Origin of the sequence: Pseudomonas sp. CBZ-4 (genome assembly GCF_000346755.1) — a bacterium.
In the GTDB taxonomy this organism is placed as follows: domain Bacteria; phylum Pseudomonadota; class Gammaproteobacteria; order Pseudomonadales; family Pseudomonadaceae; genus Aquipseudomonas.
The window spans coordinates 1-56,453 of the sequence record NZ_ANNV01000161.1; the positions used below are offsets into that span (position 1 = coordinate 1).

Annotated in this window: 55 protein-coding genes (1 of these 55 running past the window's edge); 23 read left to right on the forward strand and 32 right to left on the reverse strand. The window is 62.1% G+C overall.

The features are described 5' to 3' along the window. Positions 1–39: 39 nt before the first annotated feature. The 3 genes from B348_RS0123165 to B348_RS0123175 all read right to left on the reverse strand — a co-directional run bounded on the left by B348_RS0123165 (position 40) and on the right by B348_RS0123175 (position 3,024). Positions 40–1,005 carry an L-carnitine dehydrogenase gene (locus B348_RS0123165; RefSeq protein ID WP_017738414.1) on the reverse strand — a complete coding sequence of 322 codons (966 nt, stop codon included), beginning with the start codon at positions 1,003–1,005 and terminating at the stop codon, positions 40–42. A 125-nt stretch (positions 1,006–1,130) separates the two neighbouring features. Further along, a complete protein-coding gene (locus B348_RS0123170; protein ID WP_017738415.1) occupies positions 1,131–2,018 on the reverse strand; it encodes a 3-keto-5-aminohexanoate cleavage protein in 888 nt (295 codons plus the stop codon). A 73-nt stretch (positions 2,019–2,091) separates the two neighbouring features. Continuing rightward, a complete protein-coding gene (locus B348_RS0123175; RefSeq protein ID WP_017738416.1) occupies positions 2,092–3,024 on the reverse strand; it encodes a choline ABC transporter substrate-binding protein in 933 nt (310 codons plus the stop codon). Positions 3,025–3,217: 193 nt separating this feature from the next. Between B348_RS0123175 and B348_RS0123180 the strand changes: the two genes are divergently transcribed. Both B348_RS0123180 and B348_RS0123185 read left to right on the forward strand, forming a co-directional pair. After that, on the forward strand, positions 3,218–4,162 hold the full coding sequence (locus tag B348_RS0123180; protein WP_017738417.1) for a GlxA family transcriptional regulator: 945 nt from the start codon (positions 3,218–3,220) through the stop codon (positions 4,160–4,162). Positions 4,163–4,230: 68 nt separating this feature from the next. Further along, entirely contained in the window at positions 4,231–5,409 is a 1,179-nt protein-coding gene (locus B348_RS0123185; protein WP_017738418.1) for an AAA family ATPase, read from the forward strand. Between the two features lie 124 nt (positions 5,410–5,533). Here the strand turns inward: B348_RS0123185 and B348_RS0123190 are convergent, their stop codons facing one another. Both B348_RS0123190 and B348_RS0123195 read right to left on the reverse strand, forming a co-directional pair. Beyond that, positions 5,534–5,950, reverse strand: a complete 417-nt coding sequence (locus B348_RS0123190; protein WP_017738419.1) for a DUF3010 family protein — start codon at positions 5,948–5,950, stop codon at positions 5,534–5,536. Positions 5,951–5,991: 41 nt separating this feature from the next. Further along, on the reverse strand, positions 5,992–6,393 hold the full coding sequence (locus B348_RS0123195) for a lysozyme inhibitor LprI family protein (protein WP_017738420.1): 402 nt from the start codon (positions 6,391–6,393) through the stop codon (positions 5,992–5,994). 219 nt (positions 6,394–6,612) lie between these two features. Here B348_RS0123195 and B348_RS0123200 point away from each other — a divergent pair, with 219 nt between their 5' ends. From B348_RS0123200 to B348_RS0123225, 6 genes are all read left to right on the forward strand, one after another. Further along, positions 6,613–7,590 carry a dipeptidase gene (locus B348_RS0123200; protein WP_003176573.1) on the forward strand — a complete coding sequence of 326 codons (978 nt, stop codon included), beginning with the start codon at positions 6,613–6,615 and terminating at the stop codon, positions 7,588–7,590. A 55-nt stretch (positions 7,591–7,645) separates the two neighbouring features. Then, positions 7,646–8,176 carry a DUF5943 domain-containing protein gene (locus tag B348_RS0123205; protein WP_017738421.1) on the forward strand — a complete coding sequence of 177 codons (531 nt, stop codon included), beginning with the start codon at positions 7,646–7,648 and terminating at the stop codon, positions 8,174–8,176. 15 nt (positions 8,177–8,191) lie between these two features. Further along, complete coding sequence (dgcA, locus tag B348_RS0123210; RefSeq protein ID WP_017738422.1) at positions 8,192–10,252, forward strand: dimethylglycine demethylation protein DgcA; 2,061 nt, start codon at positions 8,192–8,194, stop codon at positions 10,250–10,252. A 167-nt stretch (positions 10,253–10,419) separates the two neighbouring features. Next, positions 10,420–12,363: a dimethylglycine demethylation protein DgcB gene (dgcB, locus tag B348_RS0123215; protein WP_017738423.1), complete on the forward strand. Its 1,944-nt coding sequence runs from the start codon at positions 10,420–10,422 to the stop codon at positions 12,361–12,363. Continuing rightward, positions 12,363–13,583: an electron transfer flavoprotein subunit alpha/FixB family protein gene (locus B348_RS0123220; RefSeq protein WP_017738424.1), complete on the forward strand. Its 1,221-nt coding sequence runs from the start codon at positions 12,363–12,365 to the stop codon at positions 13,581–13,583. The genes dgcB and B348_RS0123220 overlap by 1 nt, the downstream gene beginning before the upstream one ends. Positions 13,584–13,593: 10 nt before the next feature. Further along, positions 13,594–14,364 carry an electron transfer flavoprotein subunit beta gene (locus B348_RS0123225; RefSeq protein ID WP_017738425.1) on the forward strand — a complete coding sequence of 257 codons (771 nt, stop codon included), beginning with the start codon at positions 13,594–13,596 and terminating at the stop codon, positions 14,362–14,364. A gap of 45 nt (positions 14,365–14,409) precedes the next feature. Here B348_RS0123225 and B348_RS0123230 read toward each other — a convergent pair whose 3' ends face one another. The 14 genes from B348_RS0123230 to gbcA form a co-directional block, all read right to left on the reverse strand. Then, entirely contained in the window at positions 14,410–16,344 is a 1,935-nt protein-coding gene (locus B348_RS0123230; protein ID WP_017738426.1) for a secretin N-terminal domain-containing protein, read from the reverse strand. An 18-nt stretch (positions 16,345–16,362) separates the two neighbouring features. After that, a complete protein-coding gene (locus tag B348_RS0123235) occupies positions 16,363–16,848 on the reverse strand; it encodes a hypothetical protein (RefSeq protein WP_017738427.1) in 486 nt (161 codons plus the stop codon). Beyond that, the gene (locus B348_RS0123240; protein WP_017738428.1) at positions 16,845–17,381 is read right to left on the reverse strand and encodes a hypothetical protein; all 537 of its coding nucleotides are present in this window, start codon (positions 17,379–17,381) and stop codon (positions 16,845–16,847) included. Before B348_RS0123240 ends, B348_RS0123235 begins: the two co-directional genes overlap by 4 nt. 7 nt (positions 17,382–17,388) lie before the next feature. Continuing rightward, positions 17,389–17,943 carry a hypothetical protein gene (locus B348_RS0123245; protein ID WP_017738429.1) on the reverse strand — a complete coding sequence of 185 codons (555 nt, stop codon included), beginning with the start codon at positions 17,941–17,943 and terminating at the stop codon, positions 17,389–17,391. Then, on the reverse strand, positions 17,940–18,665 hold the full coding sequence (locus B348_RS0123250) for a hypothetical protein (protein WP_157356550.1): 726 nt from the start codon (positions 18,663–18,665) through the stop codon (positions 17,940–17,942). The genes B348_RS0123245 and B348_RS0123250 overlap by 4 nt, the downstream gene beginning before the upstream one ends. Then, the gene (locus B348_RS0123255) at positions 18,646–20,283 is read right to left on the reverse strand and encodes a GspE/PulE family protein (protein WP_026137003.1); all 1,638 of its coding nucleotides are present in this window, start codon (positions 20,281–20,283) and stop codon (positions 18,646–18,648) included. Before B348_RS0123255 ends, B348_RS0123250 begins: the two co-directional genes overlap by 20 nt. A 4-nt stretch (positions 20,284–20,287) precedes the next feature. Beyond that, a complete protein-coding gene (locus B348_RS0123260) occupies positions 20,288–21,472 on the reverse strand; it encodes a type II secretion system F family protein (RefSeq protein WP_017738432.1) in 1,185 nt (394 codons plus the stop codon). Continuing rightward, the gene (locus B348_RS0123265; protein WP_026137004.1) at positions 21,469–21,933 is read right to left on the reverse strand and encodes a transglycosylase SLT domain-containing protein; all 465 of its coding nucleotides are present in this window, start codon (positions 21,931–21,933) and stop codon (positions 21,469–21,471) included. Before B348_RS0123265 ends, B348_RS0123260 begins: the two co-directional genes overlap by 4 nt. 1 nt (position 21,934) lies before the next feature. Continuing rightward, positions 21,935–22,366 (reverse strand): type II secretion system major pseudopilin GspG, encoded by a 432-nt coding sequence (gene gspG / locus B348_RS0123270; protein WP_017738434.1) that lies wholly within the window; start codon positions 22,364–22,366, stop codon positions 21,935–21,937. A 239-nt stretch (positions 22,367–22,605) separates the two neighbouring features. Further along, positions 22,606–24,066 carry a lytic polysaccharide monooxygenase gene (locus tag B348_RS0123275; protein WP_017738435.1) on the reverse strand — a complete coding sequence of 487 codons (1,461 nt, stop codon included), beginning with the start codon at positions 24,064–24,066 and terminating at the stop codon, positions 22,606–22,608. A gap of 64 nt (positions 24,067–24,130) precedes the next feature. Further along, positions 24,131–24,646 carry a hypothetical protein gene (locus tag B348_RS0123280; protein WP_017738436.1) on the reverse strand — a complete coding sequence of 172 codons (516 nt, stop codon included), beginning with the start codon at positions 24,644–24,646 and terminating at the stop codon, positions 24,131–24,133. Continuing rightward, positions 24,633–25,013, reverse strand: a complete 381-nt coding sequence (locus B348_RS0123285) for a type II secretion system protein (RefSeq protein ID WP_017738437.1) — start codon at positions 25,011–25,013, stop codon at positions 24,633–24,635. The genes B348_RS0123280 and B348_RS0123285 overlap by 14 nt, the downstream gene beginning before the upstream one ends. Further along, the gene (locus B348_RS0123290) at positions 24,988–25,482 is read right to left on the reverse strand and encodes a prepilin-type N-terminal cleavage/methylation domain-containing protein (RefSeq protein WP_017738438.1); all 495 of its coding nucleotides are present in this window, start codon (positions 25,480–25,482) and stop codon (positions 24,988–24,990) included. Before B348_RS0123290 ends, B348_RS0123285 begins: the two co-directional genes overlap by 26 nt. Before the next feature lie 853 nt (positions 25,483–26,335). After that, positions 26,336–27,631, reverse strand: a complete 1,296-nt coding sequence (gbcA, locus tag B348_RS0123295; protein ID WP_017738439.1) for a glycine-betaine demethylase subunit GbcA — start codon at positions 27,629–27,631, stop codon at positions 26,336–26,338. A 284-nt stretch (positions 27,632–27,915) separates the two neighbouring features. Here gbcA and gbcB point away from each other — a divergent pair, with 284 nt between their 5' ends. Continuing rightward, a complete protein-coding gene (gene gbcB / locus B348_RS0123300) occupies positions 27,916–29,016 on the forward strand; it encodes a glycine-betaine demethylase subunit GbcB (RefSeq protein ID WP_017738440.1) in 1,101 nt (366 codons plus the stop codon). A 117-nt stretch (positions 29,017–29,133) separates the two neighbouring features. On the opposite strand, the gene B348_RS0123305 is transcribed toward gbcB, so the two are convergent. After that, on the reverse strand, positions 29,134–29,334 hold the full coding sequence (locus B348_RS0123305; RefSeq protein ID WP_017738441.1) for a hypothetical protein: 201 nt from the start codon (positions 29,332–29,334) through the stop codon (positions 29,134–29,136). Between the two features lie 173 nt (positions 29,335–29,507). Further along, complete coding sequence (locus tag B348_RS0123310; RefSeq protein WP_017738442.1) at positions 29,508–30,548, reverse strand: low specificity L-threonine aldolase; 1,041 nt, start codon at positions 30,546–30,548, stop codon at positions 29,508–29,510. A 90-nt stretch (positions 30,549–30,638) separates the two neighbouring features. Here B348_RS0123310 and B348_RS0123315 point away from each other — a divergent pair, with 90 nt between their 5' ends. The 8 genes from B348_RS0123315 (at position 30,639) to fdhA (ending at position 40,475) form a co-directional block, all read left to right on the forward strand. Continuing rightward, on the forward strand, positions 30,639–31,361 hold the full coding sequence (locus tag B348_RS0123315) for a TraX family protein (protein WP_026137005.1): 723 nt from the start codon (positions 30,639–30,641) through the stop codon (positions 31,359–31,361). 251 nt (positions 31,362–31,612) lie between these two features. Beyond that, positions 31,613–32,866, forward strand: a complete 1,254-nt coding sequence (gene glyA, locus B348_RS0123320) for a serine hydroxymethyltransferase (protein WP_017738444.1) — start codon at positions 31,613–31,615, stop codon at positions 32,864–32,866. A 22-nt stretch (positions 32,867–32,888) separates the two neighbouring features. Then, the gene (locus tag B348_RS0123325) at positions 32,889–34,139 is read left to right on the forward strand and encodes a sarcosine oxidase subunit beta (protein ID WP_010207084.1); all 1,251 of its coding nucleotides are present in this window, start codon (positions 32,889–32,891) and stop codon (positions 34,137–34,139) included. A gap of 15 nt (positions 34,140–34,154) precedes the next feature. Further along, a complete protein-coding gene (locus B348_RS0123330; RefSeq protein WP_017738445.1) occupies positions 34,155–34,457 on the forward strand; it encodes a sarcosine oxidase subunit delta in 303 nt (100 codons plus the stop codon). Then, positions 34,454–37,471 (forward strand): sarcosine oxidase subunit alpha, encoded by a 3,018-nt coding sequence (locus B348_RS0123335; RefSeq protein ID WP_017738446.1) that lies wholly within the window; start codon positions 34,454–34,456, stop codon positions 37,469–37,471. The genes B348_RS0123330 and B348_RS0123335 overlap by 4 nt, the downstream gene beginning before the upstream one ends. Before the next feature lie 124 nt (positions 37,472–37,595). Beyond that, complete coding sequence (locus B348_RS0123340) at positions 37,596–38,228, forward strand: sarcosine oxidase subunit gamma (RefSeq protein ID WP_017738447.1); 633 nt, start codon at positions 37,596–37,598, stop codon at positions 38,226–38,228. Positions 38,229–38,238: 10 nt separating this feature from the next. Then, positions 38,239–39,096 carry a formyltetrahydrofolate deformylase gene (purU, locus tag B348_RS0123345; protein WP_017738448.1) on the forward strand — a complete coding sequence of 286 codons (858 nt, stop codon included), beginning with the start codon at positions 38,239–38,241 and terminating at the stop codon, positions 39,094–39,096. 179 nt (positions 39,097–39,275) lie between these two features. Beyond that, positions 39,276–40,475 carry a formaldehyde dehydrogenase, glutathione-independent gene (gene fdhA, locus B348_RS0123350; RefSeq protein ID WP_026137006.1) on the forward strand — a complete coding sequence of 400 codons (1,200 nt, stop codon included), beginning with the start codon at positions 39,276–39,278 and terminating at the stop codon, positions 40,473–40,475. A 75-nt stretch (positions 40,476–40,550) separates the two neighbouring features. On the opposite strand, the gene B348_RS0123355 is transcribed toward fdhA, so the two are convergent. Both B348_RS0123355 and B348_RS0123360 read right to left on the reverse strand, forming a co-directional pair. Continuing rightward, on the reverse strand, positions 40,551–41,228 hold the full coding sequence (locus tag B348_RS0123355) for an anti-sigma factor domain-containing protein (RefSeq protein WP_017738450.1): 678 nt from the start codon (positions 41,226–41,228) through the stop codon (positions 40,551–40,553). Continuing rightward, a complete protein-coding gene (locus B348_RS0123360) occupies positions 41,225–41,851 on the reverse strand; it encodes a sigma-70 family RNA polymerase sigma factor (protein ID WP_032865124.1) in 627 nt (208 codons plus the stop codon). The genes B348_RS0123355 and B348_RS0123360 overlap by 4 nt, the downstream gene beginning before the upstream one ends. A 150-nt stretch (positions 41,852–42,001) precedes the next feature. Between B348_RS0123360 and B348_RS0123365 the strand changes: the two genes are divergently transcribed. After that, entirely contained in the window at positions 42,002–42,574 is a 573-nt protein-coding gene (locus B348_RS0123365; protein ID WP_017738452.1) for a DUF2780 domain-containing protein, read from the forward strand. 180 nt (positions 42,575–42,754) lie between these two features. Beyond that, a complete protein-coding gene (locus tag B348_RS0123370; protein ID WP_017738453.1) occupies positions 42,755–43,546 on the forward strand; it encodes a hypothetical protein in 792 nt (263 codons plus the stop codon). 17 nt (positions 43,547–43,563) lie between these two features. Here the strand turns inward: B348_RS0123370 and B348_RS0123375 are convergent, their stop codons facing one another. Continuing rightward, positions 43,564–44,478, reverse strand: coding sequence for an acyltransferase (locus B348_RS0123375; protein WP_017738454.1), 915 nt, complete (start codon positions 44,476–44,478; stop codon positions 43,564–43,566). Positions 44,479–44,664: 186 nt separating this feature from the next. On the opposite strand from B348_RS0123375, the gene B348_RS0123380 reads away from it, so the two are divergent. The 4 genes from B348_RS0123380 to creD are packed head-to-tail and all read left to right on the forward strand — an operon-like array spanning position 44,665 to position 48,707. Continuing rightward, positions 44,665–45,165 carry an ATP-dependent zinc protease gene (locus B348_RS0123380; RefSeq protein ID WP_017738455.1) on the forward strand — a complete coding sequence of 167 codons (501 nt, stop codon included), beginning with the start codon at positions 44,665–44,667 and terminating at the stop codon, positions 45,163–45,165. A 9-nt stretch (positions 45,166–45,174) separates the two neighbouring features. After that, positions 45,175–45,843: a two-component system response regulator CreB gene (gene creB, locus B348_RS0123385; RefSeq protein ID WP_017738456.1), complete on the forward strand. Its 669-nt coding sequence runs from the start codon at positions 45,175–45,177 to the stop codon at positions 45,841–45,843. Then, positions 45,843–47,282, forward strand: a complete 1,440-nt coding sequence (creC, locus tag B348_RS0123390; protein WP_017738457.1) for a two-component system sensor histidine kinase CreC — start codon at positions 45,843–45,845, stop codon at positions 47,280–47,282. Before creB ends, creC begins: the two co-directional genes overlap by 1 nt. 51 nt (positions 47,283–47,333) lie before the next feature. Beyond that, positions 47,334–48,707 (forward strand): cell envelope integrity protein CreD, encoded by a 1,374-nt coding sequence (creD, locus tag B348_RS0123395; RefSeq protein WP_017738458.1) that lies wholly within the window; start codon positions 47,334–47,336, stop codon positions 48,705–48,707. A 174-nt stretch (positions 48,708–48,881) separates the two neighbouring features. Here creD and B348_RS0123400 read toward each other — a convergent pair whose 3' ends face one another. From B348_RS0123400 to B348_RS0123435, 8 genes are all read right to left on the reverse strand, one after another. Further along, complete coding sequence (locus B348_RS0123400) at positions 48,882–49,511, reverse strand: glutathione S-transferase N-terminal domain-containing protein (protein ID WP_026137008.1); 630 nt, start codon at positions 49,509–49,511, stop codon at positions 48,882–48,884. Positions 49,512–49,645: 134 nt separating this feature from the next. Further along, positions 49,646–49,828 carry a hypothetical protein gene (locus tag B348_RS0123405; protein WP_017738460.1) on the reverse strand — a complete coding sequence of 61 codons (183 nt, stop codon included), beginning with the start codon at positions 49,826–49,828 and terminating at the stop codon, positions 49,646–49,648. Then, positions 49,825–50,919 (reverse strand): PepSY domain-containing protein, encoded by a 1,095-nt coding sequence (locus B348_RS0123410; RefSeq protein ID WP_017738461.1) that lies wholly within the window; start codon positions 50,917–50,919, stop codon positions 49,825–49,827. Before B348_RS0123410 ends, B348_RS0123405 begins: the two co-directional genes overlap by 4 nt. Positions 50,920–50,980: 61 nt before the next feature. Continuing rightward, positions 50,981–53,410 carry a TonB-dependent siderophore receptor gene (locus B348_RS0123415; RefSeq protein ID WP_017738462.1) on the reverse strand — a complete coding sequence of 810 codons (2,430 nt, stop codon included), beginning with the start codon at positions 53,408–53,410 and terminating at the stop codon, positions 50,981–50,983. Positions 53,411–53,613: 203 nt separating this feature from the next. Then, positions 53,614–54,582, reverse strand: a complete 969-nt coding sequence (locus tag B348_RS0123420; RefSeq protein ID WP_017738463.1) for a FecR domain-containing protein — start codon at positions 54,580–54,582, stop codon at positions 53,614–53,616. Next, the gene (locus B348_RS0123425; protein ID WP_017738464.1) at positions 54,579–55,097 is read right to left on the reverse strand and encodes an RNA polymerase sigma factor; all 519 of its coding nucleotides are present in this window, start codon (positions 55,095–55,097) and stop codon (positions 54,579–54,581) included. The genes B348_RS0123420 and B348_RS0123425 overlap by 4 nt, the downstream gene beginning before the upstream one ends. A gap of 145 nt (positions 55,098–55,242) precedes the next feature. After that, positions 55,243–55,950, reverse strand: coding sequence for a PolC-type DNA polymerase III (locus B348_RS0123430; RefSeq protein WP_017738465.1), 708 nt, complete (start codon positions 55,948–55,950; stop codon positions 55,243–55,245). Then, on the reverse strand, positions 55,947–56,453 hold the end of the coding sequence (locus B348_RS0123435) for a putative nucleotidyltransferase substrate binding domain-containing protein (protein ID WP_032865129.1). The gene runs 1,416 nt beyond the window's last position; only the last 507 of its 1,923 coding nucleotides appear in the window; its start codon lies off the right edge, out of view — the gene reads right to left on this strand; its stop codon occupies positions 55,947–55,949. The genes B348_RS0123430 and B348_RS0123435 overlap by 4 nt, the downstream gene beginning before the upstream one ends.

Sequence of the window (56,453 nt, forward strand, 5' to 3'; positions counted from 1 at the left end):
CTTGCACCGCTATCGCAGGCAAGCCAGCTCCCACATTAGTCATTCGGCGAAGCTCATGCCGTGTTTGGCCTTGGTGGTTTTCACCGCTTCCAGCACCGCCAGCAGGCAATCATCACGATAGCGCTCCAGCGCGGAAATGCTGTGTTTGCCTAGCTGATCGCTGGTGCCGTCGACCACATCGTCAATCAACTTGTCGGTCAATTCCGGCGCTGGCAAATACGTCCACGGCAACTGCAACGCCGGGCCAAACTGTGCCATGAAGTGGCGCATGCCGGCATCGCCACCGGCGAGCGTGTAGGTCAGGAATGTACCCATGAACGACCAGCGCAGCCCGGCGCCAAAGCGGATCGCGTCGTCGATTTCGCCGGTGGTCGCCACGCCGTCGTTCACCAGGTGCAGCGCCTCGCGCCAGAGCGCTTCGAGCAAACGGTCGGCGATAAAACCCGGGACTTCCTTGCGCACGTGCAGCGGGCGCATGCCGAGGGATTCGTACACCTTGATCGCCGCCTGAACGGCTTCTGGCGCAGTGTTTTTACCGCCCACCACTTCCACTAGCGGCAGCAGGTAGACCGGGTTGAACGGGTGACCGACCACGCAGCGTTCCGGATGGATCGAGCCCTCGTAGAATTCACTCGGCAACAGGCCGGAGGTGCTGGAGCCGATCAGAGCATTTGGCTTGGCCGCCGCGCTGATCTTGCTGTGCAAATCAAGCTTCAACTCCAGGCGTTCCGGGGCGCTTTCCTGGATGAAGTCGGCGTCTTTCACGCACTCCTCGATGGTGGCGACGAAGCGCAAGCGGTCTTGCGATGCACCGGGGGCCAGCCCTTGTTTTTCCAGGGCGCCCCAGGCGTTGGCGACACGTTTGCGCAGCGCGGTCTCGGCGCCGGGCGCGGGGTCCCAGGCGACGACATCCAGGCCATGGGCGAGGGCGCGGGAGACCCAGCCGCTGCCGATGACACCGCTGCCGAGGGCGGCGAAGGTTTTGATTTCGGTGATAAAGCTCATGAGGATGTTCCTAAAGAGTTCGGTGGTCCCTTGTGGGAGCGGGCTTGCCCGCGATAGCGGTGTGTCAGTTGATGCCGCCATCGCGGGCAAGCCCACTCCCACAGGGTTTTGTGGTGTTTGGGGGGTTAGCGGCGTTGGGTCAGGCCCATCTTGATGCGGCCTTCGGCTGGGGTCAGCACTCGCGCACCCAAGCGGCTGAGGATTTCACTGGCGCGTTCCACCAGTTGCCCATTGGTCGCCAGCACACCCTTGTCCAACCACAGGTTGTCCTCCAAACCGACCCGCACGTTGCCGCCCAGCAGCACCGCTTGCGCGGCCATCGGCATTTGCATGCGGCCGATGCCAAAGCCGGCCCACACGGCGTCGGCGGGCAGGTTGTCGACCATGGCTTTCATGGTGGTGGTGTCGGCCGGCGCGCCCCACGGGATGCCCAGGCACAGTTGGAACAGCGGGTTGTCGAGCAGGCCTTCCTTGATCAGCTGCTTGGCAAACCACAGGTGGCCGGTGTCGAAGATTTCCAGCTCGGCCTTCACGCCCAGCTCCTGGATGCGTTTGGCGCCCGCCCGCAGTTGGGCCGGGGTGGACACGTAGATGGTGTCGCCATCACCGAAGTTGAGGGTGCCGCAGTCCAGGGTGCAGATTTCCGGCAGCAGTTCTTCGACGTGGGCCAGGCGCGTCAGCGGGCCGACCAGGTCGGTGTTGGGGCCGAACTCCATCGGGTTTTCACCGGCACCGATCTCCAGGTCGCCGCCCATGCCCGCCGTGAGGTTGACGATGATGTCGATGTCGGCCTCGCGGATGCGCTCCATCACTTCGCGGTACAGGGCGACGTCGCGGCTGAACTTGCCGGTCTCGGGGTCGCGCACGTGGCAATGCACAACCGTGGCGCCGGCCTTGGCGGCTTCCACCGCCGCAGCGGCGATTTGCTTGGGAGTGACCGGCACGTGGGGGCTGCGGCTGGTCGTGTCGCCAGCACCGGTGAGTGCGCAGGTGATGATGACGTCGTGGTTCATGGGGCGGTTCCTTACAGGCGTGGTGGTGCCGTTCGCAGCCGGATCTGGCTGCGAAGCGGTGATTGAAGGTGAGTTACTTGCTGGTCAGTTGCAGGTTGGCCGCAGCCGGCTTGCCGTCGAAAGTGGTCACGCCTTCAAGCCAGCGCTGCTGGTCTTGCGGGTGGTCCTTGAGCCACTGCCTGGCGGACTCGATGGCGTCCTTGTGGTCCAGCAACGGCTGCATCATCCGGCTCTCGTCGGCGGCGGTGAAGGTCAGGTTGGTCAGCAGCTTGTGCACGTTGGGGCACTGTTCGGCGTAGGTCGGCGACGTCACGCTCCACACGGTGGCCATGCCTTCGTTCGGGCCCAGGGCGTCGTCGCTGCCGCTGAGGTAGGTCATGGCGACGTTGACGTTCATCGGGTGCGGCGCCCAGCCGAAGAACACCACGGCTTCCTTGCGCCGCACCGCGCGGTCCACGGCGGCGAGCATGCCGGCCTCGCTGGACTCCACCAGTTGGAATTTGCCCAGGCCGAACTGGTTCTTGGCGATCATCGCCTTGATCTGGGTGTTGGCGCCCGAGCCGGGCTCGATGCCGTAGATCTTGCCGCCCAGTTCTTTGTCGAACTTGGCGATGTCAGCGAAGGTTTTCAGGCCCTTGTCTGCCAGGTACGTCGGCACGGCGAGGGTGGCGCGGGCGTCTTCCAGGCTCGGTTTGTCCAGGACCTTGACCTGCTTGGCGTCGACGAACGGCGTGATGGTCTGGGTCATCAGCGGGTTCCAGTAGCCGAGGAACAGGTCCAGGCGCTGGTCGCGGATACCGGCGAAGATGATTTGCTGGGAGGCGCTGGTCTGTTTGGTCTTGTAGCCGAGGCCGTCGAGCAACACTTGGGTCATGGCGCTGGTGGCGATCACGTCCGTCCAGTTCACCACGCCCATGCGCACGTTCTGGCACGAAGCCGCGTCGGCCGCCATGACGTTGGTACTGAAAATGGCGCTGGCGCTGAGTGCGAGTAACAGTCGGTTCATGGTGGGTCCCTCGGCAGGTCGTTATTGTGGGGGCCGGTGTCTTTGTGCACCGTGACGCCACGTTACGCAGCTTGCGGCGCGGCAAAACGCACGGCGGCGACTGACTCTTGCACTGCAGCGACCTGTCCTCTTGAATCCAGCAGAGAACGGGAGTATCACAGGGCCACGCTGCCCGCCCGACGAGAGCGCCACCATGTCCCAGGATTTCTACTTTCTGCTGATGCCGGGCTTCTCGGCCATCGGTTTTATCTCCGCCCTTGAGCCGCTGCGGGTGGCCAATCGCTTTCGCGGCGAGCTGTACCGCTGGCACGTGCTGAGCGCCGATGGCGGCGCGGTATTGGCGAGCAATGGCATGTCGGTCAACGCCGATGCGGCGCTGGAACCGCTGAAAAAGGGCGCGACCTTGCTGGTGGTCGCCGGCTTTGAACCGTTGAAGTTCGCCACGCCGGCGCTGGAGCACTGGCTGCGCCGCCTCGACCACGACGGCGTAACCCTTGGCGCCATCGACACCGGCGCCTGCGTCCTCGCCGAAGCGGGCCTGCTCGACGGCTACCGCCTGACCCTGCACTGGGAAGCCATCGACGCCTTCAAGGAATCCTATCCGCACCTCAGCGTGACCCAGGAACTGTTCGAGATCGACCGCCGCCGCATCACCTGCGCCGGCGGCACCGCGTCCATCGACCTGCTGCTCGACCTGATCGCCCAGGCCCACGGTCCGGAGCTGGCGATCCAGGTGTCTGAACAGTTTGTGCTCGGGCGCATCCGCCCGCGCAAAGACCACCAGCGCATGCAGATCGCCACGCGCTACGGCATCAACAACAAGAAACTGGTGCAGGTGATCGGCGAGATGGAACAGCACAGCGAACCGCCGCTGACTACCCTGGCGTTGGCCGACGCGATCAAGGTCACGCGGCGCCAGTTGGAGCGCCTGTTTCGCCTGCACCTGAACGACACGCCGAGCAACTTCTACCTCGGCCTGCGCCTGGAAAAAGCCCGGCAGCTGTTGCGCCAGAGCGACATGAGTGTGCTGGAGGTGAGTATTGCGTGCGGGTTTGAATCGCCGTCGTATTTCACCCGCAGTTACCGGGCGCGGTTTGCGAAGTGTCCGCGGGAGGATCGGCGACGGGAGGTGGTTTGACGAGCAATTATAGTCAATTATACTCGCGACTATAATTTATAGTCCTTCCAATAATTGGGTATAAAAGCATGTCCAAGAACAACGGCTTCGTGTTCCGCCGTCCCACCCTGGCCAGCAGCATTGCCGACGGCTTGGTGGGGGCTGGCATTCAGGATTTCACGTCTGGCCTGTTTCTCGCGGCGCCACGTCGTACCGGCAAAAGCACCTTTTTGCGGGAGGACTTGATCCCGGAGTGCCAGCTCAGGGGCTGGCTGACCGTGTACGTCGACCTGTGGGCGGACAAAGAAAAAGACCCCGCAGAGCTGATTGCCAGCGCGATTGCCGCAGCGCTGGTTCCCTATGAAAAGGGCATTCGCAAGCTGGCGAAGAACATGGGAATCGAGAAGCTAAGCTTTCTGCGTACCCTGTCCTGGGACTTTACCAAACCACAATTACCGGTCGGCGCAACGCTGACCCAGGCGTTGGAACTGCTCCACAGCGCGGCCGAAAAAACCGTCGTGCTGGTGATAGATGAAGCGCAGCACGCACTTACCAGCGAGTCTGGTATCAACGCGATGTTTGCGCTGAAGGCTGCCCGGGACCAGCTCAACCAAGGCCGCGACGAGGAAGGCAACGGCTTGTATCTGGTGTTCACCGGCTCCAATCGCGACAAGCTGGCCCATTTGGTCTTAGGCAAAAGCCAGCCGTTCTTCGGCTCCAGCATCACACCTTTTCCGCTGCTGGGCAGGGAGTTTACCCAAGCGTATACCCTGCATATCAACGCCCTTTTGGCCGAGACCAACCAGTTCAACGCTGCTGACATTGATGAAGTCTTTGAGCGGGTGGGCCGTCGCCCGGAGATGTTGCGCACCATCCTGGGTGAAGTGGCGCTTGAGTTGGGTGAGGCGAGTAACCTGGGTCAATTACTGCACAGTCGTGCCGAGTCGCTGCGTGCTGGCGTGTGGACCGAATTCGAAAGTGCCTGGAATGCCCTGACCATCCCTCAGCGTGCGGTGCTGGAAGTGATGGTGGAGCGTTCACAGAGCAACGAACCCTTCGCACCGTTTACCGACAGTACTGTCACGGCGGTGAGCAAGGCGCTGGAAGGCATGGGCAGTGACGTGGTGCCGGGCACTCAGACTATTCAGGCCTGTATCGATGCACTGCGTGACAAGGAGTTGGTGTGGAAGTCGAGCCGGGGAGGCTATGCCCTGGAAGACAAGTCGTTCGGCGAGTGGCTGCTGCACAAGCGCCAGACATCCCTCTAAAAGACAACGCAGGACAAATGTGGGAGCTGGCTTGCCTGCGATGGCGGTGGGTCAGCACCACAAATGCCATTTGATACATTGCTATCGCAGGCAAGCCAGCTCCCACAGGGATACTCGGTGTGGCTTATTTCTTCAGCAGCGCCGAGCAGGCGGCTTTGTAGGCCTCATGCTGGTATTTGTTCAGGCTCGCCGGCAGCTCAAAGCTGTGCTTCTTGTTCTGCGCATTGATGGTCTGCGGCGACAACAACGTCACCTCCACACCGTCCAGCAATTGAAATACACCCTCGATCTTGAACGTAGTCGGCCCACCGGCAAACTCACCTTTCTTGCTGCGCTTCTTGATCGCAATCCGCTCGATGCCGTTGGCCTGCACAAACGCCTTCACCTGGGCGGCGAAGGCTTTGACGTTGGCCGCTTCATCATCGTCTTCGAGGGCGATTTTCTTGGTGGCCAGGGCGACATGGGTCAGCGCCTGGTTGTCCAGGGAGGCGACGGCGATGATGGCTTCGCTGCCTTTGATTTCGATGCCGCAGATAGTCATGAGTGGCCTTGGTTCAGAAAGAAAGTGCCGGGGATTGTCGCTTATTCCTGCCCAATCGACTCCAGAAACTCCGACCGCTCATCACTCATGCGCGCCAAACAGTCATTCACCGCAATCGCATACGCCTTGGTACCGTTCACCGCCGGGAAGGTGTCCACGGCACAATCGGCATCCCGCAGTTTTTCCCACTTCTGCTGGGCATCCTTCAGACGAGCGGTAATGTCCGCCAGCTTGGTCTTGTCGCTGCCGTAGGTCGCAGCCATGCGTTCCAGCAGGCCCTGGTAGTTATCCTTGAGCAGTTGTTCGGCGGTGGTTTTGTTGTAGGTGGCGCATTCCAGGGTTTGCTTGTCGTTTTCGATGCCATCGCAGGGCGTGCTGTCGGTGTCTTCGGCCGCGTGGGCGGTGGTTGCGATGAGTGCCAAAGCCAGGAAAATCGATTTCATTGCGCCGTCTCATATCAGGTGATGCGGGAATTCTGGCCCAAGAGTAGGACAAAGAACAGCCGCCAGTCAGAGCTGTCATAGCAGCCTTTGTCGTGGATTGACGCTTTCGGCAATTCCCCTGTCGTTTTTGCACCCGGCTCGGGTTGCCCCTGGGCATATGCTGGCCCCAAAGCGCCGGCAGACGATTCGGCGCATGAATCGCCAATAAGGGGACGCCTGATGAGCCCAGCCGAATTGCACGCCGACAGCATCGTTATCGACGGGCTGATTATTGCCAAGTGGAACCGCGACCTGTTCGAGGACATGCGCAAAGGTGGCCTCACCGCCGCCAACTGCACCGTGTCGGTGTGGGAAGGGTTCCAGGCCACCATCAATAACATCGTGGCCAGCCAGACCCTGATCCGTGAGAACAGCGACCTGGTGATCCCGGTGAAAACCACCGCCGACATCCGCCGCGCCAAGGAACTGGGCAAGACCGGCATCATCTTCGGCTTCCAGAACGCCCATGCCTTCGAAGACCAACTCGGCTACGTCGAGATCTTCAAGCAGCTCGGCGTGGGCGTGGTGCAGATGTGCTACAACACCCAGAACCTGGTGGGCACCGGTTGCTACGAGCGCGATGGCGGCCTGTCGGGTTTTGGCCGTGAGATCGTCGGCGAAATGAACCGCGTCGGCATCATGTGCGACCTGTCCCACGTCGGCTCCAAGACTTCCGAAGAAGTCATCCTCGAATCGAAAAAACCGGTGTGCTACTCCCACTGCCTGCCGTCCGGGCTCAAGGAGCACCCGCGCAACAAGTCCGATGAAGAGCTTAAGTTTATTGCGGACCACGGCGGTTTTGTTGGCGTGACCATGTTCGCGCCGTTCCTGGCCAAGGGCATCGATTCGACCATCGACGACTACGCCGAAGCCATCGAATACACCATGAACATCGTCGGCGAAGACGCCATCGGCATCGGCACCGACTTCACTCAGGGCCATGGCCAGGATTTCTTTGAAATGCTGACCCATGACAAGGGCTACGCCCGCCGCCTGACCAGCTTCGGCAAGATCATCAACCCACTGGGCATCCGCACCGTGGGCGAGTTCCCCAACCTCACCGAAACCCTGCTCAAGCGCGGCCACAGCGAACGCGTGGTGCGCAAGATCATGGGCGAGAACTGGGTCAACGTCCTCAAGGACGTCTGGGGCGAATAAGCCAGCGCATCACTGCGCAACACACCTACAACAAATTTTCTGGAGTTAAGTTTCCATGGCCAAGATCGCCCCGCAATTACCTATCGAAGTCGACAGCGAGACCGGTGTCTGGACCTCCGACGCCCTGCCCATGCTGTACGTACCGCGCCACTTTTTCGTCAATAACCACATCGGTATCGAAGAAGTCCTGGGCGCCGACGCCTACGCCGAGATCCTCTACAAGGCCGGCTACAAATCCGCCTGGCACTGGTGCGAGAAAGAAGCCGAATGCCACGGCCTGGAAGGCGTCGCGGTGTTCGAGCACTACATGAAGCGCCTGTCGCAACGCGGCTGGGGCCTGTTCAAGATCCAGGACATCGACCTCGACAAGGGCACCTGCAGCGTCAAGCTGGAACACTCGGCATTCGTCTACGTGTACGGCAAGGTCGGGCGCAAGGTGGACTACATGTTCACCGGCTGGTTTGCCGGTGCCATGGACCAGATTCTCCAGGCGCGCGGCAGCAATATCCGCACCGTCGCAGAGCAAGTCTACGGAGGCTCCGAAGAGGGCCACGATGACGGCCTGTTCACCGTCAAGCCGTTGTAAGCCGAGGACCGTGCCATGGCTTTCGAAGCAATGTTTGCGCCGATCCAGATCGGCAAACTGACCATCCGCAACCGCGTGCTCAGTACCGCCCACGCCGAGGTGTATGCCACCGACGGCGGCATGACCACCGAGCGCTACATCCGTTATTACGAAGAGAAAGCCAAGGGCGGCATCGGCCTGGCGATCTGTGGCGGTTCGTCCGTCGTGGCCATCGACAGCCCGCAGGAATGGTGGAGTTCGGTCAACCTGTCCACCGACCGCATCATCCCGCACTTCCAGAACCTGGCCGACGCCATGCACAAGCATGGCGCCAAGATCATGATCCAGATTACCCACATGGGCCGGCGCTCGCGGTGGGACGGCTTCAACTGGCCGACCCTGATGTCGCCGTCCGGCGTGCGTGAGCCGGTGCACCGTGCCACCTGCAAGACCATCGAGCCGGAAGAAATCTGGCGGGTGATCGGCAACTACGCCGCCGCCGCTGGCCGCGCGAAAGCCGGTGGCCTCGACGGCGTTGAACTGTCGGCGGTGCACCAGCACATGATCGACCAGTTCTGGAGCCCACGGGTCAACAAGCGTACCGACGAATGGGGCGGCAGCTTCGAAAACCGCATGCGTTTCGGCCTGGAAGTATTGAAAGCCGTGCGCAAGGAAGTCGGCCCGGATTTCTGCGTGGGCATCCGCCTGTGCGGTGACGAGTTCCACCCGGACGGCTTGTCCCACGAGGACATGAAACAGATCGCCAAGTATTACGACGACACCGGCATGCTCGATTTCATTGGCGTCGTGGGCTCGGGTTGCGACACCCACAACACCCTGGCCAACGTTATCCCCAACATGAGTTATCCACCGGAGCCATTCCTGCACTTGGCCGCCGGGATCAAGGAAGTGGTCAAGGCGCCGGTGCTGCACGCGCAGAACATCAAGGACCCGAACCAGGCCACCCGTATTCTGGAAGGCGGCTACGTGGACATGGTCGGCATGACCCGTGCACACATGGCCGACCCGCACCTGATCGCCAAGATCAAGATGGGCCAGATCGACCAGATCAAGCAGTGCGTCGGCGCCAACTACTGCATCGACCGCCAGTATCAAGGCCTGGATGTGCTGTGCATCCAGAACGCCGCGACGTCCCGTGAGTACATGGGCGTGCCGCACATCATCGAGAAAACCACCGGGGTCAAGCGCAAGGTCGTGGTGGTCGGTGCCGGCCCGGCCGGGATGGAAGCTGCACGCGTCGCCGCCGAGCGTGGCCATGACGTGACGCTGTTCGAGAAGAAAGAATTTATCGGTGGGCAAATCACCACCGCGTCCAAGGCGCCGCAGCGCGACCAGATTGCCGGGATCACCCGCTGGTTCCAGTTGGAGCTGGCGCGCTTGAATGTCGACCTGTGCCTGGGCGTGGCCGCCGATGCGGCGACTATCTTGGACCTGCGCCCGGACGTCGTGGTGCTAGCCGTGGGCGGGCATCCGTTCATCGAGCAGAACGAACACTGGGGCGCGGCTGAAGGCCTGATCGTCAGCAGCTGGGACGTGCTCGACGGCAAAGTCGCGCCGGGTAAAAACGTGCTGGTGTACGACACCATCTGCGAATTCACCGGCATGTCGGTGGCGGATTTCCTTGCGGACAAAGGCAGCCAGGTGGAGATCGTCACCGACGACATCAAGCCCGGCGTGGCCATCGGCGGTACGTCGTTCCCGACCTACTACCGCAGCATGTACCCCAAGGAAGTGATCATGACCGGCGACATGATGCTGGAAAAGGTCTACCGCGAAGGCGACAAGCTGGTGGCGGTGCTGGAGAACGAATACACCGGCGCCAAAGAGGAACGGGTGGTGGACCAGGTGGTCGTGGAAAACGGCGTGCGCCCGGACGAAGCGATCTACTACGCCCTCAAGGAAGGCTCGCGCAACAAGGGCCAGATGGACGTCGAGGCGCTGTTCGCGATCAAGCCGCAGCCGTGCCTGAGCGAAGCGGGTGACGGCTACTTGCTGTTCCGCATCGGCGACTGCGTGGCGCAGCGCAACACCCACGCTGCGATCTATGACGCCCTGCGCTTGTGCAAGGATTTCTAGGCAACCACCGAACCACTGTGGAAACCGGTCAATGTGGGAGCCGGGCTTGCCCGCGATGCAGGCAACTCGGTCTTGAGTGACACCGAGTCGATGCCATCGCAGGCAAGCCAGCTCCCACATTGATCCGGTTCCCATGCAAGACCTGTGTGGTCTTTGGGAGCTTCACCATGTTGAACACCCTGCTTCCCATTTTATTGTTTGCCGCCCTGGGCCTTGCCGTCCTCGGCGCCCTGCGCCGGGTAAACATGTGGCGCCGTGGCCGTGCCTCCAAAGTCGACCTGCTGGGCGGCCTGCTGGCCATGCCCAAGCGCTACATGGTCGACCTGCACCATGTGGTCGCCCGCGACAAATACATCGCCAACACCCACGTCGCCACGGCGCTGGGCTTTGTGCTGTCGGCATTGCTGGCCATCCTGGTGCACGGCTTCGGCCTGCACAACCGCCTCCTCGGCTACGCCTTGCTGCTGGCTTCGGTGCTGATGTTTGTTGGTGCCACGTTTGTCTACCTGCGTCGGCGCAACCCGCCGGCGCGCCTGTCGAAAGGCCCGTGGATGCGCCTGCCGAAAAGCCTGATGGCGTTCTCGGTGAGCTTCTTCCTGGTGACCTTGCCGGTGGCCGGGATCCTGCCGGTGGACTTCGGCGGCTGGCTGCTCGCGGCGCTGCTCGGCGTGGGTGTGCTGTGGGGCGTCAGCGAGATGTTCTTCGGCATGACCTGGGGCGGCCCGATGAAACACGCCTTCGCCGGTGCCCTGCACCTGGCCTGGCACCGTCGCGCCGAGCGCTTTGGCGGTGGCCGCTCCACCGGTTTGAAACCGCTGGACCTGAGCGACAAGACCGCGCCCCTGGGCGTGGAAAAACCCAAGGATTTCACCTGGAACCAACTGCTCGGTTTCGACGCCTGCGTGCAGTGCGGCAAGTGCGAAGCCGCGTGCCCGGCCTTTGCTGCCGGCCAGCCGCTGAACCCGAAAAAGCTGATCCAGGACATGGTCGTCGGCCTGGCCGGCGGCACCGATGCCAAGTTCGCCGGCAGCCCGTATCCGGGCAAAGCCATCGGCGAACACAGCGGCAACCCGCATCAGCCGATCGTCAACGGTCTGGTGGACGCCGAGACCCTGTGGTCCTGCACCACCTGCCGCGCCTGCGTGGAAGAGTGCCCGATGATGATCGAGCACGTGGACGCCATCGTCGACATGCGCCGCCATCTCACCCTGGAAAAAGGCGCCACGCCGAACAAAGGCGCCGAAGTCCTCGAAAACCTTATCGCCACCGACAACCCGGGCGGTTTTGCTCCGGGCGGTCGCTTGAACTGGGCAGCGGATTTGAACCTGCCGTTGCTCAGCGAAAAGGGCAGCGCCGACGTGCTGTTCTGGGTCGGCGACGGTGCCTTCGACATGCGCAACCAACGCACCCTGCGCGCCTTCGTCAAAGTGCTCAAGGCGGCGAATGTCGACTTCGCCGTGCTCGGCCTGGAAGAACGCGACAGCGGCGACGTGGCCCGCCGCCTGGGCGACGAAGCCACCTTCCAGTTGCTGGCGTCGCGCAATATCCAGACCCTGGCCAAGTACAGTTTCAAGCGCATCGTCACCTGCGACCCCCACAGTTTCCATGTGCTGAAAAACGAGTACGGCGCCTTCAACGGCAACTACGTTGTGCACCACCACAGCACCTTCATGGCCGAGCTGATCGGCGAGGGCGCGCTGAACCTGGGGCAGCACAAGGGCAACAGCGTGACCTATCACGACCCGTGCTACCTGGGCCGCTACAACGGCGAATACGAGGCGCCGCGCCAGGTGCTGCGTGCGCTGGGGATCGAGGTCAAGGAGATGCAACGCTCGGGCTTCCGTTCACGCTGCTGCGGCGGCGGTGGCGGGGCGCCGATTACCGACATTCCTGGCAAGCAACGCATTCCCGATATGCGCATGGAAGATATCCGCGAAACCGGTGCCGAAGTGGTAGCGGTGGGTTGCCCGCAGTGCACGGCGATGCTTGAGGGCGTGGTCGAACCGCGTCCATTGATCAAGGACATCGCGGAACTGGTGGCCGATGCGTTGCTAGAAGACGCTGCGCCCGCCAAAGCCCCCCTAAAGCGTGAACCTGCGGAGGTGCATTGATGAGCGACATTATCCGCCGCGACCCACGCGCTGAGTGGATCGCCCGCAACCGCCTGCACCCGCTGCATGCGGCCATGCAACCGGTGCAACACAGCTGGATGGGGCCTAACGGCGTCATCCGCAAGAACGTACATGGCGTCGGTTTTATCGGCCCCAACGGGATCAAGCGCATCGACCGCAGCGGCGCCCAGCAGGGCGGCGCGGCCAAGCGCACGGCGGCGGTGGAAGTGCAGTTGCCGCTGCATCAGGTTGCCGCGCCGGCGTTCTATATCAACGTGGTGCCGGACATGGTCGGTGGCCGCCTGAGCAGCCACGACCGCGACTTGCTCGGCCTCGCCCGCCAACTCGCCGGCAGCGACGGCGCAGTGCTGGCCGTGGTGTTTGGCGAGCACAAGGAAAACGCGTTTGCCACGGCTGGTGTCGATCGCCTGCTGGTGCTCGATGGCCCTGAGTTCGACGGTTATGCACCGGAACAACGGGTACAGGGTTTGCGCGCTGTGGATAACCAGTTCAACCCACGCCACTGGCTGCTGCCGGACAGCCGCAGCGGTGGCGGCGAATTGGGTCGGCGCTTTGCCGCCAGCCTCAAGGAACGCCCGGCGACGCGCGTATGGCAGATCAAGGGTGACGAATGCATCGGCCGTGCTGGCGCCGGCCAGGAAGACTTGGCCCGACCACTGCCGCGCCTGATCCTCGCCGCCGTCGAGTGCGCGGAACCGGTCAGCGAAACCCGTCACGAAGTGTTGCCCGTGGAGTTATCCACAGGCCTGGCGCGCAGCCTGCCGCGTATCGAAGACCTCGGCGCGGTGGCGGTGGACCCGGCGGCCATTCCGATGGCCGAAGCGGAGTTCATTTTCTCCGGCGGCAATGGCGTGAAGGACTGGGCGCTGTTCCACCAGACCGCCGCCGCCCTCGGCGCCACCGAAGGCGCGTCACGGGTGGCTGTGGACGACGGTTTCATGGCCCGCGACCGCCAGGTGGGTGCCAGCGGCATCTGGGTCACTGCAAGGGTGTACGTGGCGGTGGGTATTTCCGGGGCGATCCAGCACCTGCAAGGCATCGGTGCCTGCGACAAGGTGGTGGCGATCAACCTCGACCCGAGTTGCGACATGATCAAGCGTGCCGACCTGTCGGTGATCGGCGACAGCGCCGCAATCCTGCACGCCTTGATCGCGGCGGTAGAAACCTACCGCAACGGTGCCAAGCGCGATGCGGCTTAAGGAGTTGGCCATGACCACGAATGTAATCAGCCTGGTGTCCATCGGCGCCCACCCGACGTCCGGGCGCCCGCGCCGTGCCGAGCAAGACGCCCGCGCCGTCGAGTTGGGTTTGCAGATGGCGGGGGATCAGTTGCAGGTGCTGCACGCCGGCAATATCAACGAGCCGACCCTGCGCAGTTACCTCGGCATGGGCCTGCCGCAATTGCATGTGCTGGAACAACCGGCGGGCAGCGATGCGTTGCCGGTGCTCAGCGAGTACCTGCGCGATGCCGGTGCCCACGTGGTGCTCGCCGGCAGCCAGGCGGAAACCGGCGAAGGCTCGGGCATGTTGCCGTTTTTGCTCGCCGAACAATTGGGCTGGCCGCTGATCGTCGGGCTGGCGCAAGTGGAGTCCATCGACGGCGGCGTGGCGCATGTGCTGCAAGCGTTGCCGCGCGGGCAGCGGCGACGGTTGAAGGTGCGCTTGCCGTTCTTGGCCACGGTGGACAACGCCGCGCCCAAGCCACGGCAAAGTGCCTACGGCCCGGCGCAACGGGGTGAGTTGGCGGCCCATGAGGTCGAGGTGGAAGAGGACGGGTTGTTCACCGACGCCGTGCTGCAACCGGCTAAGCCTAGGCCCAAGCGCTTGAAGGTGATCAAGGCCAAGAGCGGTGCGGACCGGATGAAGGCCGCGACGGCCAAGGCCAGTGGCGGTGGCGGGCAAGTGCTCAAGGGCGTGAGCGCGGAAGAAGGCGCCCAGGCGATCCTCAAGCTGTTGGTGGAAGAGGGCGTCGTACGCTAACCCGAAAACACGACAAAACCCTGTGGGAGCTCCCACAATTGATCTTCATTGTGCCTGGGGTTGCGGCGCTGGTACTGGCACAGGCTTGGGCACCAAATCCGGCAACGGTGGCGGCAGCGGTGCCCAGTTGGCATCCGGCTGCTGCATGGGGGGCGGCAGCGCAGGCGTCGGATCGCCGCCGGTGGGCTTGAGAATCATCTTCTCGGTGGTATCGCGCAGGATCATGCCCTCCGTCGAACTGCGCGCCTCGGTGCCGCTGTGAAAGGTACTGATCTGCGAGATCGGCAAATCCAGGTTGCGCTCGATCCGTGGCGTCAGCAGCAAGATGATCTCGGTTTTCTGTTGGGTGCTCCGGTTGGTGCCAAACAGCTTCTTGCCGATCCACGGGATCTGGCTCAACCACGGCAACCCCGAGCCTTCGTCAACGTCCGCCGTGCGGATCAGCCCCGAGACGATCTGGGTTTCATTGTTGCGCGCGGTCAGCAGCGTCTTGGTGGCGCGCGAACCCAGTTCAAACGTGGCGGGCACGTTTTCCGAGCCGGGGATGCGCTTGGTGATATGGCTCATCTCCACATTCAACTCCAGGTTTACCTCATCGCTCAGGCTGATGATCGGCTTGACCGTGATCTGCAGCCCCACGTCCTGGTAGGACACCGACGAGGTGGTGATCTGGTTGGCCGTGGTGGTGGTCACCACCGGGATCTTGTCACCGATGTTCACCGCCGCTTCTTCCCGGTTACGCACGCGCACCCGTGGGTTGGCCAGGGTCACCGTGTTGCCGCTGCGTTGCAGCATGTTGATGCGTGCCGAGGTGCTGCCGGCGTCCAGCAGGATGTTGTCGCCATTGATGCCGCGCAATGCACTGAGGGGAATCCCGGCGAGCCCGGCGGGCACATTGGCCAGGTTGCCCACTGACACCCCCACGCTTTCCGGGTACTTGATGCCCAGGTTCAATTCATCGGTGAGGCTGACTTCCAGCACCTGGATATCAATGGTCACTTCGGACTGCGCGATATCAATGGCCTCGACCATTTTTTCCACGGCGCTGAGGGTGTCCAGGCCATCGCGCACAATCACCGCGTTCAATCGCTCGTCCACCAGCACTTCCCTGGGCTTGAGTACCTGCTTGATCTCGGCGGCGACGATCTTGGCGTCGCCATGGCTGAGGTAAAACGTGCGCACCGCCAACTCGCGGTATTCACGTTCCTTGTCGGGGCGTCGGGGGTAGATCAGGATGGTGTTGCGGTTGAGGATTTTCTTCTCCAGGCCCTGGGTGGTCAGCAACAGGTTCAACGCGTCTTCGGCCGTGGTGCGGCTGGCCGTCATACTGGCGGCGGCGCTGGGGTTGACGTCCTTGTCGATGACAAAGTTGACCCCCGACAGGCGCGCGATGGTCTCGAAAATCGTGCTCAGGCTCTGGGCGCTGAACTCCAGGCTCAGGGGTTTGCGCATGGCGTCGGACAGGTCGGCGCTGAGGTAATCGGCGCTCACCAGTTCGCGGGTCAGGGCGTTGCGAAAGTCCAGGGCCTCTCGGTAGTTGGGCTTTTGCGCGATGATCTGGCGCACCAGGTTGAGCGCCTCCACCGGGTTGGCGCGTTTCATCTCATAGGCCCGCGCCAGTTGCGGACGCAGTTGTTTCATGGCCTGGATGCTCTGGATTTCCTGGCGCGCGCCGAGGTTGCCGGGGTCGTATTTGAGGATGGTTTCCAGGGCGCGGATGGCCGCCGCGTCGTCGCCGCGCACCAGCGCGGTGCTGGCCTCGCGGCTGTATTGGGCAACCAGCAGTTCCAGCGTGCCGAATTGCGCCGTGCGCAATTGCACGTCGTCAGGTGATTGCTTGGCTTCGGCTTGCAGCACTTCGACTGACCTGACGATATCGCCCTGTTGGCGTAACTCGTCGCTGTGCTTGATCGCCCGCTGGGTCTCACAGCCATGGAGCAGCAGCGCCAGGCTCAGGGGAATCCACGTACGTCTCGTCATGATCGTATCCTTGCCCGGTCAGTGGTGGTCCAGGCGCAGGGTGCTGACATGCTTGAGTGGCAGGTAGGTCAGCACCACGGCGGTGTCGGTGAGTTTGTCCAGCCGGTAGTGGGCGTCGAGCATCGTGCCCGGCACGATGCGCCCGGGCACCGCGCAGCGGTTGCACAGGGTGTACTGGGTGCCGTTGCCGCGCAGTACGACGATTTTTCCTTGGTGCTCGTAACGCCATTGCGCGCTGACGGTGAAGGGCAGCGGCGGTGGTTTGGGCGGCGCGTTATCCACGGCGGCCGGCGGCGGTGGTGGGATCCAGGACTGGGCTGGGAACAGGTCGATCACTGCTCCCGGTTGGGGCACGGGCGTTGGGGCCGGCGCAGGTTCGGCGGGTTTGACCACGGCCGCGCTGGGCTGGGGGGCGGGGTTTTCCGGGGTGTCCTGCCAGAACAGCCAGCCGCAGCCGACCAGGGTCAGCAGCAACAGCACGCGCAAATACAGCGGCAGTTTCATTGCGCCACCCCCAGTAGGCTGACTTTGAGGTTGATACTCAGCAAGCCGCTGACGATTTCCTTGCGCTCCAGGGTCAGGCTTTCGATGCGCACCGCCGGTTCTTGCGCCGCATCTGCCAAGGCTTCGCGCAACAGGCTGTAGGGGCCGCTGAGGGGGATCTCCACGTCCAGGCGTTGCAGGCCGATATCGCCGGGAACGGAGTAGGCGAGGGTGGTTCGGTCGATGATGAAACCGCGTCGGCCGAGGGTATCCAGCAGTTTTTCCAGGCGAGGGGCGAAGTCGGCGGCGCTGGGCATCTCTTCCACCACCGCAGGTTCGGTGACTTGTACATCCTGGGGTTGTTCGGCGATACCGGCTTCCAGCTCCTGGCGTCGCTGGCTGTCGGCGATGCGCGCCGGGTGCACCACCGTGGCATCGATCACCAGTGCTGTGGCCATCAAGGTCAGCGCCAGCAGGCCCCAGAAGCCCAGGCTCTGCTGCCATTGCAGCAGGTACCAGCGCAAGCGCGGCAGGTGACGGGTCAGCGTGTCCATCGCTGGCTTACTCCGCGCCAACGGCAAGCTTGACCTGCACCGGGTGCTGCGGGTCGTTGGCCTTGCGCGCGCTCTGCTGCACGTTCACATGGACCCCGGGTTGGGCCTTGAGCCGTTCGACAAAGCGGAACGCATCGCCCAGCGCCTTGGCTTCAAGATCCAACAGCAACATCTGGTTCTGGGTGTTGACCTCCACCCGCGTCAAGGCGATATCTGCGGACCAGGCCCGGGCTACGGCGTCCATCAGCGGGAAGGGCGTGATTGCTTGCCGGGAAAACGCGGCCAGTTGCTGTTTTTGTTGCGGAGACAGGCGAATCGCGGCCTGGATCAACTGCTCTTGGCGGCGCGTCAGCTGGATAAACTGCTGCTCCAATTCATCGGTGTGCAGTTGCTGTTGCTCCATGCGCTGCCAGTGCTGCCAGGTGTTGAACAGGAGCAGGAGCGCCACCAGCCACAACACTCCGATCAGTGGCCGAAGGGGGGCGTTGGCGTGTTGGAAATCAACTGCGGGCGCAGGGGGCGTGCGCAGCAGCTGCCAGGCACTGGCGAGCCAGGATTTCATGCGGGCGCGTCCTCCAGCCAGGGATGCAGCGGCCCCAGCCATGGCGTGACAGGGCGGTTGGCGACAATCAGCGTGGCCGGCGCGCTGCGTTGAGCGAGCAGGTCGGCGGTGAACAGGTTGTCGCTCAATTGGCTGTCGGGTGGGGTGGGCAGCACGCACACCTGGGCCGGCGCGCCCCGTTGCCGATAGAGGCAGCTGAGGGCGTCGGATTCGGCGACCGCCAGCACGCAGTCTTCGGGCAGGTATCGCCAGTAGCGCTGGGCCACGGCCGTGAGCAGTGGGGTGCAGGTCAGCAGGGGCAAGCGCGCCAGCTTGAACAGATCGCGCAGGTCTTGCAGCAAATCCCGTTGGATTGCCACCGCGAGGCGGTCATGGCCGAAGGCACTGTTGGCGACCTGCACCTGCCAGCCCTCGGCACTCATCCCGGCCTGCTGGTTGAACGCGGCTGCGGCGAACCCTTGCCAGTCAGCCCTGCGGTGCAGGCCGGTTTGCCATGGGAGCATCAGGTACTGCACATGGGGAAAGCCCAGCAGCACGCTGGCCCGGTCCAGAAACCGCACGCGCCCGCGCGGTGCCTGCTCCAGCAACTGCGCGCAGGCCGCCAACGGCTCGCCGGCCCGCTCCGCGCGCCAGACGGTTGCACCCCGCCAGCGCGGGCGGGCGGCCCACGTGGCGCCGCTGCTGTGTAACCACACCACGTGCTCAGTAAAGGGAAATGACACGGTGGATCTCCTTGAGCGTGGTCTCGCCCCGGGCCGCATGGGCCAGGGCGATATCGCGAATGAACACATGGCCGGCTTCGCGCGCCAGTTCGCGCAAGGTGGATGCGGAGCTGCGGTTGAGCAGGCCTTGTTTGATGCTGTCGGTCATGGCGAGGACTTCCGCCAGGGCGATCCGCCCGCGATAGCCGGTGTGGCGACAGGCTTCGCAGCCTTTGCCGATGCGGTAGTGGCCCTGCTTGAGCTGGGCGCTGGTCAAGTGGGCGAGCCGGGCGATTTCTGCATCCGGTTTGGTACTGGTCCCACAGTCCGGGCAGATGCGTCGCACCAGGCGTTGGGCAACCACGCCGTTGAGAGCTTCCACCACGCTGTGGGCATCGACGTCCATGTAGTTGAAACGCTCCAGGACGCTGAAGGCGCTGTTGGCGTGCAACGAGGTCAGCACGCGGTGCCCGGTCAACGCGGCTTGCACGGCGATGCCAGCGGTGTCGCCATCACGGATTTCCCCCACCAGAATCGTGTCGGGGTCGTGGCGCAGGATCGAGCGCAGGCCACGGGCGAACGTCAGCCCCTTCTTGTCGTTGACCGGGATCTGCGTCACCCCGGCCAGGTGATATTCGACCGGGTCCTCGATGGTGATGATCTTCTGCTCGCCCGTGTTGATCTCCGTGAGTGCGGCATACAGGGTGGTGGATTTGCCACTGCCCGTAGGCCCGGTGATGATCAACATGCCGTAGGGCTCGCGGGCCAACACGCGAATGCGTGCGATGGTGTCAGCGGCCAGGCCGAGGCTTTCCAGGCTCAGGGATTCGCCGCGCTGGGACTTGTCGAGGATGCGCAGCACCGCGTCTTCGCCATGGATGCTGGGCATGATCGACACGCGAAAATCCACCTCGCGGCCCTGGATTTTCATCTTGAACCGCCCGTCCTGGGGCACCCGGCGTTCGCCGATATCCAGTTCCGACAGCACCTTGATCCGTGACAGCGCCTGTTCGGCCATGTCCAGGCCGCTGGCGTTGCCCATCTTTTGCAACACGCCGTCGATGCGGTATTTGATCTCCAGGCCTTCGGGGTTGGTTTCCACATGAATATCGCTGGCGCGGCTTTGCAAGGCGTCGAACAGCATCGAATTGACTAAACGCACCACCGGGTTGTCGTCGCGGGCAATGCTGGTCAGGGAAATTTCCTCGGCGGCCTGGCCGACGCGGGCGTTTTCGTCGCCTGCGCCGAAGGGTTGCATGACGCGCTGGCTGGTTTCGGCGAGTTTCAGTTGGGCCTTGACCGCGTCCGGCAGGCTCATGGCCAGCGGCAGTTGGCGCAGGTCAGGGGTGGCCTGGATCCAGTGCCGGCAGGCCTGGGCAAAGGGCTCGCCCAGCACCAGGCAGGTGCGGCCCTGATAGTCCAGGGGCAGCACGTTGTGGAGCAATGCCTGGGGCAGGGGCAGCACGTCGAAACGCCAATGGTTTCCCAACTGGCCGGGCTCGATGGCGATCAAGCCCAGCGGCGCGGCGATGCTGCCCAATTGGTCGGGGCTGTTGTGCAGCACTTCCAGCAGGTAGTTGGCCAAGGACATTGACCGTTGCTCTGCCAGTGCTTGCCATTGGCGTGTCTGTTCGCTCATGGCACTACCCCTGTATGGACCCGGCCAGTTCGAAAATCGGCATGTACAGCATGAACACGATCAGGCCGATCAGCCCGCCCACCACCAACATCAGCAACGGTTCGAAAACCTTGCTGAACAGCTCGATGGCGCGTTCCAGCGCTTCGTCGTGAAACTGCGCAATGCGCTCGCACATGGCCGCCAATTCACCGCTTTGCTCGCCGACGCGCAGCAGGCGTTCGGCGACAGCAGTGGTCAGTTGATGGCGCGCCAGGGACGTGGACAGCGGCTGGCCGGCCTGGATATCGCTGATGGCGTGGCGCAGGTCAGCCTGGCGCTCGATGGGCAGCAGTGCGCCGGACATTTCCACCGCCGTGACCACGGGCATCCCGCCCATCAGCAACATGCCGGCGGTGCGATAAAAGCGCGCGAGGATAAACAGCGTGCGCTGGGCGCCGAGGCGGGGGATTTTCCATAACAGGTTGGCGACCCGGCGCTTGAACGCAGCGCTGCGAAACAGCACCAGCAGCGCGCCAATCGCCAGCGCCAGGCCGATCAACAACTCGGTGCCGCGCGTCTCCACCAGCGCACCCCACCCCACCATAAAGCGCGCGGTGGCGGGCAGATCGGCCACCGCGTCGAACACGGAGGCGAAGCGCGGAATCACGAAAAACAACAGAAACAGCAAGATCAACGCCCCAACGCCGAGCACCACCAAGGGGTACATCAGCGCGCCGCTCACGCGCTTTTTCACGGTCTCCAGATGCGCTTCGAAATGGTGATAACGACGCAGCGCCACGGCCAGTTGGCCGCTGTGCTCGGATGAGGCCACGGTGGCGATCAACAGCGCAGGGAATACCTGGGGCTTGAGTTGCATTGCCCTGGACAATGAATTGCCTTCGTACATTGACGCGAGCAGATCACTCATGACCTGCCGGTTGATCCCGGGTGGCGCCTTGTCGCGCAGGGTTTCCACGGCTTCCACCAGCACCAGGCCGGCGTCCAGCAGCACCACCAGTTCCTGGATAAACAGGCCCAGGGCAAATTTGGCGCGACGGCTGGGCAAGGTGAGTGGGCGCCGGGCCTTGAGCGAGATGACATGGGCTCCCCCGGCTTGCAGTTGCTGGCGGGCCTGGGTCACGTCGACAGCTTGCAGGCGCAGGGTCTGCAAATGGCCGTCGCGGATGATGCGGGCGTCGATGTCGATCATGGGCCGTGCCTCGCCAATTGCTGGCGTTGTTGCAGCAACTCGCCGTAGTAGCGCCACACCGCCAGGGCATAACGCGTCCGGTGCACCTCGCGATCCGGCCGGGCGCCCGCGTTATAGGCGCCGACGGCCTGCCAGCCGTAGCCCTTTTCTTGAATGAACCCAGCCAGGATCCACGCGCCGACCATCACGCTGGTACAGGGCTGGCTGATCAATTGCTGTTCGGTGATACCGAAGCGGGCGAGGGCGGGCAAGTGGCGGCTGTTGATCTGCATCAGGCCGATGTCCTGGCTGCCATCGCCGTTGATATTGCGCGCGCGGGGATTGAGGTTGGATTCGACCTTGGCGATGGCGTACAGCAACAAGGGATCGACGTGATAGCGGCTGGCCGCCAACTGCCAACAGTTGGCCTGGGCGGTGCCGATAAGGCACAACAGGGTCAGGACCATCCGCAGCGTGTGCATGTCACAGGCCGTAGACGATGTCGGCGTAGGTGTTCACCCCACCGGCCTTGCCATCGCGGCCCAGGGAGATGATCTCGGCGTCGTTGGGTGGAGTGCCAGAGTTCTTGAAGATATAGGGGTTACCCCAGGGGTCGGGCGGCAGCGTTTTCAGATACGGTCCCTGCCAGTTGTTGGCGTTGGCGGGACGGGTAGTCAGGGCATTGAGGCCGAGGGTTTCGTCGGGGTAGTTGCCGTTGTCCAGGCGGTACTGGTTCAAGGCGTCGGCGAGGGACTTCATCTGGCCCTGGGCGGTTTGGACTTTGGCCAGTTCGAGTCGGTCGAACATCTTCGGGCCGACGTAGCCGGCGAGGAGGGCGATGATCAGCAGGACGACCAGAAGCTCCAGCAGGGTGAAGCCGCGTTGAGGGCCGTGGATAAAGGAGCGTTCGCGCATGGTAATACCCGGCGGTTGTGTGGAACTCTCCCGGCCCGCATTAAAGCGGGCACCGCCGGTAGAACTGCGTTAGAACGAGTACATATTCAACTGTAGCGTTGCTCTATATAGGGCGACGTTGTGCGCCCTATAACGATTGGCACTTTTCTATAGCGTTTTTGTGAATAACGGTCTTTTGGGAAGAGCGTCGCGTGATGAGTGCGACGCTCAAATTGCCACGTTGCTGTCTTTGTCGGCCGTTACTTGAGAAGCCAAGCGTCACTCCAATTGGACCCCACACCGGGTTCGTATTGGGTCGTACTCGGCGTCCAGATCGTGCACCAACCTGCGACGCCTCCTGGCTTGCATTCGTAGACCTTTTCGTCTTTTGGTTGAAGCACACGGGTTCCCGCCTTGTATTCTTTCAGCCCTTCGGGGAATACAAAATCATATTCCTGCGATCCACCGGAACCAGTGATATTGGCGCTTTGCGAATCCTGGCGTGAAGTCCTGTCATCTTTCGTTATGCCCGTCATGATCAGTGTGTGCAAGCCTGGCGTACTGGTTACATCCATCTCGAACCAGTGGGTGCCGCTCTGGACGTCAGCTGCAACGGAGCCGACGGCTTTGTTCTTTTGATCAAGCAAAGTGGCTTCGACGTTCATCGGGTGGGTGAGCAGTATTGGAAAGCGCATACGCCCTTTTCCATCTACCAGAGGGTATTCCGAAGCCAGCGCCGAAATAGCCATACGTACGCTTGGGTCATCTTTAACGTTTACCTCAATTTCATAGTGGGTCACGCCACTCTCCGGCTTCGCGTATATCTCATTGGGGCCTTTCACGGGAGTGATGTTATCGCTTGCGTCGCGAACACCTGCCTTGATCAGGCTTTGGGTGTCGTTAAGCTTTTTGGCAAGTGCGTGGGACCATTCTGCAGGCTGGCCCTCGGTTGCGCTGTTAATCGCAATATCGGCGCTGTAGTTGAAGCTTTCGCCGGTGTTGCTGAACGCGCGTGCCTTGACCGTGTCACCGGGCAGCAGGGAGACAGACGGTCTGATACTGCCCACGCTTTTCCAGCCGCCTGGTAAACCTGGTTGGATATTGATCATCACATCGACGGGGTCATGAAACGCCATTTTCGTGTCGCGAACGCCCCAAATTCCCAGAATCACGTGGTAGCCATCCTTCCCTGGCGGAATCACACAGGCATGCTTTGTGTCGGGTACTGGCATGACACCGGAGCCTGGGAATATACAGAATGGCGTACTTTCAAACGATGCGCGTGTCAGGGGTTTGTTGTGATCCCAGTTGTTCTTCGTGATGAAGTATTTGTGAAAGTCTACCGGGTGCGGCGCCAAGTATTTCCAGACAAAAACAATGTTTTGATCGGTTATTTCTATTTTTTTCCAGCGTGTCTCTGTCTGAGCATCCAGCGCCGAAAAAAGACTGTTCCCACCGCTGGCTATCTGGCCGTCCTTTGGCCCTTGGCCGGCTGACCCTCCAGAGCCTCCAGGAAAGCCTTGGAACGTTTCACCGGTACTTTGCGGCTCATACTGCGCGCCGCCGCAGTTAGTGTTGACGCCGGTTTGGCACAGGCGCGCACGTGAAGATAAATCGCCGTCTAAGTACCCGTGTGCAAGCGCGTGCAGTGTCGGCAATAGAAGTAACGCTGGCAGCACCAGTTTGATTAAGCTCTTCGTAAATCGCTGTGAGTTTCTCATGCTCTAGTCCACCTTCAATTCAGATAAACAAGTTCCGAACTGCTGGAACGATCAGGGTGATTATTCAATTGGTATCATGGGTCAGCTGATCTCCCACGGGAGTGGTGCGGGTTGCAGGATTACTCTGCACAGAGCCATACAGAAACACCCACCCTTGATAACTACCTTGCCCTGTAAAACGTTGATTGATGACTGAGAAGTTGCCTTGTTTGAACGGCGTGCCCTTGGCCTTGCTGAACACACCCATGATGGTTTCACCCGGCCCCTCGACCACACCCCATTCAGAGCTGCCGGTCAGCGGGTCGTCGTAGACCCGGCGCAGGTAGCGTTTGACGGTGGGCTGGCGGCGGTCGAGCACCAGGTCTTCGAGGGTTTTCGGAAAGCTGTTGCCCTCGCGGTAATACAGCCCAATCGCCCGGCGAATCTCATTGCCCCGCGCCAGCAATTCCAGCTCGCGCTCGCGCTGCAATACGCTGGACCACAGCGTGCCCACTTCCATCAGCATCACGGCGACCACGGCCACCGTCACCAACATGCCCATGAACACCGAGCCCTGTTGGCGCTGTTTACCAGTCGGCATAGGCGCTCCCGTCGTTGGCCGTGCCGGGCGCACCGCTGCGCACGTCGCCCAGGCCTTGTTCGTCCGAGGGTTGCAGTTGCCAGGTGTCGCGGCTGCCGGTCACCGGGTCCTTGGGCACCTCGCGCAAGTAGCGTTTTTCCACCAGGGCTTGCAGGGATTCGGGGTTGGCGCCGTGGTCTTCGCGGTATTGGTCCAGGGCCTGGCGGATGGACGACAGGTTGTGGCGCAGCACGGTTTCCTGGGCCTTGGCGTGCTGGCGGAAATACTGGGGTGTCACCAGGGTCATGAGGGTGGCGATAATGGCCATGACCACCAGCAACTCGATCAGGGTAAAGCCCCGTTTACCACTGGCTGTATAACGTTCCATTCAAACTCTCCCGGGTGTTGCGGGATGAAACGTCGAATACATCCTCTCCCTCTTGTGGGTTGTCGGCGGTGCTTTTGTAGCTGCGCAGTCGCCAGGTTTTTTCAGGCGCAAGGTCGGGGCACTCGCACATCGGGTCGCGTGGAATGCGTCGCAGGAAGTAGAGTCTGTTGCCTTGCAGGTTGGTTTTATCCGTGACGCCTTCAACCAGTACGTGCAGGGTCGGTGGATAACCACTGGCGGTCACGCTTTTTTCGATGCGGCCGTCGTCGGTGGCCTCTTTGTAGGAATCGATGGCGCGGCGGATCTCCCGCAACGAACGTTGCAAGTCCAGTTCCCGGTCGCGTTTACCCATCAATGCCGTCAGCGGATAAGCCACTGTCGCGAGCGTGGCCAGCAGGGCCAGCGTCAGTAGCAATTCAATCAGCGTAAAACCTGTGGCGCAGTGATGGCTGGTTTTACCCTGCCGCATCACCGTCGTGTCTCCTGTTATCCCGCCAAGGACTTCCGCGTTAACCCAGGCTTGTGAAATGAACTGCAAGGGAAAGTGTAGATGCCGTGTGTTTTTTGTACAGTTGCCGCGGTTACCCACAATCGCTGTGTGCGTGGCTGTGGATAAGGTGTTCGTGGTTGTCCACAGGCCACGTGAATCAACGGCTACAGGCGCTTGTACGAAAAATAACCAGGCTAAGTGACGGTTTTTAGGGCAGTTTTCGTGTGGATAAGGACACCTGGGGATCTGGACTTGCCCCCAAAGTCTGTTGGCGCTTCTGTGGATAAGATGTTCGCTATTGGCTACAGGCCTTATGGATAAAGGCTTTCGTCGACATGATTAAAAAGTGATCAATTTGCCTGCAAATACGAATGAAAGCTCTGAAAGCCTTGGTTTATGAAGCTTTGGCGTGGTTTTCCACAGCGCAGCCAAAGTTACACCCAAAGTCTGTTGGCGGATCTGTGGATAAGGTGTTTGCGTACCGCTACAGGCCACGGTTTACGCAGCTTGCAGAGTTATGGTTAAAAATTGATCAGTGACTGCCTAAAACCGTCTGCTTGAATAAGTCACGGATTTTCTTCAGTTATTTGTGGGTGACAAGCACAGTTGCCCACAATTGCTGTGGGTGTCTTTGTGGATAAGTTGTTGGGTAAAGGCTGGAGGGCAGGGGGTTAGCGGGCTGGAGGCGGTCTGGCTAGATTTTGAACAGTGTGCGGATCCAAATGTGGGAGCGGGCTTGCCCGCGAAGGCGGTGTGTCAGCCGCTGCATGTGCAAGCTGATCCCGCGCATTCGCGGGCAAGCCCGCTCCCACATAAGCCACTACTCACCTGTTTACTCGTGTACGGCAACACCCTTGAGGTACGGCGCTGGCGCCGCGCCCAGGTTGCTGAGCATGCGCTCGCTGTACCAATCCACAAAGTTCACCACGCCGAACTCATAGGTCTTGGAGTACGGGCCAGGCTGGTAGGCCGTGGAGTTGATACCGCGCTGGTTCTCCTCGGCCAGGCGCCGGTCCTGGTCGTTGGTGGCGTCCCACACCTGGCGCATGCGCTCCACGTCGTAGTCCACGCCTTCGACAGCGTCCTTGTGCACGATCCACTTGGTGGTGACCATGGTTTCCTGTGCGCTGATCGGCCACACGGTGAACACGATGATGTGGTCGCCCATGCAGTGGTTCCACGAATGGGGCAGGTGCAGGATGCGCATCGAGCCCAGGTCCGGGTTCTGGATGCGGCCCATCAACTTCTTGCAGCCCTGCTTGCCGTCGAGGGTCATCGACACAGTGCCCTTGAGCAGCGGCATGCGCACGATACGGTTACGCAGGCCGAAGCTGGCGTGGGCGTAAGGGATCTTCTCGGCGTCCCAGGCAGCAGCGGAGGCGGCGACGTGGTCCTTGAAGGCCTGGTCGGCACGCGGGTCGGTGACGTCGTCCCATTCCAGCAGGGTTTTCAGCAATTCAGGGTGCGACGCGTTGCAGTGGTAGCACTCGCGGTTGTTTTCCAGCACCAGTTTCCAGTTGGCTTTTTCGAACAAGGTGGTCTGGATCGCCACCTTGGTGTTCTCCATGTCGTACGGTTCCATGTAGTGGTTCAGTGTCGACAGGAAGTCATCGATGGCCGGCGGGTTCTCGGCCAGGCTGATAAAGATGTAGCCGCCAGCGGTCTTCACGTTCACCGGTTTCAAACCGTATTGCTTCATGTCGAAGTCGGCGCCCATCTCGGTGCCGGCGAACAGCAGGCGGCCGTCCAGCTCGTAGGTCCACTGGTGGTAGTGGCAGACCAGTTTGGCGACCTTGCCCTTGTCGCTGGTGCACAAGCGCGAACCGCGGTGGCGGCAGACGTTGTGGAACGCATGCACCACGCCTTCGGCGCCACGGATCACGATGATCGGGTTCTTGCCCACTTGCAGGGTCAGGTAGTTGCCCTTGGCGGGGATCTCGCAGGTCATGCCGGCGATCAACCACTCTTTCTGGAAGATCTCCTGCATGTCGATATCGAACAGCCGCTCATCAGAGTAAAACGGCTGGGGCAGCGAGAAGGTGCGCTCGCGCTCTTGCAGCATTTGCGCGGTGGCCTTGCGTGCGGGTTCCAGCGGATCGCCCAAGCTTAAGGTTGCGGTGACGTCCATCGTGTGTGTCCTCATGGCCATTCTGTGTGGCCGGCGAATAGTGGCTACGGTTGGTGCAGTGCAAGGCGTAAAGAAAGCGTCGTTGTTGGGAGCGAGTGTGGGGCCGCGGATGCGTCGAACCTTATCCATGGGCGACATGGCCCAATCTGTTCCCGACGCGCAACCCCCGGTCGTTGGGGGCTGGTCGCGATAAGTATGTGAATGTCGCAGATAGGTAAATGGGCGTTTGCGCCGTTACGCAGAATCGCCACCATAAAGCCGAACATCGGCAGTGGAGAATAAGCATGTCCAACAGCTTCCTGAATCCGGTAACCACCCAGACCTGGGCCAATGGTCGGCACATCGTCCGTTGCGTCAAAGTCATCCAGGAAACCTGGGACGTGCGCACCTTTTGTTTCATGGCCGACCAGCCGATCCTGTTCTTTTTCAAGCCGGGGCAGTTCGTCACCCTGGAGCTGGAAATCGAAGGTCAGCCGATCATGCGGTCCTACACCATTTCCAGTTCGCCGTCGGTGCCGTATAGCTTCTCGGTGACGATCAAGCGTGTGCCGGGTGGCAAGGTCTCCAACTGGTTGCACGACACCTTGCACGAAGGCCAGGAACTGGCAGTGCACGGGCCGGTGGGGTTGTTCAACGCCATCGACTTCCCCAGCCCCAAAGTGCTGTACCTCAGCGGCGGCGTCGGGATCACCCCGGTGATGTCCATGGCGCGCTGGTTCTACGACACCAACGCCAACGTCGACATGACGTTTATCCACAGCGCCCGTTCGCCCAAGGACATCATCTACCACCGCGAGCTGGAACACATGGCGTCGCGGATCGACAACTTCAGCCTGCACCTGATCTGCGAAAAACACGGCCTGGGCGAGCCATGGGCCGGTTATCGCGGGTACCTGAACCACAAGATGCTGGAACTCATGGTGCCGGACTTCCTCGAGCGCGAAGTATTCTGCTGCGGGCCGACGCCCTACATGAACGCCGTGAAGCGCCTGCTGGAAGTCGCCGGTTTCGACATGGCGCGTTATCACGAAGAATCCTTCGGCGCGACGCCGCCGGAAGCCCGCGCCGATGCGGTGGAGCAAGCCGAACAGGCCGCCGATGCGCCGGAAGTCGATCTGGCGGATCTGCACCAGGTGGAATTCATTGCCTCGGGCAAGAGCATCCGCGTGGCCCCGGGCGAAACTGTGCACGCCGCAGCGGCCAAGCTCGGCCTGTTGATTCCGAAAGCCTGCGGCATGGGGATCTGCGGGACGTGCAAGGTGATGAAGCTGGGCGGCGAAGTCGAGATGGAGCATAACGGCGGGATCACCGAGGAAGACGAAGCCGAGGGTTACATCCTGTCGTGCTGCAGCGTGCCGAAAGGCGACGTACGCATCGAGTTCTGACAGCGAGCGCAGTTCAATGTGGGAGCTGGCTTGCCTGCGATAGCGGTGTGTCAGCTACCTATAAGGTTCTGATGCTCCGCTATCGCAGGCAAGCCAGCTCCCACATGGGTGGGGTGGTTACTGGGCGTAGATGTGTACGACGAAGTGCTGGCCTGATGCTGTCAGTTCATAGACTTTGTCGTAGATCCGCAATGTCCTGGATGGCTCGCGGATGGTGTCGCCGACTTTGGCGGATGTCCTGAACTCATCCCAGTCAATCACGGTGGTGCTGACGCCGTCGTCGCTTTGCAGGGTAGTGCCGTTGCTTTGATATTCCATGGTTTAGCTCTCTGCTGGATTTCCGTTTCCGGCCGATGATTCGGCAGGCAGTTGGGCCCGGAAGGTGGCCGCTGCAGCGGCCTTTTCCTTGCGGGTTCCAAGAGGCTAGTCAATGAAAATGCAGTGCGCTGCTGTCAGAAATATCAAATAACAGACTCGGCATTGCGCCAGTATCAGGCGCCCATCACTTCGCGAATATCCGCTGCCAATTCTCTTACGCGCTCTTCCTCGGTATCCCACGCACACATGAAGCGCGCGCCGCCTTTGCCGATGAAGGTGTAGAAGCGCCAGCCCTTGGCCGTCAACGCAGCGATAGCCGGTTCCGAGAGTTGCAGGAACACACCGTTGGCCTGCACCGGGAACATCAGCTCCACGCCCGGAATGTCCGCCACCAGGCTGCTCAGCAATTGCGCGCAATGGTTGGCGTGGCGTGCGTGTTTGAGCCAGGCGTCGTTTTCCAGCAGGCCCACCCACGGGGCAGACAAAAAGCGCATTTTCGACGCCAGTTGGCCGGCCTGTTTGCAGCGGTAGTCGAAGTCTTCGGCCAGCTTGTGGTTGAAGAAAAGGATCGCTTCACCCACGGCCATGCCGTTCTTGGTGCCGCCAAAGCACAGCACGTCCACGCCGGCTTTCCAGGTCAGGTCGGCCGGTGAGCAGCCGAGGAATGCGCAGGCATTGGAGAAGCGCGCGCCGTCCATGTGCAGGTTCAGGCCCAGTTCCTTGCAGGTGGCGCTGATGGCGCGGATTTCTTCCGGGGTGTACACGCTGCCGACTTCGGTGGCCTGGGTCAGGGTGACTACGCGGGGTTTGGGGTAGTGGATGTCCTGACGCTTGAGCGCGATCTCGCGGATCGACTCCGGGGTCAGCTTGCCGTTTTCAGTGCGGGCGGTGAGCAGCTTGGAGCCGTTGGAGAAAAACTCCGGCGCGCCGCATTCGTCGGTTTCGACGTGGGCCGTTTCCGAGCAAATCACGCTATGGTAGCTCTGGCACAGCGAGGACAGCGCCAGGGAGTTGGCCGCAGTGCCGTTGAAGGCGAAGAACACTTCGCAATCGGTTTCGAACAGGTTGCGGAAACCGTCGGCGGCGCGGTGGGTCCATTCATCATCGCCGTAGGCACGTTGATGGCCCTGGTTGGCTTGTTCCATGGCGGCCCAGGCTTCCGGGCAGATGCCGGAATAGTTGTCACTGGCAAATTGTTGGCTCTTGTCGGTCATGGCCCATTCCTGTGGTCGATGTTGGTGCGCACTGTAACCAAGATTGTCGCGGGTGCGCACGCACTGTAAATGCAAAGTCGTTGGGGAATTATGCACGGCACTCACACCTTGCCTGTCGGACCTGTCCGAGATGGCGCTTTGGACTTGCTCAAATGGCTGGCGTTGCTGTGCATGGTGCTCGATCACCTGCGGTACGTCGGCTTGAGCCTGGATGGCTTGTATGTGCCGGGGCGCCTAACGTTCCCGTGGTTTTGCCTGGCGATTGCGGCGAACATGCACCGGGTGCAAGGCGCGCCCGTCAGCGGTCGTTATCTGGGCTGGCTGCTGCTGTTCAGTGTGATCAGCGAAGTGCCGTATCGCATGTTCATCGACGATGCCGATACGTTGAACGTATTGCCGACCTTGGCGTTGGGTTTGCTGGTTGCGCGAGGATGGCAGCAGAAGGCGCTTTTTGATCGAGGATTGGCGCTGATTGCTGTCACGATAGCTGGGGTGTTTTCCTCGCAGTTGATGTTCGGCTTTTTTGGTGTGTTGTTGCCGTTGGCGATGCTGCTGGTGTTCAGCCGTCCTTGGTATTTCAGCGTATTGCCGGGGTTGGTTTGCGTGGCCGCCAATCAATGGCAGGTTTTGCTCGATAGCGACACGCTGGTGGCGAAGTTGGGGTTGGCGGCATGCCTGATTGCGCCATTGGCGGGGCTGTTCTTATTGCGACGTGCCAAGTACGTCTCGCCACCGGCGATGCGGCGTTGGGCCTATGCCCTGTATCCCTTGCATTTCCTGCTGTTGCTATTCGTCCGTCAGATCATCGCCTAACCCCTGTGGGAGCTGGCTTGCCTGCGATGCAGACACCTCGGTCTATCAGCAAAACAGTGGTGATGCCATCGCAGGCAAGCCAGCTCCCACAAGAGCCCATTCCCACATTTGTTTCGGTGTTGTTCGCGCCATGTCGTAAACGCACCTTTGCGTGGCGTGCGTAGGCATTTGATCTACCAGCGCCAGCCCTACCATCGCATCAAAGGGCCCTGCACCGGGCCTCAACAATACGAAAGGCTGGGAGAGACGCGATGTTCAGCAAACAAGACCAGATCCAGGGATATGACGACGCACTGCTGGCGGCCATGAACGCCGAGGAGCAGCGCCAGGAAGATCATATCGAGCTGATCGCGTCAGAGAACTACACCAGCAAACGTGTGATGGAAGCGCAAGGCAGCGGCCTCACCAACAAATACGCCGAAGGCTACCCGGGCAAGCGCTACTACGGTGGCTGCGAGCATGTGGATAAAGTCGAGGCCCTGGCCATCGAGCGCGCCAAGCAGCTGTTCGGCGCTGATTACGCCAACGTGCAGCCGCACTCCGGTTCGTCCGCCAACAGCGCCGTGTACCTGGCGCTGATCAATGCCGGCGACACTATCCTCGGCATGAGCCTGGCCCACGGCGGTCACCTGACCCACGGCGCCAAGGTGTCGTCCTCGGGCAAGCTGTACAACGCGGTGCAATATGGGATCAACACCGACACCGGCCTGATCGACTACGACGAAGTCGAGCGCCTGGCGGTCGAGCACAAGCCGAAAATGGTTGTGGCCGGTTTCTCAGCCTACTCCAAGACCCTGGATTTCCCACGCTTCCGTCAGATCGCCGACAAGGTGGGTGCGCTGCTGTTCGTCGACATGGCCCACGTCGCCGGCCTGGTTGCCGCTGGCCTGTACCCGAACCCGCTGCCGTACGCCGATGTGGTCACCACTACCACCCACAAGACCCTGCGCGGTCCACGGGGCGGCCTGATCCTGGCCAAGGCCAACGAAGAAATTGAAAAGAAACTCAACGCTGCCGTGTTCCCCGGTGCCCAGGGCGGCCCGCTGATGCACGTCATCGCCGGCAAGGCCGTGTGCTTCAAGGAAGCCCTGGAGCCGGGCTTCAAGGCGTACCAGCAGCAAGTGATCGACAACGCCCAGGCCATGGCCGAGGTGTTCATCAAGCGCGGATATGACGTGGTGTCCGGCGGTACCGATAACCACCTGTTCCTGGTCAGCCTGATCCGCCAGGGCCTCACCGGCAAAGAGGCCGACGCTGCCCTCGGTCGCGCCCACATCACCGTCAACAAGAACGCCGTGCCGAATGACCCGCAGTCGCCGTTCGTGACCTCGGGCCTGCGCATCGGCACCCCGGCGGTGACCACCCGTGGTTTCAAAGTGCCGCAGTGCATCGAACTGGCTGGCTGGATCTGCGACATCCTCGACAACCTCGGCGACGCCGATGTCGAGGCCAACGTGGCCAAGCACGTGTCTGCCCTGTGCGCTGATTTCCCGGTTTATCGCTGAGCGCGGTTTTGGAGTAATGACTATGCAACGCTACTCGGGCTTCGGCCTCTTCAAGCACTCCCTCAGCCACCACGAAAACTGGCAGAAGATGTGGCGCACGCCGACCCCCAAGAAGGTCTACGACGTGGTCATCGTCGGCGGCGGCGGGCATGGTCTGGCGACCGCCTACTACCTGGCCAAGGAGCACGGCATCACCAACGTGGCCGTGGTCGAGAAAGGCTGGCTGGGCGGCGGTAACACCGCGCGCAACACCACCATCGTGCGTTCCAACTACCTGTGGGACGAGTCGGCGCACCTGTACGAACACGCGATGAAACTGTGGGAAGGCCTGTCCCAGGACCTGAACTACAACGTGATGTTCTCCCAGCGTGGCGTGTACAACCTGTGCCACACCCTGCAAGACATCCGTGATTCCGAGCGCCGCGTGAGTGCCAACCGCCTCAACGGCGTCGACGGCGAGCTGCTCAACGCCAAACAAGTGGCTGACGAGATCCCGTACCTGGATTGCTCGAAAAACACCCGCTACCCGGTGCTCGGCGCCACCGTGCAACGCCGCGGCGGCGTGGCCCGTCACGATGCCGTGGCGTGGGGCTTTGCCCGCGCTGCCGACGCCCTCGGTGTGGACTTGATCCAGCAGACCGAAGTGATCGGCTTCCGCAAGGAAAACGGCGTGTGCATCGGTGTGGAAACCAACAAGGGCTTTATCGGCGCCAAGCGCGTCGGTGTGGTCACCGCCGGTAACTCCGGGCACATGGCTTCACTCGCCGGCTTCCGCCTGCCGATCGAATCCCACCCGCTGCAAGCGTTGGTGTCGGAGCCGATCAAGCCGATTATCGACAGCGTGATCATGTCCAACGCCGTACACGGTTACATCAGCCAGTCCGACAAGGGCGACCTGGTGATCGGCGCCGGTATCGACGGCTACAACGGCTACGGCCAGCGCGGCTCGTACCCGGTGATCGAGCACACCATCCAGGCCATCGTCGAGATGTTCCCGGTGCTGTCGCGGGTGCGCATGAACCGTCAGTGGGGCGGCATCGTCGACACCACGCCGGATGCGTGCCCGATCATTTCCAAGACCCCCGTACCAAACATGTTCTTCAACTGCGGTTGGGGTACCGGTGGCTTCAAGGCCACGCCGGGCTCAGGCAACGTGTTTGCCGCGAGCCTGGCCAAGGGTGAGATGCACCCATTGGCGGCACCTTTCTCCATCGACCGTTTCCACAACGGTGCGTTGATCGACGAACACGGCGCTGCGGCCGTCGCCCACTAACAGGAGAAATTTCCTATGTTGCATATCTTCTGTCCTCACTGTGGCGAACTGCGCTCCGAAGAGGAATTCCACGCGTCCGGCCAAGCGCACATCCCGCGCCCGCTGGACCCGAATACCTGCACCGACGAGCAGTGGGGCGACTACATGTTCTTCCGCGACAACCCGCGCGGCCTGCACCACGAACTGTGGATTCACGCCGCCGGTTGCCGCCAGTACTTCAACGCGACCCGCGACACCCTGACCTACGAAATTCTTGAAACCTACAAGATCGGTGAGAAGCCACAATTCACCGCCAAGGCCTCTGGAGAGAAGGTATGAGCCAGACCAATCGCCTGTCCAACGGTGGCCGGATCGACCGTAACAAAGTCCTGACGTTTACCTTCAACGGCCAGACCTACAAGGGCTTTGAAGGCGACACGCTCGCCGCAGCCCTGCTGGCCAACGGCGTCGATATCATCGGCCGCAGCTTCAAGTATTCGCGTCCGCGCGGCATCTTTGCCGCCGGCGCCGAAGAGCCGAACGCGGTGCTGCAGATCGGCGCCACCGAAGCCACCCAGATCCCCAACGTGCGCGCCACGCAACAGGCGCTGTACCAGGGCCTGGTCGCCACCAGCACCAACGGCTGGCCGAACGTCAACACCGACGTGATGGGCATTCTTGGCAAGGTCGGCGGCAAGCTGATGCCGCCGGGTTTCTACTACAAAACCTTCATGTACCCGCAATCGTTCTGGATGACGTACGAGAAGTACATCCGCAAGGCTGCCGGCCTTGGCCGCTCGCCGACCGAGAACGACCCGGACACCTACGACAACTTCAACCGTCACTGCGACGTGCTGGTGGTCGGCGCAGGCCCTGCCGGTTTGGCCGCTGCATTGGCTGCCGCGCGCAGCGGTGCCCGCGTGATCATCGCCGACGAGCAGGAAGAGTTCGGCGGCTCGCTGCTGGATTCCCGTGAAAGCCTCGACGGCAAGCCGGCCACTGAGTGGGTCGCCAGCGTCATTGCTGAATTGAAAGCCCTGCCCGACGTGGTGCTGCTGCCCCGCGCCACCGTCAACGGCTACCACGACCATAACTTCCTGACCATCCACGAACGCCTCACCGACCACCTCGGTGACCGTGCGCCGATTGGTGTGGTGCGCCAGCGTATCCACCGTGTGCGCGCCAAGCGTGTGGTACTGGCGACCGGGGCGTGCGAGCGCCCGCTGGTGTACGGCAACAACGATGTGCCGGGCAACATGCTCGCCGGTGCGGTGTCGACCTACGTGCGTCGCTACGGCGTGGCACCGGGCAAGAAGCTGGTGCTGTCGACCAACAACGACCACGCCTACCGCGTTGCGTTGGATTGGTTGGATGCGGGCCTGCAAGTGGTCGCCGTGGCCGATGTGCGCCACAACCCTCGCGGCGCACTGGTTGAAGAAGCCCGCGCCAAAGGTATTCGCATCCTCACCGGCAGCGCCGTGGTCGAAGCCCGTGGTACCAAGCGCGTGACCGCTGCTCGTGTCGCTGCGATCGATGTGAAAGCACACAAAGTCACCAGCCCCGGCGAGTGGCTGGACTGCGACCTGGTAGCCAGCTCCGGCGGCTACAGCCCGGTGGTTCACTTGGCCTCGCACCTGGGCGGCAAGCCGACCTGGCGTGAAGACATCCTCGGTTTTGTGCCGGGCGAGGCACCGCAAAAACGCGTGTGCGTCGGTGGTATCAACGGCGTCTACGGTCTCGGTGATTCCCTGGCGGACGGTTTTGAAGGCGGCGTGCGCGCGGCCAGCGAAGCTGGTTTTGCGCCGGTCGAAGGCACCTTGCCAAAAGCCCTGAGCCGCTTGGAAGAGCCGACCCTGGCGATCTACCAAGTGCCCCACGACAAACCAACCGCACGGGCACCAAAGCAATTCGTCGACCTGCAAAACGACGTGACCGCCGCCGCCATCGAACTGGCGACCCGCGAAGGTTTCGAGTCGGTGGAGCACGTCAAGCGCTACACCGCGCTGGGCTTTGGTACCGACCAGGGCAAGCTGGGCAACGTCAACGGCCTGGCGATTGCTGCGCGTTCGTTGAACGTGACCATCCCGCAGATGGGCACCACCATGTTCCGCCCGAACTACACGCCGGTGACGTTTGGCGCGGTAGCCGGTCGTCACTGTGGGCACATCTTCGAACCCGTCCGTTACACCGCCCTGCAAGCCTGGCACGTGAAGAACGGCGCCGAGTTTGAAGACGTCGGCCAGTGGAAACGCCCGTGGTACTTCCCGCGCAACGGTGAAGACCTGCACGCTGCGGTGAAACGCGAATGCCTGGCCGTGCGCGACAGCGTTGGTCTGCTGGATGCGTCCACCCTCGGCAAGATCGACATCCAGGGCCCGGATGCCCGCGAGTTCCTCAACCGCATCTACACCAACGCCTGGACCAAGCTCGACGTGGGCAAGGCGCGCTACGGCCTGATGTGCAAGGAAGACGGCATGGTCTTCGATGACGGCGTCACCGCCTGCCTCGCCGACAACCACTTCCTGATGACCACCACCACCGGCGGCGCGGCCCGCGTACTGCAGTGGCTGGAAATCTATCAACAGACCGAGTGGCCAGACCTCAAGGTGTACTTCACCTCGGTCACCGACCACTGGGCCACCATGACCCTGTCCGGCCCCAATAGCCGCAAGCTGCTGGCCGAAGTCACCGACATCGACCTGGACAAGGACGGCTTCCCGTTCATGACCTGGAAAGAAGGCCTGGTGGGTGGCGTGCCGGCGCGGGTGTTCCGGATCTCGTTTACCGGTGAGCTGTCGTACGAAGTCAACGTGCAAGCCGACTACGCCATGGGCGTGCTGGAAAAAATCGTCGACGCCGGCAAGAAGTACAACCTGACCCCGTACGGCACCGAAACCATGCACGTGCTGCGGGCCGAGAAGGGCTTCATCATCGTCGGCCAGGACACCGACGGCTCGATGACCCCGGACGACCTGAACATGGGTTGGTGTGTCGGTCGCACCAAACCGTTCTCGTGGATCGGCTGGCGCGGCATGAACCGTGAAGACTGCGTGCGTGAAGAGCGCAAGCAACTGGTGGGCTTGAAGCCGGTGGACCCGAAAGTGTGGCTGCCGGAAGGCGCGCAGTTGGTGTTCGATCCGAAGCAGTCGATCCCGATGAAGATGGTCGGTCACGTGACCTCGAGTTATGCCCACAACTCCCTCGGCTATTCGTTCGCGATGGGCGTGGTGAAGGGCGGCTTGAAGCGCATCGGCGAGCGGGTGTTTTCACCGCAGGCGGATGGCAGCGTGATCGAGGCGGAAATTGTGTCTTCGGTGTTCTTCGATCCTAAGGGCGATCGCCAGAACATCTGATGGACCGAGTCGCCTGCATCGCAGGCAAGCCAGCTCCCACACTTGGAATGCATTCCCTTGTGGGAGCCGGGCTTGCCCGCGATGAGGCCAGAACAGACACCACAGCATTCAGAACAGGTGCTTTATGACAGCAGCCAATGTTTACCAACAACGCCCAACCACCGGGGCCAAGGCCGAGTCGTCGCTGCACCATGCCGACCTCGCCAGCCTGGTCGGCAAGGGCCGCAAGAACGCCGGCGTGACCGTGCGCGAAAAGAAACTCCTGGGCCACCTGACCATTCGTGGTGATGGCCACGATGCAGCCTTCGCCGCCGGTGTACACAAGGCCCTGGGCATCGAATTGCCAAGCGCCTTGACCGTGATCGTCAAGGGCGACACCAGCCTGCAATGGCTCGGCCCGGATGAGTGGTTGCTCATCGTGCCCAGCGGTGAAGAATTCGCCGCCGAACAAAAGCTGCGTGACGCCCTGGGTGAGTTGCATATCCAGATCGTCAACGTCAGCGGCGGCCAGCAGATCCTTGAACTGAGCGGCCCGAACGTACGCGATGTGCTGATGAAGTCCACCAGCTACGACGTGCACCCCGACAACTTTCCGGTGGGCAAGGCCGTGGGCACGGTGTTCGCCAAGTCGCAACTGGTGATCCGTCATACCGCCGAAGACACCTGGGAACTGTTGATTCGCCGTAGCTTCTCGGATTACTGGTGGTTGTGGTTGCAGGACGCGTCCGCCGAGTTCGGCCTGAGTGTCCAAGCCTGAGGAATACCTTATGAGCCGCGCCCCTGATACATGGATTTTGACCGCCGACTGCCCCAGCGTGCTCGGCACGGTGGACGCGGTCACCCGTTACCTGTTCGAGCAGGGCTGCTACGTCACCGAGCACCACTCGTTCGATGACCGGCTTTCCGGCCGGTTCTTCATCCGCGTGGAGTTCCGCCAGCCGGACGGTTTTGACGAACAAGGTTTCCGCGACGGCCTGGCCACGCGCGGTGAAGCCTTCGGCATGATCTTCGAGCTAGCGGCGCCGAACTACCGGCCAAAAGTGGTGATCATGGTCTCCAAGGCCGATCACTGCCTCAACGACCTGTTGTACCGCCAGCGCATCGGTCAACTGTCGATGGACGTGGTCGCAGTGGTGTCCAACCACCCCGATCTGAAGCCGTTGGCCGACTGGCACCAGATTCCCTACTACCATTTCCCCCTCGACCCCAACGACAAGCCATCGCAGGAACGTCAGGTGTGGCAGGTGGTGGAAGGCACCGGTGCGGAACTGGTGATTCTTGCGCGCTACATGCAAGTGCTGTCGCCGGAGCTGTGCCGCAAGCTGGATGGCAAGGCGATCAATATCCACCACTCGTTGTTGCCAGGGTTCAAGGGCGCCAAGCCCTATCATCAGGCGTACAACAAGGGTGTGAAACTGGTCGGCGCGACGGCGCACTACATCAACAACGATCTGGACGAAGGCCCGATCATCGCCCAGGGCGTGGAGGTGGTGGACCACAGTCACTATCCCGAGGATTTGATTGCCAAGGGGCGCGATATTGAAGGGCTGACGTTGGCCCGGGCCGTTGGGTATCACATTGAGCGGCGGGTTTTCTTGAACGCCAATCGGACGGTGGTGCTCTGACTGACGCTATCGCGGGCAAGCCCGCTCCCACATTTGGAATGCGTACGCCTGTGGGAGCTGGCTTGCCTGCGATGAGGCCCCAACAAACAACCCAAGAAACAGCATCTGTACCCGAGCATTTAACGCGCTGCCCAACCAAGGGCAACGCAGTTCCATAAAAACAACAGCGAGGTGAAAGCATGTCTGGTAATCGTGGTGTCGTGTATCTCGGCAACGGCCAAGTCGAAGTACAGAAAATCGACTATCCCAAAATGCAGGACCCCCGTGGCAGGAAGATTGAGCACGGCGTCATCCTGCGCGTGGTCTCCACCAATATCTGCGGCTCCGACCAACACATGGTGCGCGGCCGCACCACTGCGCAGGTCGGCCTGGTGCTCGGTCACGAGATCACCGGCGAAGTGATCGAGATGGGCAGCGGCGTCGAAAACCTGAAAATCGGCGATCTGGTCTCGGTACCGTTCAACGTTGCCTGCGGTCTGTGCCGCTCCTGCAAAGAACAACACACCGGCGTGTGCCTGAGCGTCAACCCGGCCCGCCCGGGCGGTGCCTACGGCTACGTGGACATGGGCGACTGGACCGGCGGCCAGGCCGAGTACGTGCTGGTGCCGTATGCCGATTTCAACTTGCTGAAGCTGCCGGACCGCGACAAGGCCATGGAAAAAATCCGTGATCTGACGTGCCTCTCCGACATTCTCCCAACGGGCTACCACGGCGCCGTAACTGCCGGCGTTGGCCCGGGCAGTACCGTCTACATTGCCGGTGCGGGACCGGTCGGCCTGGCCGCTGCCGCCTCTGCGCGCCTGTTGGGTGCGGCCGTGGTGATTATCGGCGACGTCAACCCGATCCGCCTGGCCCACGCCAAGGCCCAGGGTTTCGAGATTGCCGACCTGTCCACCGACACCCCGCTGCACGAACAGATCGCCGCGCTGCTGGGCGAGCCGGAAGTGGACTGCGCGGTGGATTGCGTGGGCTTCGAAGCGCGTGGCCACGGGCATGACGGCGTCAAGGCCGAAGCGCCGGCCACCGTGCTCAACTCGCTGATGGGCGTGGTGCGCGTGGCGGGCAAGATTGGTATCCCGGGCCTGTACGTCACCGAAGACCCGGGTGCCGTGGATGCCGCCGCGAAGATGGGCAGCCTGAGCATTCGCTTCGGTCTGGGCTGGGCCAAGTCCCACAGCTTCCACACCGGGCAGACGCCGGTGATGAAGTACAACCGCCAACTGATGCAGGCGATCATGTGGGACCGGCTCAACATCGCCGACATCGTCGGCGTGGAGGTGATCAGCCTGGATCAAGCGCCACGTGGCTACGGTGAGTTTGACGCGGGCGTGCCGAAGAAGTTTGTGATTGATCCGCACAAGCTGTTCAGTGCGGCGTAACCCCTAGAGCCTGGAAAAAGCGACCGAAAGGTCGCTTTTTTTTGCCGGTCTGGATGTGTAAACACCAGTCGTTTATCAGCGAGTTGCCAGTGCGCCCTGGTACAGCACGGGACCCGTAGGCTGGCCGGTCGGTGAGCCGCCGCGTGGCTCCAGGCTGACCGCCAGGGTCAGCGGTTGGGTGAGCAAGGCTTGCTGCGCCCGATTGAGCGGGATCCGACCTTTGCCGCTGCCAGGCACCAGGCCTAGGGAGATCGGCTTGCCGCCGCCTGGAATCGCCCACAGCTCCAGGTCTCGCGCCGGTTCCACGGCGGCCAGGGTCAGCGCCTCGACTTGCAGATGATCGCCCACCGCCTGGACCCGCAACGCCGGTTCCTGGCTGGCGTTGACCAGCGTGGCGTTGTACGTCACGCCCGGATCGCGCGGGTACAGCACGCCTACCAGCAACGCCACGCCCACTGCGCATGCGGCCGCCAGCAAGCGTACATTCCTCCACATCGGCTTCCTCACCGGCAGATGCAGCACCTGCGGTTCGATGCGCGCCTGGATGCCTGCCCATACGTGGTCCGGTAGCGGATGTTCAGGCAGCGTGCCGGTCAGGCTGGCCAGGGCATCCTGCCAGTGGCCGAGTTCGACTCGCAGTGCTGGATCTTCCAGCAACAAGCGGTCGAATCGACGACGAGCGGTAGCCGGCATCAGCCCGATGGCGTAGTCGGCGGCGAGCGCCCGGCGCAGTGGTGTGGTTTGGTAGTTCATGATTCAAGGCACCTGCGCAGGCGCTCCATGCCGCGACGGATCCAGGATTTGACCGAGCCCAGGGGCGCGGCCATATGCTCGGCCAGCTCCGCGCACGACAGGCCCTTGAAGTAAGCCACGCTGATGGACTGGCGTTGCAGGCCGTCGAGGCTATCGAGGCAGCGGTTCAGGGCATGGGCATCGCGTTCGCGGTCGAGTTGTTCGTGGGCGCTGGGGCTGTCGTCGAGCATCGCATCCTGCTGACCGTCGGCCAGGGGCTGTTCGCGGCGTTTGCGCAGTTGGTCGATGGCCAGGTTGCGGGTGATGTTGACCATCCAGGTCATCGGCGCCGCCAGGTGGGCCTCGTAGCGCGAAGCGTTGTACCAGATGCGCACGAAGGCTTCCTGCAACACGTCTTCAGCCAGGTCCGAGCGGCCCATGAACCGCAAGGCGACACCGTGCAAGCGCGGCGAAACACTACGGTAGAGCGTTTCGAAGGCCTGGCGGTTGCCCAAGGCGCACTGCGCGAGCAAGGCGCTCAATGGGTCTGCATCGTTGATCGGAATAGGGCTTCTCCAGGCACTCGGACGAGGGCGACGGGACTGCGCACGGTAGGCAAAGGGTAGTTCAGCTTGTGCGTTCATTCCATGCCACTCCCGGCGGTGCTGCTGGGATATACGCACGGGCGGATGATTCGGATGCAGCTTTTTCTGAACTAATCTCGATATGGGAACAATCCTTCGGGATCGTCAGTCAAACCCTCGCTTTAGCTCCTACTTTCAGAGGTTGTCTTGATGAAGATTTCACGCGGTTTCGCCCTTTCCTGCCTGATGACCCTGGCGGCCAGCCCGGCGTTTGCCGCCGGGTTCAGCCTTGGCGATGCCGCCAATGCCATTTCCGGCATGCAGGGTGGCAACAACAAGGCCGCCGCAGCCGCACCGTCGTCCGAGACAGCCGGCTTGCTGAGCGCACTGACCTCGCAGCTCAACATCACCCCCGAACAAGCCGTCGGCGGCACCGGCGCCATGCTGGGCCTGGCGAAGAACAAGCTGAGTGGCAACGACTACTCGCAATTGGGCAACAGCGTGCCGGGTCTGGATCAACTGTCGGGCAACAATGCCTTGGGCAGCCTCGGGGCCTTGAGCGGGATGCTCGGCCAGGCGGGCGGCAGCAAGGTCAGCGGCCTGGACGGTCTGTTGGGCAACGTGAAGAGCACCAATGACCTGAATACGGCGTTCAGCGCCCTGGGCATGGACAGTGGGATGATCGGCCAGTTTGCGCCGGTGATCTTGCAGTACCTGGGCGGGCAGGGTGCCAGTAGCTCGGTGCTGGGCAAGCTGGCCCAGGCTTGGGGGACTGGCGGTTGACTGTGTTTGCCTTGGGTAGGCAGGTTTAACCGCAATATTGGGGGCTGGTTGTCGTCGTAATAAATTGTGGTGAGGCGCTGGGAACGGTAGGAGTTGTGAGGGCCACGCAGTAGTACCTTTCACAGCATCGCGATAGTTGATCTGTAGGAAGGTTCAATCAACTGCCCCACTGGTGAACACATGACTTCTGTCAACCAGCTTCAGAATACAGTGCAGACCTTTATCAACCAGCTCAACAGCCATGAGCAGAGTCAAAAAACTGGACAGGTTGGCGCAAACGCAGCGCATAGCTCGCAGATCCCGACGTGGTTAATGCAGGATTTGCGCAATGACGTGAAGGCCGTACTTGATGGAACCAATCCTGATAAATCAGTTGCCAACCTGCTGAAAAGCTTGCAAACACTCCAGACATATATCGGCAGGGAAAGCTCTCGCAGCGATGGAGCGGCGAAAGAATGGCCAGCGGGTAAAGAGCTGCCTTCCGGCGGGGTCGAGATTATAAAGGGGAAGGACGGCCAGCCAATAGTGGTCGGGCCGGCGAAACAGTGGACTGGCGACGCAACGATGCCAGGTGAGGTCAAGCTTACCGATGAAGCGGCTATGCGAGGTGTGAAGGAGTGGCCAGCCGACAAAGAGCTGCCTTCCGGCGGGGTCGAGATTATAAAGGGGAAGGACGGCCAGCCAATAGTGGTCGGGCCGGTGAAACAGTGGACTGGCGACGGAGAGATGCCAGGTGCGGTCAGTCTTAAAGGCCTGCAGTCGAAGACGTCGAAGTCCCTGGACGATAAGGCTGACACTGTCGCTTCAACGCTCAAGAAGCTCCTGGATGGCGGCGCTACCGGCGCAGATGCCCGACGGGTCTTGGCCGATCTGCGCTCGGCCATTCAAGATCTTGTTGGCGTTGGCGCTACGGCCAGTGACGCCGAACAGGTACGAAAGGCTCTAGTGAATAGCCTGCAGTCGCAGGCCTGAACATTGAACCGAAAACACTAAGGCTCCAAGGTTCTGTGAGCGGTCCCGCCGCGTTCATTTGAAAGCGCTTGTATACGCAGGTCCTTCTCCGTCCAGAGCTGGTTCACCCAGTTCTGGATGGTCTGGCGAAACGCCGGATCGTTCTCGTAATCCCCCTGCCACAACGCCGGGTCCAGTTCGCGGGTGCGGATATCAATGATCACTTTCGGCACTGCGCCGCTGATCAAGTCCCAGAACCCTGGCGTCTTCTCCTGTGGATAAACCACGGTGACGTCGAGGATCGCGTCCAGTTGTTCACCCATCGCCGCCAGTACAAACGCCACGCCGCCCGCCTTGGGCTTGAGCAGATGGGTAAAGGGTGATGACTGCTGCGCCCGTTTGGCCTCGGTAAATCGCGTTCCCTCCAGATAATTGACCACCGTCACCGGCTGGCGCTTGAACAGCTCGCACGCCTGCCTGGTGATCTGCAAATCCTGCCCGGCCAGCTCCGGGTGTTTGGCCAGGAACGCCTTGCTGTAGCGTTTCATGAACGGGTAATCCAGCGCCCACCAGGCCAGGCCAAGGAAGGGCACCCAGATAAGCTCTTTTTTCAGGAAAAACTTGAAGAACGGCGTACGCCGGTTGAGGGCCTGGATCAGCGCGGGGATATCCACCCAGGATTGGTGGTTGCTGATCACGAGGTAGGAGGTGTCGCGCCGCAGGTCACTGCCGCCGCGAATGTCCCATTGAGTGGGGATGCACCGCGCAAAGATCAGCTTGTCGATCTCGGCCCAGGTCTCGGCAATCCACATCACTGCCCACGACATGGCGTCGCGCGAGCGGCCGGGGGCGACCAGCTTGAGCAGGGCAAATACCATCAGCGGGCCGATCAGGACCAGGGTGTTGAGCAACAGCAGCAGGGTGACAAAACAGCCGGTGAGCAGGCGGCGCATAAGCAACTCTTGGATTCTTGTGGGCGGGTCATCATAAGCAAGGAGAGTCTAGAGGCCAAATCGCAAATCGCCGGAAGAATGTGATCGTGTGATGTGATCGTTCCCACGCTCTGCGTGGGAACGAGCTAACTAAGTAGGGTCTTTGCGGTCTAGAATCCGCCTACTTCTTTCCGAGGACATCCCTTCGTGAAACTGTTACTTGCTGCGTTCGCCCTGGTTGCCGTGCCTGTCATGGCCGCCGAACCGACCCTCTACGGTCGCTACGAATACATCCAACTGCCGGAGATCGGCCAGACCTTCAAGGCCAAGATGGACACCGGCGCCCTGACGGCCTCGCTCTCTGCGCGCAACATCGAAACCTTCCAGCGTGACGGCGACGACTGGGTGCGCTTCCGCCTTGGCGGCAAGGACGCGTCCGACAAGGTCTTCGAACACAAAGTCTCGCGCATCAGCAAGATCAAGAGCCGTGCCGACGAAGACGACGACAAGGACGAAGCCACCGTGGCCAAGCGTCCGGTGATCGACCTGGAAATGTGCCTGGGCAACGTCAAGCGCACCGTCGAGGTCAACCTCACCGACCGCAGCAGCTTCAACTACCCGCTGCTGATCGGCGCCAAGGCCCTGCGTGAATTTGGCGCTGCGGTGAACCCGGCGCGTCGTTACACTGCGGACAAACCGGACTGCTGACAGAGCCCCATGCCCCACATCCTGATTGTCGAAGACGAAGCGGCGATAGCCGACACGCTGATATTCGCCCTGCAAGGCGAGGGTTTCACCACCACCTGGCTGAGCCTCGGCCAGGAGGCGCTGGCCCATCAGCGTCAGGTGCCGGCCGACCTGATCATCCTCGACATCGGCCTGCCCGACATCACTGGCTTTGAAACCTGCAAGCAACTACGGCGTTTCAGCGAAGTGCCGGTGATGTTTCTCAGTGCCCGCGACGGTGAGATCGACCGCGTGGTGGGGCTGGAAATCGGCGCCGACGATTATGTGGTCAAGCCGTTCAGCCCACGGGAAGTGGCAGCGCGGGTCAAGGCGATCCTCAAGCGCGTCGGCCCCGGTGTGGCGCCGGCGGTGTTCCAGGTCGACCTGGAGCGCATGCAGATCAGCTATCGCGGCCAGCCGTTGAGCCTGACCCGCCACGAATTCCGCCTGCTGCAAAGCCTGCTGGAGCAGCCTGAGCGCGTGTTCAGCCGCGAGCAATTGCTGGACGCGGTCGGCGTGGCGGCGGATGCCGGCTATGAGCGCAATATCGACAGCCATATCAAAAGCCTGCGCAGCAAGCTACGCAGCGTGGCGGCCGACGCCGAGCCGATCCAGACCCATCGCGGCCTCGGCTACAGCTACAGCCCGAGCCACAGCTGATGCGCCTGGGGCTGCGGATCTTCCTGGTGTATGCGCTGTTTATCGGCCTCACCGGCTACTTTGTGCTGAGCACGGTGATGAAGGAAATCCGCCCCGGCGTGCGCCAGTCCACCGAAGAAACCCTGGTGGACACCGCCAACCTGCTCGCCGAGATCCTGCGCGATGACGTGAAGAACGGCACCCTCGGCCAAAGCCACTGGCCCGAATGGCTCAAGGCCTACGGCAATCGCCAGCCGGGGGCGACCATCTGGGGGTTGCCGAAAAACCAGGTCAACCACCGCATCTACGTGACCGACGCCAAGGGCATCGTGCTGCTCGACTCCACGGGCGAGGCGGTGGGCCAGGACTATTCCAAGTGGAACGACGTGTACCTGACCCTGCGCGGCGAATACGGTGCGCGTTCCACCCGCAGTGCGGAGGACGACGCCACGTCGTCGGTGATGCACGTCGGCGCGCCGATCCGCGACAACGGCGAGATCATCGGCGTGGTCACCGTGGCCAAGCCCAACAGTTCGTTGCAGCCCTATGTGGACCGCACCGAGCGGCGCCTGCTGTGGTACGGCGCCGGGCTGGTGGTGCTGGGCCTGTTGCTCGGGGCGTTGTTGTCGTGGTGGCTGACGGTCGCGTTGCGTCGCCTCACGGCGTATGCCGAGGCCGTCAGCGAAGGCCGCCGTGCCGAGTTGCCGCATTACCGTGGCGGTGAGTTGAAGCAGTTGTCCACCGCCGTGGAGCACATGCGCACGCAGCTGGAAGGCAAGGCCTACGTCGAGCATTACGTGCACACCCTGACCCACGAACTGAAAAGCCCGCTGGCGGCGATTCGCGGCGCGGCGGAGCTGTTGCAGGGTGATATGAGCCGTGAGCAGCAGCAGCGGTTTGTCGGCAATATCGACAGCGAAAGCGCGCGCTTGCAGCAGTTGATCGAACGCCTGTTGAACCTGGCGCAGGTGGAGCAGCGCCAGGGCCTGGAAGAACAGGCGAGCATCCCGCTGGCGGCGATGGTCGAGGACATGCTCACGGCGCAATGTGCGCGGATCGAGCGAGCAGGTTTGCAGGTGGAACAGTTGATTGCTGCCGATGTGAAGGTCTACGGCGAGCCGTTCCTGTTGCGCCAGGCCCTGGGCAATCTGCTGGACAATGCGTTGGATTTCACGCCTGCGGGCGGCACCTTGACGTTCAGCGCGCACGCGCAGCACAACGACGTGCACATCCGCGTGTTCAACCAGGCGGCGCCGATTCCCGACTACGCCCTGCCACGCCTGAGCGAGCGCTTCTACTCGCTGCCACGCCCGGCCAGCGGGCGCAAAAGCACCGGCCTGGGCCTCAACTTTGTCGAAGAAGTGGTGAAGCTGCACGGCGGCACCTTGCAGATCGGCAACGTACCCGGCGGCGTGCAAGTGGTGCTGCATCTCCACACAGTCTCCACATTGCCGACATAAACCCCCCACACAGGCTGCCCAGACTCGCCCCATCAAAACAGGGAGAGTCCCATGAACCGCAGTCTGCTTTTCAAACTCGGCGCGATTGCGCTGCTGATGCTGGTATTGCTGATTCCATTGCTGATGATCAACGGCATCATCGGCGATCGCCAATACACTCGCGACACCGTGCTGGAGGATATTGCCCGCAGTTCCAGCTACAGCCAGCGCCTCACCGGCCCGGTGATGGTGGTGCCTTACCGCAAGACCGTGCGCGAGTGGAAGCTCAATGAAAAGCTCAACAAACGCTACGAAGTCACCCGTGAAGAGCGGGGTCGTCTGTATTTCCTGCCGGACCGTTTTGAGCTCGACGGCAAGGTGCAGACCGAACTGCGCGCGCGGGGCATCTACCAGGCGCGGCTGTTCCATGCCGACAACCGCATCAGTGGGCGCTTCGAGTTGCCTGCGCAGTTGGGCATCACTGAAGACTTCGCCGATTACCGCTTTGAGCCGGCGTTTCTGGCGGTGGGTATCAGCGATATTCGCGGCATTGAAAACGCGCTGAAACTGGAGCTGGGCAGCCAGCAGCTGGACTTCGAACCCGGCTCCCAAGTGGACTGGCTGGGGGAAGGCGTACATGTGGCGTTGCCGCAACAGGACAGCAAAAAGCCCTACGTCGTGGACTTCGCCTTTGACCTGCGCCTGCAAGGCACCGAGCAGTTGCAAGTGGTGCCGGTGGGCAAGATCAGCCAGGTGGCGCTGGCCTCCAACTGGCCGCACCCGAGCTTTATCGGCAATTTCCTGCCAGCCCAGCGGGACGTTACCGACACAGGCTTTACCGCCAACTGGCAGACCACCTTCTTTTCCACCAACCTCGAACAGGCGCTGCAAAGTTGCCTGGACGGCCAAGGCTGCAAGGACTTCACCAACCGCAGCTTCGGCGTGAACTTCATCGACCCGGTGGACCAGTACCTCAAGAGTGACCGTGCGATCAAATACGCGCTGCTGTTTATCGCCCTGACCTTTGCCGGCTTCTTCCTGTTCGAAGTGCTGAAGAACCTGGCAGTGCACCCGATCCAATACGCGTTGGTGGGCTTTGCGCTGGCGTTTTTCTACCTGCTGCTGTTGTCGTTGTCCGAGCACATCGGCTTCGCCCTGGCTTACCTCATCTCCGCCAGTGCCTGTGTGTTGTTGATCGGCTTCTACGTCTGCCATGTGCTGCGCAGCATCAGCCATGGGCTGGGCTTTTCGGCGGGGTTGGCGGCGTTGTATGGCTTGCTCTACGGGCTGTTAAGTGCCGAGGATTACGCGCTGCTGATGGGCTCGCTGCTGTTGTTTGGTTTGTTGGGCACGGTGATGGTGCTGACGCGCAAACTGGATTGGTATGGGGTGGGCAAGCGCAAGGCGGTGGAGCCGTTGCAGTTTGATCTGGAGGGGGTGCAATGATTGGGTTAAGGGAAGATCAGCAGATGAAGGCGCGGATGATCGACTACCTCAACCACGCCACGGGACTATGTGGGAGCTGGCTTGCCTGCGATGGCGGGCTGTCAGTTTGCACCTGCTTGGCTGACCCACCGCTATCGCAGGCAAGCCAGCTCCCACAGTGGGCAGCGGTGAGCTTCAGGCAGGCGGCTGGGTCTGCTGCATCGAAGGGCGCTGGCTGACCTCGGCGTACCACGCGGCAAGCTTCGGGTTATCAAGGCGCCATTGCAGGTCCGGATGGCGGAAATCCAGGTAACCCAAGGCACACGCCACACTGATCGCGGCAATGTCGAAGTGGCTGGCCAGTTCGGCAATCGCGTCCGCTTCCAGCTCGGCGACACTGCGACGGATCTTGTTGCGCTGCTCGTCCAGCCACTGGTCCCAATGTTTCTCCACCGGGCGCATGGCGGTCTCGTAGCGCACCAGCACGGCGGCATCCATGATGCCGTCGGCCATCGACGCCAGGGTCAGGCGGCGCCAGCGTGCCGAGCCGTCGCGGGGGATCAGCGGGTTGCCGACGTGCTGGTGGTCGAGGTAATCGAGGATCACCCGGCTGTCGTGCAGCACCGAACCGTCGGCCAGGCGCAGGGCCGGGATCTTGCCCACGGGGTTGCCTTGCAGCACGTGCGGGTCGGGCTGGATCGGCGTCGGCAGGGTGGCTTGCAAGGCCACGCGGTCTTGCTGGCCGGTTTCGAGCAGCAGCACGCGGACTTTGCGCACGAAGGGGGAGGCGGGGTTGTGGAACAGGGTCATGGTGGGCATGGGCATTCCTCAAGATGGCAGCGGCTAGCCTAGAGGCATTGGTGGTGTTTTTGAAGGCCTCATCGCGGGCAAGCCCGCTCCCACAGTTGACCGTGTTCACACATCAACCTGTGGGAGCTGGCTTGCCTGCGATAGCGCCCTCAGCCCCGCCGCTTAAACAACCCCCAAACACCAATCACCGCCGGCACCCCCAACCCCACCCAACTCAACGAATCCCACCACCCGTCCCCCAGCAACGCCGCAAACAAACCGGCGGCACTGAGCAAACCAATCCCCAGCGGAATCGCAAACACCTTCCAGAAACTCGATTGCCTTGGCTTCATGTCTTACGCCTGACGATCCACAGATAAACCCCAGTGCCCAACACGATGATGGTCAGCACATCCAGCACCGCCCACAGGATCTTCATCGGCATGCCGCCATAGTCGCCAAAGTGCAGGGGCTGGGACATGCCCATGGCGTCCATGTACCACGGCCGTTCGGCGATGGCGGTGACGGCCAGGGTGCTGGCGTCGATCAGCACCGGCGTGAGCAGGTGCGAGGTCAGGTGGGTGCTGCCTTTCATGAACACCGCATAGTGATGCTCGCTGGAAAACCGCGTGCCGGGGAAGGCGATAAAGTCCGGCCGCATGCCGGGCGCAGCCTTGGCGGCGATGGTCAACAGTTCGCTGGCCGGCGCGCGTTGGGTCAGCGGCGGCGCGTGTTTGTACGGCTCGACCATGGCGCTGAGGCTGTCCTGGCGCCACGCGGCGATGATCAGGTCGGCGCAGGCGCTGATCACACCCGTGACGCCCACCACCAGCGCCCAGGTCAGGGTGACCACGCCGAGCAGGTTGTGCAGGTCGAGCCAGCGCAGGCGCGTGGATTTGTCCTGGCGCACGGTGGCGAACTTCAAGCGCCGCATGAACGGCAGGTACAACACCGTGCCCGAAATGATCGCCAGCACAAACAAGATGCCCATGAACGCCAGCAGCAACTTGCCCGGCAACCCGGCGAACATATCCACATGCAGGCGCAGCAGGAACAGGGTGAAACCGCCATTCGCCGACGGCATCTCCACCGCATCCCCGGTACGCGCATCCAGCATGAAGGTGTGGGACGCGTTGGGCTCGGTGCCGGCGGTAGCCGCCATGATTGCAATCACGCCGTTTGCGTCGTCTTCGTCCCAGGCCAGGTATTGCATGGCTTCGCCGGGGCGATGGGCCTGGGCCTTGGCCACCAGTTGCTCGAGGTTGAGCTGCGGCGTGTCGGCAGGCATGTGCGCCAGCTGCGGCTCGTTGCCCAGCAGGTGGTCGATCTCGTGGTGAAACACCAGCGGCAGGCCGGTGAGGGCGAGCAGCAGCAGGAACACCGTGCAGATCAGGCTGGTCCAGGTGTGGACGAAGGACCAGCGGCGGATGGTTTTGCTTTTCATTTTCCAGCCTTCAGACATGCCAAGGCCGCCCATTGGGCGGCCCGGTTGTTAACTCAGCCGATTACCACTGGTAGGTGGCACTGGCGACGACGCTGCGTTGGTCGCCGAAGTAGCAGTAGTTGGCGTCACAGGTCGACAAGTAGTCCTTGTTGAACAGGTTGGTGGCGTTGAGCTTCACCGATGCGCCCTTGAGGCTGGTGTCCAGGCGGCCGAGGTCGTAATGCACCGAGCCGTCGAACACGGTGTAGGCGTTGGCCTTGCCCAGCCAGGTGTTGGCCTGGTCGCCGTAGGTGTTGCCGGTGTAGCGCGCGCCGAAGCCGATGCCGAAACCATCGAGCGGGCCGGTGTGCCAGGTGTAGTCAGTCCACAGCGAGGCTTGCTGGTTGGGCATCAAGGTCAGGCGGTTGCCTTTGTAGATGCCTTTTTGCACTTCGGACTTGGCCAGGGTGTAGGCGGCGATGACCTTGAGGTTCTCGGTCACGTCAGACACGGCTTCCAGCTCCAGGCCCTTGACCTTCACTTCGCCGGTCTGGCTGTTGATCTGCTGGTTGCCGGCGCCGAGGGTAGTGACTTGCACATTCTTCTGGGTCAGGTCGTAGACCGCTGCCGTCAACAACGTGTTGGAGCCGGGCGGCTGATACTTGACGCCCATTTCCCACTGCTTGCCTTCGGTCGGTTTAAACGTCTTGGACGCACTGGTATCGGCGTTGCTCGCTGGCTGGAACGATTCGGCGTAGGACAAGTACGGTACGAAGCCCGAATCAAACACATAGCTCAGCGCCGCGTTGCCGCTGAAGTGTTTGACGCGGTCGGTGTTGGTTGCATCGCTGTCGTTGAAGTAAGTGGTGGCCTGATGCACCCAGTCTTCACGCCCGCCCAGGGTCAGGCGCCATTTGTCCAGGGCCATCTGGTCTTGCACATAGAGGCCGGTCTGCACGGTTTTCTGGTTGTAGTCGTAGAACGGCCGGACGTCGGTCGGGCGTACTGTCGGCGTAGTATTGATCGGGTTGAAGATGTTGGTCCCCGAGGCGGTGCCGTAGATCGCACGGTAGGACGTATCGGTACGCTGGTGATCCAGGCCCAGCAGCAGGGTGTGGATCACGTCGCCGGTGACGAAGTCGGCCTGGAAGTTGTTGTCCACGGCGAACTGGCCGATGTTTTCGTCCACGTTGGTGGTGGAACGGCTGATGTTGCCCGCCGCATCGGCTGGCGAGTAAGCGTAGGAACCCACGGTCAGTTGCTGGAACGACAGCTCCGACTTGGTGTAGCGCAGGTTCTGCTTGAACTGCCACGTGTCGTTGAAACGGTGCTCGAACGCGTAGCCCAGCGCGTAGTAGGTACGGTCGTAGAACTCGTAGTCCGGGTCGCCGAGGTTCTTGTGATGGGACACTTCGCCCAGCGGCGATTTGATCTTGGTGCCCTGGATCGGCATGAACTGGCTGGTGGTGCCGGTATCGTCGCGGGTGAACTGCGAGAGGAAGGTCAGCTTGGTGTCGGGATCCATGTTCCAGGTCAGGCTGGGGGCGATGTTGTAGCGCTTGTTGTCGATATGATCGACCTGGGTGCCGGCATCGCGCACCACGCCGCTGAGGCCGTAGAGGAACTGGCCTTCATCGTCGATCTTGCCGGTGCTGGCGAAGTTGATCTGACGGTAGTTGTCGCTGCCGTATTGCACTTGGACGGCATGGCTCGACTCTTCGCTGGGGCGGCGGCTGACCATGTCCAGGAGGCCGCCCGGTGGCGTCTGGCCGTACACCGACGACGCCGGGCCACGCAGCAGGGCGAGGCGGTCGAGGTTCCAGGTCTCGGCCTTCGGGTTGGCGTACACGCCGCGTGGCAGTGGCAGGCCGTCGAGGAACTGGGTCGGTTCGAAACCGCGCACCCGCATCCAGTCGTAGCGGGTGTCGCTGCCGTAGCTGGCGGAGACGATGCCGGGCATGTATTTGACCGCGTCATCCAGGTTCTGCACGTTGCGGTCTTGCATCTGCTGGCGGGTGGCGACGGAAATCGAGCGTGGCGCCTCGACCAGGGCGGTGTCGGTCTTGGTGCCGGCGGCGGTGCGCGTTGCGACATAACCGTCCACCGGGCCCCAGGCGCTTTCAGTGCTGCCTTGGCCAATGATATTGGTCTCCGGCAACGCCACCACACCTTCCGGGATCGCCACCAGCGTGTAAGTCCCGGCGCTGCTCTGCTCCAGCTGCAAGCCCGTGCCACGCAACGCCTCGCGCAGTGCGCCTTGTGCATCGAACTGGCCTTTGACCGGAGCCGAGGTTTTACCCGCAGCGAGCGCCGGGTTGAGGGTCAGCGCCAGGCCCGCCTGGCTGGCGATCTGGTTCAAGGTACTTGCCAGGGGAGCCGCCGGCAGGTTGTAGGCGCGCACGCTGGAGGCCTGTTCGGCGGCGATCAGCAACGGGCTGGCCAGCGGGGCGCTGAGGGCGATGGCCACGGCTAACAGGCTGGGGCGCAACAGGGTGTCTAGCGTGCGGGACATGGGGCGGCTCCTGAATGGAAATATTTCTCAATTGCCTAGGTGCCGAACGAGAATCGAAAAGTGATAGGGCTGGGTGAAAATATTTTTTGGGTGTTCTTGAGGGCCTCATCGCAGGCAAGCCAGCTCCCACATTTGATTTGTGAACACAGTCGAGTGTGGGAGCTGGCTTGCCTGCGATAGCAATCGCCCAGGCACCCCAGAACCTAAGGCTTGGCGCCGACAGTCACCCACCACGGCGTATGCTGCTCGATCTGCACCGGCAATGTCGGCAGCAGCGCATTCAGCGCCAGGGTCGTGTCATGCAGCGGGAAGCTGCCGGTAATGCGCAGGTCCGCCACATTCTTATCCACACCCAGGTGCCCGGTGCGGTAGCGCGCCAGTTCCGCCACCACATCCCCCAGGCGCGCGTTGTCCACCACCAGCATGCCGCGCGTCCACGCGTCGGTGGCGGGGGTGACGGCCAGCGTCGGGCCCAGGCCATCGCTGCGCATCAGCACCTGCTGGCCTTCCTTGAAGATCTGTTCCTGCGGCAACGCCTCGGGCTGGGCGCCGACCGCCGATTGCAGCACGCTCAAGCGCGTGGCGTCGTCTTCGCGCCTGACGATAAACCGCGTGCCCAGCGCCCGCAGGCTGCCGTCGCGGGTCTGCACATAGAACGGCCGCGCGTCGTTGTGGCCGGTCTCGACGAGGATTTCGCCCTCCTGCAACACGATCAGCCGGCGTTTTTCATCGAAGCGCACGTCGATGGCACTGTGGGTGTTGAGGTTGATCAGCGTGCCGTCCGCCAGTTTCAGCGTGCGCTGCTCGCCCGTGGCGGTGCGCTGGTCGGCCAGCCAGTAGTGGATCGGCACATAGCGTTCCCCGGCAAACAACGCCAGGCCAATCACCACGGCGATGCTCGCCAAACCACTGCCGAGCTTGCGCACCCGCTGGCGAATGCCCTCGCGTGACTGCAACAACGCCGCCCGTGCCGGGCCCGAGGCCGCGCTGAAACGCTGGTCGAGCATGCCCAATTGGCGCCAGGCACGGGCGTGTTCTTCGTCGCTGGCCAGCCATTTGTCGAACTCTTCGCGCTCCACCGGGCTGCCATCCCCGGAATCGAGGGACAGTTGCCAGGCAATCGCCGCATCCAGCACCCGGGCCGACACCGGTTTGGAACTGATCACGCTCACAGCGGCTCGCCATACAAGGCGATGTAGCACTGGCGAATGCCCTGGGCCAGATACTGGCGCACACGCGGCACCGACACGCCGAGGCGTTGGGCGATTTCCGCGTGGCCCAGGCCGTCGAGGCGGTTATAGAGGAAGGCGGCGCGGGCCTTGCTCGACAGCTTGCCGAGCAGGCGGTCGATGGCCTTGAGGTCTTCGAGGATCAGTTGCTGCGCTTCCGGCGACGGGTGTTCGCTTTCCGGGATCAGCATCAGTTCGGTGAGATAAGCCTGTTCCAGGGCGGCGCGACGGAAGTAGTCGAACAGCAGGCCCTTGGCAATGGCCACCAGGAACGCCCGTGGTTCGCGGGGTTCGCGCAGCTCGTCACGGCCCAGCAGGCGCATGAAGGTGTCCTGGCTCAGGTCTTCGGCGCGGCTTGGGCACGCCACGTTGCGTCGCAGCCAGGCCAACAGCCAGCCACGATGGTCGCGATACAACGCGCCAACAAGCTCACTGTGTGGGTTCTGGATCGACGACAAGGCATCACCTGGCAAACAAAACGTTTAAACTAACGAGAATTATTCGCGATTGTGTCAGAGGCGTCGGGTGGGCGCAATTGGCGTCTGTCGGGTGATCGTTCCCATGCTCTGCGTGGGAATGCCTCACAGGACGCTCCGCGTCCCGCTAAAAAGAGGGCGCCTGTTTACGCCGCTTCCATTGGCTCAAACGCTCGTGCAGCGCTTGCGGCGTGTCGATGTGCTGCTGGCGCGCGCGGCTGAACAGGATCAGCATCAGCTCGGCCGTGGCCAGGGCGTCGGCGCTGGCGTGATGGCGTTCGCCCACGTGCAGGTTGAAATGGTTGATCCAGTCATCCAGCCCGGCTTCGCGGATATGCGCCTCGGGACACAGCAGCGGGGCGATATCCGCCACATCCAGGAACGGGTGGGCCAGGCGATAACCCAGGCTGTCCTTGAGCGCCCGGCTCAGCATGTGTTGATCGAACGGCGCATGAAACGCCAGCAGCGGGCTGTCGCCGACAAACGCCATGAAGTCCAGCAGCGCTTCCACCGGATCGCTGCCGGCCGCAATCGCGCTGGGGCCGAGGCCGTGGATCAATACGCTGGGGCCAGGCTTGGCTTCGGCCCGTTGCAAGGTGCGCTCGAACATCTGCGAGAAGTCCACCGCACCGTCTTCGATCACCACAGCACCGATGGACAGCACCTGGTCGCGGTTGAGGTTCAGGCCGCTGGTTTCCAGGTCCAGCACCACCCAGCGCTGGTTGCGCAAGGTGCCCGTTCCCAGTGCGGCAGGCGTGGGCAACTGCGCCAGACGTTGCTGTTGCGGGGTGTCGAGCCGTGGTTTTTTCGCACGCAACCAGCTGAATAGGCTCACAGCTGATACCGCAACGTCAGGCTGCTTTGCAGGCGCTGGGCCTGGCGCAGGGATTCGCGCAGGATGCGCCGGTCGAGGTGGTTGAGGCTGTCGGGGTCGACGCGGTTGGAATAGGGCTGGTTTTCCCGGGTCTGCAACTGATGCTGCTGCATGCGGGTTTGCTGGATAAAGTGATACGCCTCCTCATAGGCGGCGCCGTCCAGCGGTTCGATGACTTCCTTGACCACCAACTGGCGCAGGCGCTCCAGGGTGTTGTTGGCGTGGATGCCATTGGCCAGGGCCAGCAGGCGCGCACCGTCGACAAAGGGCGTGAGGCCCTGCACCTTGAGGTCCAGCGTGGCCTTTTCGCTGCCTTTACGCGACAGCACAAACTCGCGGAAACGTCCTACGGGCGGGCGCTGGCGCAAGGCGTTCTCTGCGAGCATGCGCTGGAACAGCCGGTTGTCCGCGACTTGATCGAGAATGCCCTGGCGCAGCTGCTCACAGCCGCGTTCATCGCCCCA

Coding starts and splice junctions, on each gene's coding strand:
- B348_RS0123170 (WP_017738415.1), bottom strand. CDS start 2,018: ATGAACCACGACGTCATCATCACCTGCGCACTCACCGGTGCTGGCGAC.
- B348_RS0123225 (WP_017738425.1), top strand. CDS start 13,594: ATGACCACGAATGTAATCAGCCTGGTGTCCATCGGCGCCCACCCGACG.
- B348_RS0123405 (WP_017738460.1), bottom strand. CDS start 49,828: ATGAAGCCAAGGCAATCGAGTTTCTGGAAGGTGTTTGCGATTCCGCTG.
- creB (WP_017738456.1), top strand. CDS start 45,175: ATGCCCCACATCCTGATTGTCGAAGACGAAGCGGCGATAGCCGACACG.
- B348_RS0123400 (WP_026137008.1), bottom strand. CDS start 49,511: ATGCCCATGCCCACCATGACCCTGTTCCACAACCCCGCCTCCCCCTTC.
- fdhA (WP_026137006.1), top strand. CDS start 39,276: ATGTCTGGTAATCGTGGTGTCGTGTATCTCGGCAACGGCCAAGTCGAA.
- B348_RS0123180 (WP_017738417.1), top strand. CDS start 3,218: ATGTCCCAGGATTTCTACTTTCTGCTGATGCCGGGCTTCTCGGCCATC.
- B348_RS0123375 (WP_017738454.1), bottom strand. CDS start 44,478: ATGCGCCGCCTGCTCACCGGCTGTTTTGTCACCCTGCTGCTGTTGCTC.
- B348_RS0123165 (WP_017738414.1), bottom strand. CDS start 1,005: ATGAGCTTTATCACCGAAATCAAAACCTTCGCCGCCCTCGGCAGCGGT.
- dgcA (WP_017738422.1), top strand. CDS start 8,192: ATGGCTTTCGAAGCAATGTTTGCGCCGATCCAGATCGGCAAACTGACC.
- B348_RS0123330 (WP_017738445.1), top strand. CDS start 34,155: ATGTTGCATATCTTCTGTCCTCACTGTGGCGAACTGCGCTCCGAAGAG.
- B348_RS0123195 (WP_017738420.1), bottom strand. CDS start 6,393: ATGAAATCGATTTTCCTGGCTTTGGCACTCATCGCAACCACCGCCCAC.
- gbcA (WP_017738439.1), bottom strand. CDS start 27,631: ATGGACGTCACCGCAACCTTAAGCTTGGGCGATCCGCTGGAACCCGCA.
- B348_RS0123190 (WP_017738419.1), bottom strand. CDS start 5,950: ATGACTATCTGCGGCATCGAAATCAAAGGCAGCGAAGCCATCATCGCC.
- B348_RS0123255 (WP_026137003.1), bottom strand. CDS start 20,283: ATGAGCGAACAGACACGCCAATGGCAAGCACTGGCAGAGCAACGGTCA.
- B348_RS0123220 (WP_017738424.1), top strand. CDS start 12,363: ATGAGCGACATTATCCGCCGCGACCCACGCGCTGAGTGGATCGCCCGC.
- creC (WP_017738457.1), top strand. CDS start 45,843: ATGCGCCTGGGGCTGCGGATCTTCCTGGTGTATGCGCTGTTTATCGGC.
- B348_RS0123355 (WP_017738450.1), bottom strand. CDS start 41,228: ATGAACTACCAAACCACACCACTGCGCCGGGCGCTCGCCGCCGACTAC.
- B348_RS0123285 (WP_017738437.1), bottom strand. CDS start 25,013: ATGGAACGTTATACAGCCAGTGGTAAACGGGGCTTTACCCTGATCGAG.
- B348_RS0123175 (WP_017738416.1), bottom strand. CDS start 3,024: ATGAACCGACTGTTACTCGCACTCAGCGCCAGCGCCATTTTCAGTACC.
- B348_RS0123205 (WP_017738421.1), top strand. CDS start 7,646: ATGGCCAAGATCGCCCCGCAATTACCTATCGAAGTCGACAGCGAGACC.
- B348_RS0123185 (WP_017738418.1), top strand. CDS start 4,231: ATGTCCAAGAACAACGGCTTCGTGTTCCGCCGTCCCACCCTGGCCAGC.
- B348_RS0123370 (WP_017738453.1), top strand. CDS start 42,755: ATGACTTCTGTCAACCAGCTTCAGAATACAGTGCAGACCTTTATCAAC.
- B348_RS0123305 (WP_017738441.1), bottom strand. CDS start 29,334: ATGGAATATCAAAGCAACGGCACTACCCTGCAAAGCGACGACGGCGTC.
- creD (WP_017738458.1), top strand. CDS start 47,334: ATGAACCGCAGTCTGCTTTTCAAACTCGGCGCGATTGCGCTGCTGATG.
- glyA (WP_017738444.1), top strand. CDS start 31,613: ATGTTCAGCAAACAAGACCAGATCCAGGGATATGACGACGCACTGCTG.
- B348_RS0123335 (WP_017738446.1), top strand. CDS start 34,454: ATGAGCCAGACCAATCGCCTGTCCAACGGTGGCCGGATCGACCGTAAC.
- B348_RS0123315 (WP_026137005.1), top strand. CDS start 30,639: ATGCACGGCACTCACACCTTGCCTGTCGGACCTGTCCGAGATGGCGCT.
- B348_RS0123260 (WP_017738432.1), bottom strand. CDS start 21,472: ATGATCGACATCGACGCCCGCATCATCCGCGACGGCCATTTGCAGACC.
- B348_RS0123245 (WP_017738429.1), bottom strand. CDS start 17,943: ATGAAATCCTGGCTCGCCAGTGCCTGGCAGCTGCTGCGCACGCCCCCT.
- B348_RS0123230 (WP_017738426.1), bottom strand. CDS start 16,344: ATGACGAGACGTACGTGGATTCCCCTGAGCCTGGCGCTGCTGCTCCAT.
- dgcB (WP_017738423.1), top strand. CDS start 10,420: ATGTTGAACACCCTGCTTCCCATTTTATTGTTTGCCGCCCTGGGCCTT.
- B348_RS0123310 (WP_017738442.1), bottom strand. CDS start 30,548: ATGACCGACAAGAGCCAACAATTTGCCAGTGACAACTATTCCGGCATC.
- B348_RS0123200 (WP_003176573.1), top strand. CDS start 6,613: ATGAGCCCAGCCGAATTGCACGCCGACAGCATCGTTATCGACGGGCTG.
- B348_RS0123325 (WP_010207084.1), top strand. CDS start 32,889: ATGCAACGCTACTCGGGCTTCGGCCTCTTCAAGCACTCCCTCAGCCAC.
- gspG (WP_017738434.1), bottom strand. CDS start 22,366: ATGCGCGAACGCTCCTTTATCCACGGCCCTCAACGCGGCTTCACCCTG.
- B348_RS0123280 (WP_017738436.1), bottom strand. CDS start 24,646: ATGCCGACTGGTAAACAGCGCCAACAGGGCTCGGTGTTCATGGGCATG.
- B348_RS0123360 (WP_032865124.1), bottom strand. CDS start 41,851: ATGAACGCACAAGCTGAACTACCCTTTGCCTACCGTGCGCAGTCCCGT.
- B348_RS0123415 (WP_017738462.1), bottom strand. CDS start 53,410: ATGTCCCGCACGCTAGACACCCTGTTGCGCCCCAGCCTGTTAGCCGTG.
- B348_RS0123265 (WP_026137004.1), bottom strand. CDS start 21,933: ATGCACACGCTGCGGATGGTCCTGACCCTGTTGTGCCTTATCGGCACC.
- B348_RS0123240 (WP_017738428.1), bottom strand. CDS start 17,381: ATGGACACGCTGACCCGTCACCTGCCGCGCTTGCGCTGGTACCTGCTG.
- B348_RS0123410 (WP_017738461.1), bottom strand. CDS start 50,919: ATGAAAAGCAAAACCATCCGCCGCTGGTCCTTCGTCCACACCTGGACC.
- B348_RS0123365 (WP_017738452.1), top strand. CDS start 42,002: ATGAAGATTTCACGCGGTTTCGCCCTTTCCTGCCTGATGACCCTGGCG.
- purU (WP_017738448.1), top strand. CDS start 38,239: ATGAGCCGCGCCCCTGATACATGGATTTTGACCGCCGACTGCCCCAGC.
- B348_RS0123275 (WP_017738435.1), bottom strand. CDS start 24,066: ATGAGAAACTCACAGCGATTTACGAAGAGCTTAATCAAACTGGTGCTG.
- B348_RS0123340 (WP_017738447.1), top strand. CDS start 37,596: ATGACAGCAGCCAATGTTTACCAACAACGCCCAACCACCGGGGCCAAG.
- gbcB (WP_017738440.1), top strand. CDS start 27,916: ATGTCCAACAGCTTCCTGAATCCGGTAACCACCCAGACCTGGGCCAAT.
- B348_RS0123290 (WP_017738438.1), bottom strand. CDS start 25,482: ATGCGGCAGGGTAAAACCAGCCATCACTGCGCCACAGGTTTTACGCTG.
- B348_RS0123235 (WP_017738427.1), bottom strand. CDS start 16,848: ATGAAACTGCCGCTGTATTTGCGCGTGCTGTTGCTGCTGACCCTGGTC.